This window comes from Rhodanobacter glycinis (assembly GCF_006438785.1).
Taxonomy (GTDB): domain Bacteria; phylum Pseudomonadota; class Gammaproteobacteria; order Xanthomonadales; family Rhodanobacteraceae; genus Rhodanobacter; species Rhodanobacter glycinis_A.
Genome location: NZ_RCZB01000003.1, coordinates 401,294 through 458,347 on the forward strand (window position 1 = coordinate 401,294; position 57,054 = coordinate 458,347).

50 protein-coding genes and 1 riboswitch (2 of these 51 only partly in view) are annotated in these 57,054 nt (G+C 65.1%); of the genes, 32 read left to right on the forward strand and 18 right to left on the reverse strand.

The window, feature by feature from the left end; genetic code table 11:
• Both acpA and pip read left to right on the forward strand, forming a co-directional pair.
• Positions 1 to 623, forward strand: partial view of an acid phosphatase gene (acpA, locus tag EAH75_RS12385; RefSeq protein ID WP_140648849.1) — the 3' end only. The gene continues 1,084 nt to the left of window position 1, outside the view; the window shows 623 of its 1,707 coding nt (coding positions 1,085-1,707); the start codon falls outside the window, past its left edge; the stop codon is at positions 621 to 623.
• 26 nt (positions 624 to 649) lie between these two features.
• On the forward strand, positions 650 to 1,603 hold the full coding sequence (pip, locus tag EAH75_RS12390) for a prolyl aminopeptidase (RefSeq protein WP_140805599.1): 954 nt from the start codon (positions 650 to 652) through the stop codon (positions 1,601 to 1,603).
• Between the two features lie 15 nt (positions 1,604 to 1,618).
• Here pip and EAH75_RS12395 read toward each other — a convergent pair whose 3' ends face one another.
• On the reverse strand, positions 1,619 to 3,841 hold the full coding sequence (locus EAH75_RS12395; protein WP_140805601.1) for a hypothetical protein: 2,223 nt from the start codon (positions 3,839 to 3,841) through the stop codon (positions 1,619 to 1,621).
• A 239-nt stretch (positions 3,842 to 4,080) separates the two neighbouring features.
• On the opposite strand from EAH75_RS12395, the gene EAH75_RS12400 reads away from it, so the two are divergent.
• From EAH75_RS12400 to EAH75_RS12425, 6 genes are all read left to right on the forward strand, one after another.
• Entirely contained in the window at positions 4,081 to 5,373 is a 1,293-nt protein-coding gene (locus EAH75_RS12400; RefSeq protein ID WP_140805603.1) for an SDR family oxidoreductase, read from the forward strand.
• Positions 5,370 to 5,846, forward strand: coding sequence for a DUF2269 family protein (locus EAH75_RS12405; protein ID WP_140648840.1), 477 nt, complete (start codon positions 5,370 to 5,372; stop codon positions 5,844 to 5,846). The genes EAH75_RS12400 and EAH75_RS12405 overlap by 4 nt, the downstream gene beginning before the upstream one ends.
• Positions 5,847 to 5,959: 113 nt before the next feature.
• On the forward strand, positions 5,960 to 6,601 hold the full coding sequence (locus EAH75_RS12410; protein ID WP_140648837.1) for a glutathione S-transferase family protein: 642 nt from the start codon (positions 5,960 to 5,962) through the stop codon (positions 6,599 to 6,601).
• A 72-nt stretch (positions 6,602 to 6,673) separates the two neighbouring features.
• Entirely contained in the window at positions 6,674 to 8,530 is a 1,857-nt protein-coding gene (locus tag EAH75_RS12415) for a M1 family metallopeptidase (RefSeq protein WP_140648833.1), read from the forward strand.
• A 144-nt stretch (positions 8,531 to 8,674) separates the two neighbouring features.
• A complete protein-coding gene (locus EAH75_RS12420; RefSeq protein ID WP_140649645.1) occupies positions 8,675 to 9,619 on the forward strand; it encodes an alpha/beta fold hydrolase in 945 nt (314 codons plus the stop codon).
• Positions 9,620 to 9,782: 163 nt separating this feature from the next.
• Positions 9,783 to 10,370: a sterol desaturase family protein gene (locus EAH75_RS12425; RefSeq protein ID WP_140648830.1), complete on the forward strand. Its 588-nt coding sequence runs from the start codon at positions 9,783 to 9,785 to the stop codon at positions 10,368 to 10,370.
• A 48-nt stretch (positions 10,371 to 10,418) separates the two neighbouring features.
• On the opposite strand, the gene EAH75_RS12430 is transcribed toward EAH75_RS12425, so the two are convergent.
• From EAH75_RS12430 to ttcA, 4 genes are all read right to left on the reverse strand, one after another.
• The gene (locus tag EAH75_RS12430) at positions 10,419 to 11,189 is read right to left on the reverse strand and encodes a M48 family metallopeptidase (protein ID WP_140649643.1); all 771 of its coding nucleotides are present in this window, start codon (positions 11,187 to 11,189) and stop codon (positions 10,419 to 10,421) included.
• 118 nt (positions 11,190 to 11,307) lie between these two features.
• A complete protein-coding gene (locus EAH75_RS12435) occupies positions 11,308 to 12,225 on the reverse strand; it encodes a recombination-associated protein RdgC (protein ID WP_140648827.1) in 918 nt (305 codons plus the stop codon).
• Positions 12,226 to 12,321: 96 nt separating this feature from the next.
• Entirely contained in the window at positions 12,322 to 13,524 is a 1,203-nt protein-coding gene (locus EAH75_RS12440; protein ID WP_140648824.1) for an aromatic amino acid transaminase, read from the reverse strand.
• 34 nt (positions 13,525 to 13,558) lie between these two features.
• Positions 13,559 to 14,422, reverse strand: a complete 864-nt coding sequence (gene ttcA / locus EAH75_RS12445) for a tRNA 2-thiocytidine(32) synthetase TtcA (RefSeq protein ID WP_140648821.1) — start codon at positions 14,420 to 14,422, stop codon at positions 13,559 to 13,561.
• 110 nt (positions 14,423 to 14,532) lie between these two features.
• Here ttcA and EAH75_RS12450 point away from each other — a divergent pair, with 110 nt between their 5' ends.
• Both EAH75_RS12450 and EAH75_RS12455 read left to right on the forward strand, forming a co-directional pair.
• Positions 14,533 to 14,739 carry a YdcH family protein gene (locus EAH75_RS12450; protein ID WP_140648819.1) on the forward strand — a complete coding sequence of 69 codons (207 nt, stop codon included), beginning with the start codon at positions 14,533 to 14,535 and terminating at the stop codon, positions 14,737 to 14,739.
• A 23-nt stretch (positions 14,740 to 14,762) separates the two neighbouring features.
• Entirely contained in the window at positions 14,763 to 15,362 is a 600-nt protein-coding gene (locus EAH75_RS12455) for a GNAT family N-acetyltransferase (protein ID WP_140648817.1), read from the forward strand.
• Between the two features lie 3 nt (positions 15,363 to 15,365).
• On the opposite strand, the gene pssA is transcribed toward EAH75_RS12455, so the two are convergent.
• The 3 genes from pssA to EAH75_RS12470 form a co-directional block, all read right to left on the reverse strand.
• Positions 15,366 to 16,766: a CDP-diacylglycerol--serine O-phosphatidyltransferase gene (pssA, locus tag EAH75_RS12460; RefSeq protein ID WP_140648815.1), complete on the reverse strand. Its 1,401-nt coding sequence runs from the start codon at positions 16,764 to 16,766 to the stop codon at positions 15,366 to 15,368.
• 184 nt (positions 16,767 to 16,950) lie between these two features.
• A complete protein-coding gene (locus EAH75_RS12465) occupies positions 16,951 to 17,355 on the reverse strand; it encodes a DUF4156 domain-containing protein (RefSeq protein WP_140648813.1) in 405 nt (134 codons plus the stop codon).
• Positions 17,356 to 17,476: 121 nt separating this feature from the next.
• Positions 17,477 to 20,350 (reverse strand): M16 family metallopeptidase, encoded by a 2,874-nt coding sequence (locus EAH75_RS12470; protein WP_140805605.1) that lies wholly within the window; start codon positions 20,348 to 20,350, stop codon positions 17,477 to 17,479.
• 270 nt (positions 20,351 to 20,620) lie between these two features.
• Between EAH75_RS12470 and EAH75_RS12475 the strand changes: the two genes are divergently transcribed.
• The 7 genes from EAH75_RS12475 to EAH75_RS12505 all read left to right on the forward strand — a co-directional run bounded on the left by EAH75_RS12475 (position 20,621) and on the right by EAH75_RS12505 (position 25,508).
• Positions 20,621 to 20,824, forward strand: a complete 204-nt coding sequence (locus EAH75_RS12475) for a hypothetical protein (RefSeq protein ID WP_140648809.1) — start codon at positions 20,621 to 20,623, stop codon at positions 20,822 to 20,824.
• A 42-nt stretch (positions 20,825 to 20,866) separates the two neighbouring features.
• Positions 20,867 to 21,337, forward strand: coding sequence for a tRNA (uridine(34)/cytosine(34)/5-carboxymethylaminomethyluridine(34)-2'-O)-methyltransferase TrmL (gene trmL / locus EAH75_RS12480; protein WP_140805607.1), 471 nt, complete (start codon positions 20,867 to 20,869; stop codon positions 21,335 to 21,337).
• Positions 21,338 to 21,360: 23 nt separating this feature from the next.
• Positions 21,361 to 22,011, forward strand: a complete 651-nt coding sequence (locus tag EAH75_RS12485) for a ubiquinone biosynthesis accessory factor UbiJ (protein ID WP_140805609.1) — start codon at positions 21,361 to 21,363, stop codon at positions 22,009 to 22,011.
• Positions 22,008 to 23,657, forward strand: coding sequence for a ubiquinone biosynthesis regulatory protein kinase UbiB (gene ubiB / locus EAH75_RS12490; protein ID WP_140648803.1), 1,650 nt, complete (start codon positions 22,008 to 22,010; stop codon positions 23,655 to 23,657). Before EAH75_RS12485 ends, ubiB begins: the two co-directional genes overlap by 4 nt.
• An 82-nt stretch (positions 23,658 to 23,739) precedes the next feature.
• Positions 23,740 to 24,483 (forward strand): pseudouridine synthase, encoded by a 744-nt coding sequence (locus EAH75_RS12495; RefSeq protein ID WP_140648801.1) that lies wholly within the window; start codon positions 23,740 to 23,742, stop codon positions 24,481 to 24,483.
• A gap of 9 nt (positions 24,484 to 24,492) precedes the next feature.
• Positions 24,493 to 24,915, forward strand: coding sequence for an alternative ribosome rescue aminoacyl-tRNA hydrolase ArfB (gene arfB / locus EAH75_RS12500; RefSeq protein ID WP_140648799.1), 423 nt, complete (start codon positions 24,493 to 24,495; stop codon positions 24,913 to 24,915).
• Positions 24,912 to 25,508 (forward strand): 1-acyl-sn-glycerol-3-phosphate acyltransferase, encoded by a 597-nt coding sequence (locus EAH75_RS12505; RefSeq protein ID WP_140648797.1) that lies wholly within the window; start codon positions 24,912 to 24,914, stop codon positions 25,506 to 25,508. Before arfB ends, EAH75_RS12505 begins: the two co-directional genes overlap by 4 nt.
• Positions 25,509 to 25,526: 18 nt before the next feature.
• On the opposite strand, the gene EAH75_RS12510 is transcribed toward EAH75_RS12505, so the two are convergent.
• A complete protein-coding gene (locus EAH75_RS12510; RefSeq protein WP_140648795.1) occupies positions 25,527 to 26,567 on the reverse strand; it encodes a LysR family transcriptional regulator in 1,041 nt (346 codons plus the stop codon).
• A 123-nt stretch (positions 26,568 to 26,690) separates the two neighbouring features.
• On the opposite strand from EAH75_RS12510, the gene aceB reads away from it, so the two are divergent.
• Positions 26,691 to 28,286 carry a malate synthase A gene (gene aceB, locus EAH75_RS12515; RefSeq protein WP_140648793.1) on the forward strand — a complete coding sequence of 532 codons (1,596 nt, stop codon included), beginning with the start codon at positions 26,691 to 26,693 and terminating at the stop codon, positions 28,284 to 28,286.
• A 61-nt stretch (positions 28,287 to 28,347) separates the two neighbouring features.
• Positions 28,348 to 29,643, forward strand: a complete 1,296-nt coding sequence (gene aceA / locus EAH75_RS12520) for an isocitrate lyase (RefSeq protein WP_140648791.1) — start codon at positions 28,348 to 28,350, stop codon at positions 29,641 to 29,643.
• Between the two features lie 43 nt (positions 29,644 to 29,686).
• On the opposite strand, the gene EAH75_RS12525 is transcribed toward aceA, so the two are convergent.
• The 3 genes from EAH75_RS12525 to EAH75_RS12535 all read right to left on the reverse strand — a co-directional run bounded on the left by EAH75_RS12525 (position 29,687) and on the right by EAH75_RS12535 (position 33,504).
• A complete protein-coding gene (locus EAH75_RS12525; RefSeq protein ID WP_140648789.1) occupies positions 29,687 to 31,498 on the reverse strand; it encodes a cation:proton antiporter in 1,812 nt (603 codons plus the stop codon).
• A 99-nt stretch (positions 31,499 to 31,597) separates the two neighbouring features.
• A complete protein-coding gene (locus EAH75_RS12530) occupies positions 31,598 to 33,097 on the reverse strand; it encodes a YifB family Mg chelatase-like AAA ATPase (protein ID WP_140648787.1) in 1,500 nt (499 codons plus the stop codon).
• A 149-nt stretch (positions 33,098 to 33,246) separates the two neighbouring features.
• Positions 33,247 to 33,504 carry an accessory factor UbiK family protein gene (locus EAH75_RS12535; RefSeq protein ID WP_140649641.1) on the reverse strand — a complete coding sequence of 86 codons (258 nt, stop codon included), beginning with the start codon at positions 33,502 to 33,504 and terminating at the stop codon, positions 33,247 to 33,249.
• Positions 33,505 to 33,697: 193 nt separating this feature from the next.
• Between EAH75_RS12535 and glnK the strand changes: the two genes are divergently transcribed.
• The 4 genes from glnK to EAH75_RS12555 all read left to right on the forward strand — a co-directional run bounded on the left by glnK (position 33,698) and on the right by EAH75_RS12555 (position 41,655).
• Positions 33,698 to 34,036: a P-II family nitrogen regulator gene (gene glnK, locus EAH75_RS12540; RefSeq protein WP_077440644.1), complete on the forward strand. Its 339-nt coding sequence runs from the start codon at positions 33,698 to 33,700 to the stop codon at positions 34,034 to 34,036.
• Between the two features lie 89 nt (positions 34,037 to 34,125).
• Positions 34,126 to 34,339, forward strand: a riboswitch (cobalamin riboswitch).
• Between the two features lie 154 nt (positions 34,340 to 34,493).
• Positions 34,494 to 36,962, forward strand: a complete 2,469-nt coding sequence (locus tag EAH75_RS12545; protein ID WP_193557766.1) for a ribonucleoside-diphosphate reductase subunit alpha — start codon at positions 34,494 to 34,496, stop codon at positions 36,960 to 36,962.
• A 153-nt stretch (positions 36,963 to 37,115) separates the two neighbouring features.
• Entirely contained in the window at positions 37,116 to 38,141 is a 1,026-nt protein-coding gene (locus EAH75_RS12550; RefSeq protein WP_140648785.1) for a ribonucleotide-diphosphate reductase subunit beta, read from the forward strand.
• A gap of 271 nt (positions 38,142 to 38,412) precedes the next feature.
• Complete coding sequence (locus EAH75_RS12555) at positions 38,413 to 41,655, forward strand: TonB-dependent receptor (protein WP_140648782.1); 3,243 nt, start codon at positions 38,413 to 38,415, stop codon at positions 41,653 to 41,655.
• 155 nt (positions 41,656 to 41,810) lie between these two features.
• Here EAH75_RS12555 and EAH75_RS12560 read toward each other — a convergent pair whose 3' ends face one another.
• The 3 genes from EAH75_RS12560 to EAH75_RS12570 form a co-directional block, all read right to left on the reverse strand.
• The gene (locus EAH75_RS12560; protein WP_140805611.1) at positions 41,811 to 42,677 is read right to left on the reverse strand and encodes a transporter; all 867 of its coding nucleotides are present in this window, start codon (positions 42,675 to 42,677) and stop codon (positions 41,811 to 41,813) included.
• Between the two features lie 90 nt (positions 42,678 to 42,767).
• Positions 42,768 to 43,565: a hypothetical protein gene (locus EAH75_RS12565; protein WP_140805613.1), complete on the reverse strand. Its 798-nt coding sequence runs from the start codon at positions 43,563 to 43,565 to the stop codon at positions 42,768 to 42,770.
• Between the two features lie 213 nt (positions 43,566 to 43,778).
• On the reverse strand, positions 43,779 to 44,912 hold the full coding sequence (locus tag EAH75_RS12570) for a S8 family serine peptidase (protein WP_241668937.1): 1,134 nt from the start codon (positions 44,910 to 44,912) through the stop codon (positions 43,779 to 43,781).
• 263 nt (positions 44,913 to 45,175) lie between these two features.
• On the opposite strand from EAH75_RS12570, the gene EAH75_RS12575 reads away from it, so the two are divergent.
• From EAH75_RS12575 to EAH75_RS12590, 4 genes are all read left to right on the forward strand, one after another.
• The gene (locus EAH75_RS12575) at positions 45,176 to 45,664 is read left to right on the forward strand and encodes an RNA polymerase sigma factor (RefSeq protein ID WP_140648774.1); all 489 of its coding nucleotides are present in this window, start codon (positions 45,176 to 45,178) and stop codon (positions 45,662 to 45,664) included.
• Positions 45,661 to 46,416 (forward strand): anti-sigma factor family protein, encoded by a 756-nt coding sequence (locus EAH75_RS12580; RefSeq protein ID WP_140805617.1) that lies wholly within the window; start codon positions 45,661 to 45,663, stop codon positions 46,414 to 46,416. Before EAH75_RS12575 ends, EAH75_RS12580 begins: the two co-directional genes overlap by 4 nt.
• 135 nt (positions 46,417 to 46,551) lie before the next feature.
• Positions 46,552 to 46,938: a BlaI/MecI/CopY family transcriptional regulator gene (locus EAH75_RS12585; protein WP_140648770.1), complete on the forward strand. Its 387-nt coding sequence runs from the start codon at positions 46,552 to 46,554 to the stop codon at positions 46,936 to 46,938.
• Position 46,939: 1 nt separating this feature from the next.
• Positions 46,940 to 48,751, forward strand: a complete 1,812-nt coding sequence (locus tag EAH75_RS12590; RefSeq protein ID WP_140805619.1) for a M56 family metallopeptidase — start codon at positions 46,940 to 46,942, stop codon at positions 48,749 to 48,751.
• A gap of 157 nt (positions 48,752 to 48,908) precedes the next feature.
• Here the strand turns inward: EAH75_RS12590 and EAH75_RS12595 are convergent, their stop codons facing one another.
• Positions 48,909 to 51,254 (reverse strand): S9 family peptidase, encoded by a 2,346-nt coding sequence (locus EAH75_RS12595; RefSeq protein WP_140648766.1) that lies wholly within the window; start codon positions 51,252 to 51,254, stop codon positions 48,909 to 48,911.
• A 196-nt stretch (positions 51,255 to 51,450) separates the two neighbouring features.
• On the opposite strand from EAH75_RS12595, the gene EAH75_RS12600 reads away from it, so the two are divergent.
• A complete protein-coding gene (locus tag EAH75_RS12600) occupies positions 51,451 to 51,840 on the forward strand; it encodes an acyl-CoA thioesterase (protein WP_140648764.1) in 390 nt (129 codons plus the stop codon).
• A 51-nt stretch (positions 51,841 to 51,891) separates the two neighbouring features.
• On the opposite strand, the gene EAH75_RS12605 is transcribed toward EAH75_RS12600, so the two are convergent.
• Entirely contained in the window at positions 51,892 to 52,362 is a 471-nt protein-coding gene (locus EAH75_RS12605) for a hypothetical protein (protein WP_140805622.1), read from the reverse strand.
• A gap of 228 nt (positions 52,363 to 52,590) precedes the next feature.
• Here EAH75_RS12605 and EAH75_RS12610 point away from each other — a divergent pair, with 228 nt between their 5' ends.
• The gene (locus EAH75_RS12610) at positions 52,591 to 53,343 is read left to right on the forward strand and encodes a glutathione S-transferase family protein (RefSeq protein ID WP_140648759.1); all 753 of its coding nucleotides are present in this window, start codon (positions 52,591 to 52,593) and stop codon (positions 53,341 to 53,343) included.
• Between the two features lie 85 nt (positions 53,344 to 53,428).
• Here EAH75_RS12610 and EAH75_RS12615 read toward each other — a convergent pair whose 3' ends face one another.
• Positions 53,429 to 54,322 (reverse strand): LysR family transcriptional regulator, encoded by an 894-nt coding sequence (locus EAH75_RS12615; protein WP_140805624.1) that lies wholly within the window; start codon positions 54,320 to 54,322, stop codon positions 53,429 to 53,431.
• A gap of 105 nt (positions 54,323 to 54,427) precedes the next feature.
• Between EAH75_RS12615 and EAH75_RS12620 the strand changes: the two genes are divergently transcribed.
• From EAH75_RS12620 to EAH75_RS12630, 3 genes are all read left to right on the forward strand, one after another.
• Positions 54,428 to 55,435 (forward strand): aldo/keto reductase, encoded by a 1,008-nt coding sequence (locus EAH75_RS12620; protein ID WP_140805626.1) that lies wholly within the window; start codon positions 54,428 to 54,430, stop codon positions 55,433 to 55,435.
• Between the two features lie 108 nt (positions 55,436 to 55,543).
• Positions 55,544 to 56,368: an NADPH-dependent 7-cyano-7-deazaguanine reductase QueF gene (queF, locus tag EAH75_RS12625; protein WP_140805628.1), complete on the forward strand. Its 825-nt coding sequence runs from the start codon at positions 55,544 to 55,546 to the stop codon at positions 56,366 to 56,368.
• Between the two features lie 188 nt (positions 56,369 to 56,556).
• Positions 56,557 to 57,054, forward strand: partial view of a hypothetical protein gene (locus tag EAH75_RS12630; protein WP_140805630.1) — the 5' portion only. 87 nt of this gene lie beyond the right edge of the window; only the first 498 of its 585 coding nucleotides appear in the window; its start codon is at positions 56,557 to 56,559; its stop codon lies off the right edge, out of view.

Genomic DNA, 57,054 nt, shown 5'->3' on the forward strand with positions numbered 1-57,054 from the left:
CGCTGGACGGCCATGGCGACGGTGATCACCACGTGTTTCCGGAAGTGCCGAATTTCCAGATCCATCACCAACCGTTCAACTACTTCCGCCAGTTCGCACCGGGCACGCCGGCACGGCAGCAGCACCTGCGCGATGGCGGCGTCGGCAGCCGTGCCGACAGCAACCACTTCATCGCCGCGATCGAGGCCGGCACGCTGCCGCCGGTAACGTTCTACAAGCCGCAGGGCGACCTCAACATGCACGCCGGCTATTCCAGCGTGGCTTCGGGCGACGAGCATCTGGCGCAGGTCGTCGAGGCGCTGCAGAAGAGTCCGCAGTGGCCGCACATGCTGGTGGTGATCACGGTAGACGAGAACGGTGGCTGGTGGGACCACGTGGCGCCGCCCAAGGGCGATCGCTGGGGGCCGGGTTCGCGCATCCCCGCGCTGATCGTGTCGCCGTTCGCGAAGAAGGGCTTTGTCGACCACACCATCTACGACACCGGCTCGATCCTGCGTTTCATCACCCGCCGCTTCGGCCTGAAGCAGCTGCCCGGACTCAAGCTGCGCGATGCCGCCATGATCGCCGCCGGCGGACCGCCGCCGGGCGACCTCACCGCCGCCCTGCAATTCGAGGCCAGCTGACCACCGACTTTACGGACACCCTTCCCATGCGCCAGATGTACCCCGACATCGAGCCGTACCAGACCCACCGCCTTGCGGTCGATCCGCTGCACACGCTGCATGTGGAGGAATGCGGCAACCCCGACGGCCTGCCGGTGGTGTTCCTGCACGGCGGCCCCGGTGCGGGTCTGGCCACCTACCATCGACGCTTCTTCGACCCGGCGCGTTACCGCATCGTGCTGTTCGACCAGCGCGGTGCCGGCAAGTCCACCCCGTTCGCCGAACTCACCGACAACACCACCTGGCACCTGGTCGCCGACATCGAGACGATCCGCGATCAGCTCGGCATCGAACGCTGGGTGGTGTTCGGCGGCTCATGGGGTTCGACCCTGGCACTGGCGTATGCACAGACCCATCCCGAACGCGTGCTCGCGCTGGTGCTGCGCGGCATCTTTCTGGGGCGGCCGCCGGAGCTGCGCTGGTTCAACGAGATCGACGGCGGCGCCTCGCAGATCTTTCCCGAGCGCTGGGCGCACTTTCTCGATTTCATCCCGATCGAGGAACGCGACTCGATGCTGGATGCCTACTGGCGCCGCCTGACCAGCAACGACGAAACGGTGCGCCTTGCCGCCGCGAAGGCATGGAGTGCATGGGAAGGTGGCAGCACCACGCTATTGCACGATCCCGATGCTGGTGGCGATTTCGAGGACCCGCACAAGGCGGTCAGCCTGGCGGTGATGGAAGCGCATTATTTCCGCCACGCGATCTTTCTCGAACCCGACCAGCTGCTGCGCGACATCGATCGTATCCGGCATATCCCCGCCACCATCGTGCATGGCCGCTACGACATCATCTGCCCGGTGCGCAGCGCGTGGGACCTGAGCCAGGCATGGCCGCAGGCGGATCTGCACGTGGTGCTGGCCGGCCACAGCGCGGCCGACCCGGCGATCGTCGATCAACTGGTGCAGGCCACCGACCGGCTGGCCGATCGATACGTTTAACCAGACGCGTCCGGCTCAACGCGTCGAGGTGGCTTCAGCCGGAATCAGATCCGGCTGCGCCTGGTACCAGCGTTGGGCATGCAACAGGTGGAAGTGGCGCTTGCCATCGGCCAGCGCCACGCCCAGACCCAGCACGCCCCAGCGCGCGTAGAGATCGCCACTTGGTTTGCCCTCGCTCACATGCAGATGCGCAAACAGATCGACGCGCCGGTTGCTCGCTACCAGATGGTCGAGAATGAAATCACCACGCTGCGCCTCGACCTCGGCGTGCGCAGTGGCGCGGCCGTCGTTGATCACGTTGGCGATCCATTTGGGAAACGCACTGCGATCGGCGAACAGCGAAAGCAGCAAACTGACATCCTTCATCACCAGCGTGGCGCTGCCGCGTACGCGCATGGGGCGATCCCAATCCAGACGTCCATGCTGCAAGGTGATCTTTGCCCACCACGGCGGCGCATGGGAACCCTCCATGCGCACGCCATCCAGATCCAGCGTGAAGTTCTCCAGATCGAAGGCGTGGCCGGCGCGTCTGGCGCGGTCGATTCGCGTATCCATCGTGAGCTTGCCGGCGAGGCGCGACACACCCAGTGCAAGTCGTGCGGCCGCGCTGCTCATCTGCATGTGGCCAGCACTCACATCGCCCTTGCCATCGATGCTGAAGTCGGTGGACATCCGACCGGCACCCTGCAGGAAATACAGACTCTTGCCGGGCAGATAGCGGTTGTAGGCGCGCAGGTCGGGAATGTCCGCGTCGGCGAAGTGCAGCCTGGCCGTGAACGCCTGGCGGAACCTGGCCAGGTCGTCGGACGACTGCAGGTTCACCTGCAGCGCATGGCCGCGCAGATAGGCCTGGCCTGCCGCGGCGCGTGGCGCCAGCGTGAAACGCTCCATCGCAAGATCCGCCAGCAGCCGCGTGCCGCCTGCACCCGCCACGACGCGCGCCTGTGCCTGCGCGCTGCCGGCGAACACGTTGTCAAGGATGTTCGCCACCAGGGCCACCTGCGGCACGTCGACATGCGTGCCGGGCGCCAGCCGTCCGGCATCGATCTGCAGGGCGCCGACGATATCGCCCGCACCATCCAGTTGCAGCCAGGGCTTGGACATCGTCAACGGCGCAAGCCAGTTCAGCGAGGCGAAATGCCAGCGGCCTTCGACGGTGCCGGAAAGCAGCCGCAACACCTCGCCAGACGAAGGGCGCGGCAACAGCTGCCGGCTGGCGAACTGCAGGTGCGCCTCCAGCTGGTTCGCTGCCATGGCGCTGCCGGCGCCCGTGGGTGGTGGAATCCGCGCATCGATCATCACGGCATCGGCCTGCACGGCAAGATCGAGCTGGCCGCGACGTTGTTGCTGGGTTCCATCGGCATCGGTGATCGCCACCGGCGCGTTCCATTGCAGGTGTCCGCCCGGCGCCAGCGTGCCGTGATCCAGCAGGAAGTCCGCGCTGAGATGACCATCCAGCGGCGACAGCCTGACCGCCAGCGCGCCAGCCTTGTCGGCACCCAGCGCGATCGACGGCGTGGCGCCTTCCACGACGGCATGAATCTTCGCCCGCTCGAGTTTCTGCCAACCCGGCAGCTGCTCGTGGATGAAAGGATCGAACGCAAAATGGACATCGAGCCTGGCGTCGTGCAGCAACTCCAGCTGCCGGTAGCGCAGACGCACCTTCGGCATCAAGACGCGCGAGGGGAAAATGGCCGTCGAACCGCCGCGCAACTGATGGGTGAAGCCAAGCTCGGCCTCGCCACCACCATCGGCGACCAGATCACCCAGGCGCACCTGCCGCAATGACACCGTGCTGATGCGATCGACCGTGATGCGCCAGGCATCGCTCCGCCACGGTGGCGGCTTGAGGTCGATGCTGGTCGGTTGGATATCGAGGCTCACCGCCGTGGTGCGGACCGGCCCGAAACGCAGTTCGCGCCGAAGCAGCGGCCACAGCATGATCCGGCCGCTCGCCACATCGCCCTGAGCGCTCCACAGCAATTGTCGCGCGTGACCATGCAACCGCAGATCATGCGCATGGATCTGCCCCGGCCACAGCGTCCACGCCCAGGCCCATTGCGCTTGAAAAATTTCCGGCTTGCGATTGACCTCGGCCGGAGCCAGCGGGCTATTCAAAAAAATATTGCCGCCGATCAGGTAGCACGCATACAGCACACCCAACAGCCACAGCAGTCGACGCATGGGTGCAGGCAATGTGCGCATCAGCTTCGGTTCGCGGCATGGACGGTCCAGCATGGCGATATCTGCGTGATGGCTCGGTGGAGCTTGCGCGCGTCGTACTGGAAAGATGAGTTGGGAACCACCAATCACTGGCCAAGGAGATGAGCGCTGCACCCATCCGCACGCGCGATGGCATACTCGAATGCGGTCGTCTTGGGCAAATGCTGGAGTCCCAGGCCCATGTCGATTGCGAATTTCGTCGACTCGCATCTCCGGCAGCGTCAAACCACATCGTTGGCCATAGGGGTCCATCCATGCGTGTGCTGGTTACCGGAGCCTACGGCTTCATCGGTGCGCATATCGTCGCGGCGCTGAGTGCAGCCGATCACGAAGTGATCTGCGTCGTACGCGACGCGCGTATCGACTCACGTTTTCCCGGACTGCGTGCGATTGCCTGCGACATGGCACGCGATATCCACAGCGCAGATTGGACAAGCCGTCTCGATGGCATCCAGGCCGTGGTCAATTGCGCGGGGATCCTGCGCGAACGCGGTGCCGACACGTTCGCGGCGGTACATGAGCAGGCGCCGCTCGCACTTTTCCATGCCAGCCAGCAGATGGGTGTGCAGCGGGTAATCCAGATTTCCGCACTTGGCAATGCCATCGATGGCGAGTTCATCGCATCCAAACATTGTTGCGACGAGGCGCTGGCCGCACTCGATCTGGACTGGCTGGTGCTGCGTCCTTCGCTGGTCTACAGCGCACGTGGCTCCTACGGCGGTACGTCCCTGTTACGTGGATTGGCGGCGTTACCCGGTTTCGTGCCGCTGCCGGGTCGCGGCGAACAACAAGTACAACCGATCGAAGCGGAGGATGTCGGCGCAGCGGTTGTGGCTGCGCTGGCACGATCACAGTGCGCTCGCGAAGTGATCGAACTGATTGGGCCCGAAGTAATGACTTTGCGCGACTATCTGTTCGCTTGGCGGCGCTGGCTTGGCTTCGGCCCCGCCCGCACACTGACTGTTCCCGCCACGCTGGTACGCATGGCCAGCGTGATCGGCGAGCGCCTTGGCAACGGTCCCATGGGACAGACCATGACGCGCATGCTCGAACGCGGCAATGTCGGTGCGCCCGATGCGGCGATGCGCTTGCACCAATCTCTCGGACTGACGCCACGACCGTTGCTGCGCGCACTCGATGAAACACCGAGTCATGTGCAGGATCGCTGGCACGCGCGGTTGTATTTCTGGCTTCCCGCGCTGCGCGTGCTGATCGCATTGCTGTGGGTCGGCTCCGGCGTGGTCGGATGGCTGGCGTCGCGTACTGCTGTGATGGCATTGGCTGCCGACACCCCCCTCTCTGCCAATGCATCGTTCATGCTGGCTCGACTTACCGGCACGGCCGATCTGCTGCTTGGCGTGTTGTGCCTGTCGCGCTGGCGCCCACGCCTGGTACTGACCTTGATGTTGCTGATGCTGCTCGGCTACACGCTGGGCATAGGCATCCTGTGGCCGGCACATTGGCTCGATCCGTTCGGCGGCCTTTTGAAGAACCTGCCGCTGATCGCGGCGCTCGCTATCCTGCTGGCCACGGACGAGCGTCGATGAACACCTACGCCCTGTTGAAGACCGTACACATCCTCTCTTCCACGCTGCTGTTCGGCACTGGACTGGGCACCGCGTTCTTCATGTGGTTCACCCATCGCACCGGCCAGGTTGCCGCAATCGCAACGGCGGCGCGGTTGACTGTCCGGGCGGATTTCCTGTTCACCACGCCGGCGGTGATCGTGCAGCCGCTGTCGGGTTTTCTGCTAATGCGGCTGATGGGCTTCGATCTGCATGCGCACTGGTTGCAGGCCAGCATCGCGTTATACGCGCTTGCCGGCACATGCTGGCTGCCCGTGGTATGGCTGCAATGGCGTGCGTGCAAGCTCGCCGGTACTGCCTTGCGTGAAGGCACGCCGCTGCCATCGGCCTACCATCGTTGCATGCAGATCTGGTTCGCGCTGGGGTGGCCGGCATTTCTCGCAGTGATCGCGATCTTCTGGCTGATGGTGGCCAAACCGCCGCTGTGGAGCTGAGTGCCGGCCGCATGGCCAGTTGATAGCCGCCTCAGATCGTCCGCAAGAAACGGATATTGCGCATAGTCGGTCACAGCCAGTATTGGCATCTCCCACTCACAGGAATGCTGGCCATGCTGACATTGTTCGACTACCTGCCATCGCAGAACGCATGGAAGGTGCGTCTGCTGTTGAATCATCTTGGCCGGCCGTATCACACGGTGCCGATCAGCATCTTCGAAGGCGAAGGCCAGACTGCGGAATTCCGGCGCATCAATCCGACCGGCACGGTGCCGGCGATCCAGCTGGACGATGGCCGCGTGCTGGCCGAGTCGAATGCGATCCTCGCGTATCTCGCCGACGGCACGCCGTATCTGCCGAGAGATCCGTTCGACCGCGCCAAGGTGCAGCAATGGCTGCATTTCGAGCAGGAGCGGGTGGAATCGGTGATCGGCTCGCTGCGCCACTGGACGATGACCGGCAAGCTGGCGCGTCGCTCGCCGGAGATGATCGAGGCCAAGCGCCGCGGCGCCGTGCGATCGCTGGGCATTCTCGATAGCGAATTGGCGACACGGCCGTTCATTGCCGGCGACCGCTACACCATCGCCGACATGGCGATCTTCGCCTATGCCAGCCGCGCGGAGGAAGCCGGCCTGTCGCTGGAGATGTGCCCGCACTTTCGCGCGTGGATCGCACGGGTCGAGGCGCAGCCGGGCTTTCTCGCCATCGCGCATCCGTACTCGATCGATCCGTATTCGACGCGGGAGTTGCCTTGACCCGGCTTTCGTCACGGGCGGTGATAGCGACGGCGATGGCATACTCGGCGTTTTCCGGCCCGAGAGTTCCCCATGCGTCTGCTCCCCGCCCTCGCCTTCGGCATGCTGATGTTGCCGCTGGCCGTCTACGCCAACGACCCGAATTCCTACGCACAGCCCGACCAGGTTCGGGTGACTCATCTGGATCTCGATCTCAGGATCGACTTTCCGCACAAGCAGCTCGATGGCCTGGCCACGCTGAAGCTGGACTGGAAGAACCCCCAGGCGCAGTCGCTGGTACTGGACACGCGTGACCTGAATATCGCAAAGGTCGAGGCACTCGGCGCCGACGGCAAGACCACGCCGCTGAAATACGCATTGGCGCCGCGCGACAAGCAGCTCGGCAGCAAGCTGACCATCGCCACGCCGAGGCGTCCGGCGCAGGTGCGCATCGTCTACACCACCTCGCCCGAAGCATCCGGCCTGCAGTGGCTGACGCCGGCGCAGACCGCCGACAAGAAACTGCCGTTCATGTTTTCGCAGTCCGAATCGATCCATGCGCGCTCGTGGGTGCCGCTGCAGGATTCACCGGCGATCCGCTTCACCTACGACGCGCACGTCAGCGCGCCGAAGGAGGTGCGCGTGGTGATGAGCGCGATCAACGACGCGAAGCACCCGCTGGATGGCGACTTCACGTTCGACCAGCCGCATCCGATTCCGTCCTACCTGCTGGCGATCAGTGCCGGCGACATCGCGGTGAAGGAAACCGGCCCGCGTTCGGCCGTCTATGCGGAGCCGTCGGTGGTCGACAAGGCCGCGCATGAATTCGAGGACACCGAGAAGCTGATCGCCACCACCGAGCAGCTGTACGGCCCGTACGCGTGGGGCCGCTACGACATCCTGGTGCTGCCGCCGTCGTTCCCGTACGGCGGCATGGAGAACCCGAACATGACGTTCGCCACGCCGACCGTGCTGGTCGGCGACAAGAGCCTGGTCTCGCTCGTCTCGCATGAGCTGGCGCATTCGTGGTCGGGCAACCTGGTGACCAGCGCCGCGTGGCGCGACATCTGGCTCAACGAAGGCTTCACCACCTACGTGCAGGGCCGCATCACCGAAGCGGTATACGGCAAGCCGCTGGCCGACGAGGAGGCGCTGCTGTCGGCCCGCGCGCTGCAGAAAAGCATCGGCGCGATGCCGGTCAACTCGCAGAAGCTGGCGCCAGATCCGCGCGGCGTGGGCGCCGATGACTCGCTGTCCGACGTGGCCTACGACAAGGGCTCGTGGTTCCTGCGCACGCTGGAGCTGCGCTTCGGCCGCGACGATTTCGACGCGTACCTGAAGAGCTACTTCCACCATTTCGCGTTCCAGAGCATCACCACCGAGCGGATGCTCGACTACATGAAGCCGAACCTGATCGAGAAATATCCAGGCAAGATGAGCATGGAGGAGGTCAAGGCCTGGGTCTACGGCAAGGGCATCCCGGAGGACGCGCCATTACCCGACTCGCCGCGCTTCAACGCGATCGACCAGCAGCGCAACGATTTCCTCGCGGGCAAACTGGCTGCCGCCAAACTCGACGCCAAAGGCTGGAACACGCAGGAATGGATGTATTTCCTTGATCGCTTGCCCGACGTGGCTCCGCTGGACAAATTGCAGCAGCTCGATGCCGCCTGGCACCTCACCGGCACGCCAAACGCCGAGATCGGCATGCGCTGGTACAGCCACGCGATCGCTGGCGGTGATAAAGACGTCTGGACGGCCGCCGCCGAACACATGACCCGGATCGGCCGGCTCTACCTGACCACGCCGCTGTACAAGGCGTTCGCGAAGACGCCGGAGGGTCTGGCCTATGCCGAGCAGGTCTATGCCAAGGCTCGATCGGGTTATCACCCGATGACCCAGCAGGCGGTGGAAGGCATCATCGCCAAGGCGAAGAGCAAGAAAAACTGATCAGCTCTTTCATCCGTTCGCCCCCGGATCAAATCCAGGGGTGAACGGATGCGAGATTCCCTGCATCCCCCGTTCCCTTCCCGGTCATCGGCAAAAACCACCATGCCTCAAGCAATCAACTCCACCACCCCACTCTGGAAGCGCATGCTGTTCCGCCGGCTGAAATTCCTGGCATGGCTGATCGCGCTGCTGGTGATCGTGCTGGGCGGCAGCTACCTGTTTGCGCCGCAATGGCTGATGCAGGCGAACTTCAAGCGCGAAGCGATGGCCGCACACCTGGAAACGCATGCGGTCCAGGCCGGCGATACCCACTGGATCTACTACGAGGGCGGCCAAGGGCCGACCATCGTGTTGCTGCACGGCTTTGCCGCGGACAAGAAGGTCTGGACGCAAACGGCCAAGCTGCTCACGCCGCATTTCCACCTGATCATTCCGGATCTGCCCGGCTGGGGTGAGTCCTCGCGCGACGCGGGCGCCAGCTACAACATCGACGCCCAGGCCGCGCGGCTGGATGCGTTCGTGCAGGCCTTGCGCCTGCAGCGTTTCATGCTGGTCGGCCACGCGATGGGCGGGGCGATCGCCGGCGTCTACGCCAGCGAACATCCCGAACACGTTGCCGAACTGGCACTGGTCGACAGCTTCGGCCTGAAGGCCACACCGAACGCGTTCGATCGCGCGACGCAGGCCGGCAAGAACCCGTTCGTGTTCGATGATCGCGCCGGTTTTGCCCGCGCCACCGCCCTGGCGTTCGAAAAGCCGCTGGATCTTCCCGGTCATTTCGTCGACGTGCTGGTCAGGCGCAACCAGCAGGATCACGCCTTCATCGAGCGCACTCTCCGCGAGCTGCGCGAGCCATCGCAGTATCTTGCCGTGCAGAACCGGCTCGGCCAGCTGAGCATGCCGGTGCTGGGCCTGTGGTGTCATGACGACAGGATCGTCGACATTTCCGCGCTGGACAGCCTGCGCAACGGGCTGAGCGCCGCCAGCGCAATCAGCACCAGCATGATCAACGGCTGCAACCACATGCCGATGCTGGAAAAACCCGAGCAGACCGCGCAGATCCTCAGCGGATTCGCCCTGTCACACTGAATTGCGGTCGCCAGGTCGCCCCATCCGCGCCGATCCGGTCATGTGCGAGTCAGCCGTCCCAAGCACATCATTGTGAATTGCGGGTGACAACATGGGAGAATGGCAGCATTCTCCCGCGGTTCGGGGTGATTCCTTGCATGAAAACGGAACGATGCAGCAACCGATGAAGCAAAGCTTTGTACGCTCAGGCGTGGATGCGATCGTGCGGATGTCGAGCACGCGCACCAACTACTGGGCCGAACTCGGCGTGGATACCACGCTGGGCCTGCTGCTGGTTGTCGAAGGCTGGCGACTGCACTCCGGCGGCCCGTTGACCGCGCTGCTGGCCATCGGACTGGGCCTGTTCGCCTTCAGCTTCATCGAGTATTTCTTTCATCGCTGGATGTTCCACACGCGGGTTCCGCTGTTCGAACAGGGTCATCGCACGCATCACGAGCAGCCGCTCGGCTACGACTCGCTGCCGTTCTTCCTGCCCGCGGTGGTACTGCTTACCCTGGCCGGCGTGTTCATGCTGCTCATGCCCACCGGTTTCGCCCTGCTGATGGCCGGTGCGATCACCTTCGGCTACATCATTTACGGGCTGAGCCACTTCATCATCCATCACGTCCGCTTCAAGCATCCGTGGTTGCGCCGCTGGGCTGGTGCCCACCATGTGCACCACTATCACCCGGACAGCAATTTCGGCCTCACCACACCGCTGTGGGACGTGCTGCTGGGCACGCGTTACGTGCGGCAAGCCCGAAAAAGCTGACCGAAGCCCGGATAAGCCCGGGTACCGACGCCCTCATGCGGGTCGCGATCAATCGGCAACGTCATCGATCAGGCGATCGAGTTCCGACTTCAGGATGGCGCCGTGCTGGCGCAGCCAGTTGCGTTGTTCGCGCCAGTCCGGAAACAGGTGCTCCACCTGCGCCCAGAATCGCGGCGAATGGTTGCGTACCTTGAGATGACACAGCTCATGCACCAGCACGTAGCGCAACGCCGCCGGTGGTGCCAGTGCCAGCGCCAGATCGAGGTTTATGCGGTCACGGGTGTCGAGGCTGCCCCACAGGCTCTTCATCGGCCGGATCTTCAGCGCGGTTGGCGCCAGCCCGAGCTGCGGCACGTAGCTGGCCAGCCAGCGCGAGACGTCGCGGCGGATCAGCGCTTCCAGATGTGAGGCGAGCAGGCCGCGGGCAATCGGCAGCGCGCGTGTATGCGGGCGCGGGATCACCAGGGTCACCCCGGTCTCATGCGATTCGATCTTCGGGTAGGCGCCTTCGGCCCAGTCCAGCTCGGCCAGCTCGCCGCGCAACGGGAACGTGCACGGATAGCCCACGCGCAGCGGCGGCAGCGGCTTCACGATCAGGTTCAGCTCGTCGAGCTTCTGCTCCAACCAGTCGGCATGGCTACGCAAGAAGGCGCTGACTTGGGCCGGATGCGTGCCGTTGGGATAGGTCACCCGCGCGCCCTTGGGCGTGACTGTTAGGCGCAGCCGGCGCGCGCGCGGATGAGCGGCCTTCAGCACCCGAATGATGCTGCCGCCTACCGTCGCCAGTTCCAGCCAATCGCCTTCCAGATGCTGCGCCATGATGCTGCCGGTTGGCACCTCGCCGTAGTTTCGTGACACGGGGAAATCCGCACCGCTTGCGAGCGGCCGGACTCTCAGTATGGCGCGCTGACTGGTGAAACGGGAATGGATTTTTCGTTCAGCTATCGGCCGGACGAGGCAGACCGAACCACTCCTCCAGCTTGCCCAGCAGGCGCTCCAGTTCCAGCGTGAGCAGGGCGAAGCTGGCGTCCAGCTCGGCCTGGGCGTCCTGCTGGCTGTCGCCCAGCTCGTCCATCACCACGTCCAGGAACTTCAGCTTGCGGATGATCAGGTCCTCGCCCAGCACGAAGCTGATGCGGTCGTCGAAGGTCAGCCCCAGCAGGAACACCTGCTTGCCGTTGCGCAGATGCTCCTTCACCTCCTCGGCATCCAGATCCTGCCGGCGGCAGCGGGCGATCGCGCCGGTGGCGGTGGCCGGATCGCGCAGTTCGCACTCGTCGCCCAGGGTCAACCCGGCCGGCAGGTTGCCGGTGGCCAACCAGTCGGTCATCAGCACGCGCGGGCCTTCCTCCGGCGCCAGCGGCACCGCCGGGAAACTGCCCAGCGCCTCGCGGATCTGGGTCAGCGCGTTCTCGGCCGACTTGCGGCTGGAGGTATCCAGCACCAGCCAGCCGTTTTTCTTGTCGACATAGGCGGACATGCGCGAATTGCGCACGAACGCGCGCGGCAGCAACTCGGTCAGCAGATCCTCCTTGATCCGCTTGCGCTCGCGGCCGCCGACCTTGCGGCCTTCTTCCTCGGCGATCTTCTGCACCTTGCGATGCAGCTCGTCATTGATCACCGCCGCCGGCAGCAGCTTGTCCTCACCACCGACGGTCATCAGCGTGCATTGCTTCACCGCATGCGTGAGCGGCTCGGCCTCGCCACGCCCGACCGGCGGCACGAAACCCTTGGTGAACATTTCCAGTGGTCCGCACGGCCGCAGCCGGTGTTCGGCCAGCGCTTCGTCGAGACGGTTCAGATCGGTGGCCACGGTGGGGGAAAAGCGGAACAACGTGAGATTGCGAAAGAACATTCAATATCCGGATGAGGTGCGGCCCGAAGGCGGGGTTTGCTTGATGGTCACTCCGGCGCAAGCCGGAATGACCGCGTGATGACTGGTCTGCCGCGATCAGCCGCTGACGGCCGCCACCGCGGCGGCCACGATATCGAGGTTGCTGCGGTTGAGTGCGGCCACACAGATGCGGCCGCTGTCGAGCGCGTAGATCGCGTACTCGTCGCGCAGGCGGTGAACCTGCGCCTTGCTCAGGCCGGAATAGGAAAACATGCCGGCCTGCTTGTTGATGAAGCCGAAGTTCGGCGCGCCGAGTGCGGCCAGCTTGTCGACAAAACCCGCGCGCATCGCATGGATGCGCGAACGCATCTCGCCCAGCTCCTGCTCCCAGCGCGCGCGCAACTCGGTGCTGCCGAGTACGCCGGCGACCAGGCTGGCGCCGTGTGTGGAGGGGCTGGAATAGTTCGCGCGAATGGTCTGCTTGATCTTCGACAACAGCCGCGCCGCCTCGTCACGATCGGCACCAACCATCGACAACGCGCCGACGCGCTCGCCGTACAGCGAGAACGATTTGGAATACGAGTTGGCAACCACGAATGCCTCGATCCCCGATGCCGCCAGCAGACGCACCCCGGTGGCATCGACGTCGGCGCCCTGGGCGAAGCCCTGGTAGGCCATGTCGACGAACGGCAGCAGCCGGCGCTCCTGCAGCAGCGCGATCAGCTGCTGCCACTGCGCCGTGTCCAGGTCGACGCCGGTCGGGTTGTGGCAGCACGCATGCAACAGCACCACGGTACCCGGCTCCAGCTTGCCCAGGTCCTCCAGCATGCCGGCGAAATCCAGGCCATGGCTGGCCGGGTCGTAGTAGCGATATTCCAGCAGCTCGAAACCGGCGGTGCGGAACACCACGTGGTGGTTGCCCCAGCTGGGGTTGCTGATCGCGATTTTCGCACCCGCCCCGGCGACTTGCTTCAGCAGGTCCGCCGCCACCCGCAGCGCGCCGCTACCGCCAACAGTCTGTGCGGTGGCGACCCGGCCAGCCGCCAGCAGCGACGAGCCGGCACCAAATACCAGCTGCTGGGTGAGCTGGTTGTACGCCGGCATGCCATCGATCGGCAGGTAGCCGCGCGGTTTCGCTGCCGCGGCCAGTGCCTGCTCCACTTCGCACACCGACGGCAGCAACGGGATCCGGCCCTGCTCGTCGATGTAGATGCCTACACCCAGGTTGATCTTGCCCGGGCGGGAATCGGCCAGATAGGTCTCGGTCAGGCCCAGGATCGGATCGCCCGGGGCCATTTCAACGGATGCAAAGAAGGACACGGCGGTTACTCGACAGGTGATGGGGACGGAATGTTCAAGCTTGCGCGGCCGCGGTCTCATCCGCTGCGTCGGCCAGCCATGCGGGCGACACGGCAGCTTGCGCGCCCAGTGTGAAATCGAACAGCTGGCGATCGGCCAGTTGCGAGGGTGACACATGGCCCAGCGCGCGAAAGATGTTCTCGCCACGGCCGGGCTGCAGTTGTTCCCATTCAGCCAGCATGCGCCGTACCGCCTTGCGTTGCAGGTTGTCCTGCGAGCCGCACAGGTTGCACGGGATGATCGGAAAATCCTCATTCATGGCGTAGGCGGCGATGTCGCTTTCGCGGCAATACGCCAGCGGCCGGATCACCACGTGGCGGCCATCGTCCGAACGCAGCTTCGGCGGCATCGCCTTCAGCTGCGCCTGATAGAACATGTTGAGGAAGAACGTGGCGAGGATGTCGTCGCGATGATGGCCGAGTGCGATCTTGGTGATGCCGTTGATCGCCGCCCAGCTGTACAGCGCGCCGCGGCGCAACCGCGAGCACAGGCTGCACATGGTCTTGCCGGCCGGGATCACCCGCGTCACCGTGCTGTAGGTGTCCTGCTCGATGATGTGGAATGGCACGCCGCGAGCGGTCAGGTAATCGGGCAATACATGTTCGGGGAAATCCGGCTGCTTCTGATCCAGGTTCACCGCGATCAGCTCGAAGCGCACCGGCGCCTTCGCCTGCAACTGCAGCAGCATGTCCAGCAGGGTGTAGGAATCCTTGCCACCGGACAGGCACACCATCACCTTGTCGCCATCCTCGATCATGCCGAAATCGCCGATCGCCTGGCCGACCTGGCGACGCAGGCGCCGGGCCAGTTTGGCGGCCTCGGCAGCTGGCGTACGGGTAAGTTCAGGCTGGGCGGACATGACCGTCGATCGGGCAGAAGGAACCTCCATTGTAGCGGCCCGGCCGCCCGGCTTTCGAACCGGCAAACGGCGTTAGACTAGAAGAACCGCCCCAAGCCGTCGTTATCATCATGCAGGTTCAGGATCACGCCGAAATCGTCCATCTTCTGGCCGAGCTGCGGATGGAGCATCGCGACCTCGATGCGGTGATCATGCAGCTGACCAGCGTGATCGGTCGCGACGAGCTGCAGCTGACGCGGCTGAAGAAACGCAAGCTGCTGCTGAAGGACAATATCGCCCGGCTCGAGAGCAAGTTGATCCCCGACCTCGATGCTTGATCCCACGCTACCCCGGACGTTCGATGAACCCGTTCACTCCGATCCGCCTGCACGACGACTACGTCGCGCTGGAGCCGTTATGCCTGGAGCATGTGCCGGCGCTTGAGGCGGCCGCCGCTGATGGCGAGCTGTGGAACCTCACGGTCACCAGCGTGCCACCTCCGGGCCACGCCCGCGACTACGTCGAAAAGGCGCTGCAAGGCCAGGCTGCCGGGAACATGCTGCCATTCGCCGTGCGCGAAGCCGGCAGTGGAGAAATCGTCGGCAGCACCCGCTACTACGAGATCGATGCCGAACTGCCGCGCCTTGCCATCGGCTACACCTGGTACGCCAAACGCTGGCAGAAAAGTCACCTCAATACCGCCTGCAAGCGCCTGTTGCTGGAACACGCCTTCGAGACCCTCCAATGCGTGGCGGTGGCCTTTCACACCGATGAGCAGAACGAGGATTCGCAACGTGCCATCGAGCGCCTTGGCGCCCAGCGCGAAGGCGTGCTGCGTGCCCACAAGCGGCGCACCGACGGCAGCCTGCGCAACACCGTCTGCTTCAGCATCGTGGCGGACGAATGGCCCCATGTGGGCAGCTGGCTGGACATGCGCCTGAGCCGGCTCGCCGCACGCTGAGCCTCACAGCAACCGATTGACCAGCCGGTCGAGCCGGGTTCGATTGAGCCGTTTGAGCTGCTTGCGCACCACCGCTGGGTAATGTCGCGGACTTTCCAGCGCCTGGTAATCGGACAGCCGGGTGGCATGCCGCTTCAACGCCGCCCACTCGGCCTGATGTTTCGCGTGCAGCAGGCGCGCGGGGTCGCGCAATACCAGCCCGTTTTCCAGATCCAGCGTCCACGCGCGCGGGTTGAGGTTGTTGCCGGTCAGTACCGCCACGTCGTCGTCGATGAACAGGCCTTTCAGGTGATAGCTGTTGTCGCCGTCACGCCACAGATGGACGTTCAGTTGGCCACTGGCGATCTGCGCGCGATGCCCTCGCGCGAAACGGCGCAGGTTGTTCTCATACAGGTACGGCAGCAGCCCGATCGTCTTGAACGGCTGCCCCGGCGGGATGTAGAAATCGTTGGCGGTCTTGTCGCCAACCATGATGTCGATGCTGCAGCCACGACGCAGCAGCTGGCCCAGCACCAGCCGTACCGGCCGCGGCAGGTTGAAATACGGGGTGAGCAGGATCACGCGTTCGCGCGTGCCGCGCAGCAGTGCCAGCAACGCCTCGTTGAGCGCGTTGTCACTGCGGCCGAATCCCGGCAGCGGCGTCACCGCCACATCGGCCGGCCCCAGCGTCTCGCACGGCACCTCATAGCTGGCGCGCTGCAGATCCTGGCGAAACTCGCGAATCGCCGGCTGCAACGTGCGCGTGGCGGGCACATCGGCCACGTTCAACAGGCGCACCGCGTCGCTACCCAGGAAATGGCGCTGCACGAACGCCACCATCGCATCGGCCAGCCCGCGATGGTGCAGCACGTGATAGCGATCGAGCCGATAGCGTCCGTGCCGCATCAAGTAGACATCGTTGAGGCTGGCGCCGCTGTACAGCACGTCGTCGTCGATCACGAAACCTTTCAGGTGCAGCACACCCAGCAGCTCGCGACCCTGCACCGGTACGCCATAGATATCCACGCCCGCCCCCATTCGTGCGGCGTATTCGCGGTACATGCCCGCATTGCCGGCGCATTTCTGCTTGCCGATCAATCCGCGCTGCGCGCGATGCCAGTCGACGAAGAGCGAAACCTGCAACGCGGGATGCCGCGCCTTCGCCGCATACAGCGCATCGAGCACCTCGCGGCCACCGTCGTCGTCCTGCAGGTACAAGGTGACGATCACGATGCGTCGGGTGGCCTGTGCGATCAGTCGCAGCAATTCGCCGCGGAACGCTGCGGAATCGCGCAATACCTCGATCGCATGGGCGGGCACCGCGAAAAACGGCAACGCCTCCAGCGCCGGGGACGTCTTCGGTTGGCGCCGGAAGGGCAGCATGCGCTGCGCGAGGCGGGCGGGTGCGGTGATCAGCTTGTTCATGGCGACATCGATGGGTGCAGCGCCCATCATCGCAAACCCGCGCCGATGCGCCTACCGCCCCACGACGGCGCAGGCGTGCGGTTAGCCGTGAACCCGCCAAGTCGATGCCCTGACAGGCACGGCTTCGCGGCCAAAACGAATAGAGCGCTTCGAAGAGCGCTCCGGGAAAGGCGAAACCGCTGGCTCAGTGCACCGGAAAGGTCTGCGCGTTGCCGGGGGCGCCCGGCGAGTTTGCCGGTCGGTTGTTCGAGGAAGGCGCTGGCGTGATCTGGTGACTGCCGCACTGATACGCGCCCCACGGCTGCGAGCCGTCGGTTGGTTCGGCCAGCGGCTTGATGGTGTCGGCGTGCATCTTGGCCGCTTCGTTGCGGGCCAGCACTTCCAGTTCGTCGCGCACGGTGATGGTGTTGCGATCGACCGGGCCGACGTGATCCATCACCGACACGGTGACCTTGCCGAGGTCGCGGCAACTGGAAACGTCGCCGCTCCAGGCCGTGCGCACGTTCTTTGCGGCGTCGTCCATGGTGATGCCCCAGCTGCAGGCACTCAGCAGCAATACGGGGGCGAGCAACAGCAGGGTCTTGCGCATGGGTGGCTCCGCGGCAGTGACTTTTGAAGGAATGGCTTCATCCTAACGCGCGGACGCGGCGGCGTCCCCAATGAATCCAAAACGCGCAGCGGCGGCGCGGTGCCCGCCGCTGCGCGCGGGCTTACTTCGCCGCCTTGGCGGTTTCAGCTTCCGGCTGACCGTCGGCATCGAGCACCCGCACGTCGCCGAGCTTCAGCGCGCGGATCGGTGCCTCGATGGTCTTGAGATCACCCACGATGACCCAGGTCAGCCGGCGCGGATGAATGATCTCCTTCGCCGCCGCCTCCACCGACGCATCGCTTTGCGCCTCGATGCGCGACTTCAGCGTCTGCACGTAATCATCCGGACGGTTGTACAGCGCGATGCCCTGCAGCGCGCCCATCACCGCCGAGGTGGTCTGGTAACCGCCCGGCATGCTGCGCACGTCGCCGACCTTGATCTTGCTGATCTCCTGCGCGGTCAGCGGCTTGTCGCCGATCACGCCCTTCGCCTCCTTCAGCATCTCGGCTACCGATGCGGCGGTCTTGTCGGTCTGCACCGGTGCGTACAGCAGGAACGGACGCTGGCCCTTGGCGTTGCTGAGGAAACTGAAGGCACCGTAGGCCCAGTGCTTGCCCTCGCGCAGATTCATGTTGAGGCGCGAGGTGAAGCTGCCACCGAAGGCGCCGTTCATGGTCTGGATTTCCAGATTGTTCGGCGCCTCGGTCGAGGGCGCCAGGCTGCCGGCGAGAATCAGGCTCTGCTGCGCGCCGGGCCGGTCGATCAGGTACACACGTACCTGCGCCGGCGGCGCGACCTTGCCGATATTTTTCAGCGGCAGCTTGCTGGCCGGCGCCGTCCAGCCACCGAACGCCGCGTTCAACTGCGGGATGATCTGCTCCAGCGTGGTGTCGCCGGCGACCAGGATCCTCATGTTGTCCGGGCGGATGAAGTCGGTCATGAACTGGCGCATGTCGGCAGCGTCCATGGCCTTGATCGATGCCTCGGTACCGGAACCGGTGAACGGGATCGCGTAGGCGTGGCCCTTGCCATACAGCAGCGGCGGCAAGGTGCGCAGCGCGATGCCGGTCGGCTGGCTTTTTTCCTGGGCGATGCCGGCCAGCCACTGGCCGCGCAGCCGGCTGATGTCAGCCTCGCGGAAGGCGGGGTTGCGCACGATGTCGGCGAACAGGTCGAGCGACGGTTTCAACTGATCGTCCAGCGCATTCAGCGAGGCATTGCAGTAGTCCAGCCCGCAGCCGGCCATGATCAAGGCGCCGAGGCGCTGCTTGCGCTTGGCGATCTCGACCGAGTCCAGAGTCTTGCTGCCTTCATCGAGCATCGCCATGCTGAAACTCGACGTTCCCAGCTTGCGACCCTGGTCGGCCGCATAGCCGGCATCGAACAGCAGTTGCAGTTGCACCGCCGGCACCGTGTGGCGTTCGGCCAGCACCACTTCCACGCCGTTGGCGAGCTTGCCGCGCTGCAAGATCGGGAAGCTGAGATCAGGGAAAGTGCTGATCGCCGGCACCCCCTTGCTGCGATCGACGTTGCTCTTGACGGTGGTGTAGTCGCCCTTCGCCGACAGCGCGGGTGCCGGCGCCCCGGGGGTCGCGGCACGGCCGACGGCGGTCGCGGCATCGGTGGCGTCGACCTTGCCCGGCACCACGGTCAGCGTGTAATCGCCCGTGCTGATCCACTGGCCGGCGACTGCGCGCACGCGATCCGGCGTGGCCGCCATGAACTCGTTGAAGTCTTTCAGATAGGCGCCCGGATCGTTCCGGTAGAGCTGGCCTTCGGCCAGGATCGTGGCCTGCGTATTGACGTTTTCCAGCCCACGCACGAATGACGCGCGGGTCTGCGTCTTGACCCGCGCCAGCTCATCGGCAGTCGGGCCATCCTTGAGGAAGCGCTGCCATTCGTCGGCAATCGCCGCATCGACCTTGGCCGGATCGACGCCCTTCTTCACGTCGACCTGCAACTGAAACAGGCTCGCCAGCACGTGCTGCTCCACGTCGACCGATACGTCGTCGGCCAGCTTGTCCTGATAGACCAGCCGCTGGTACAGCCGCGAGGTCTTGCTGCCGCCCAGCACGGCGGCAGCCAGTTCGAGCAGGTTCTCGTCGGTGGTGCCGCGCCCCGGCACGTTCCACTCGCGATAGATGCGCGTCTGCGCCACGTTGTCGGTCATCGTGCCGCGGGTCGAGGCATCGCGCGGCGCCACCCATGGCTGCGGCCGCGGCACCTGCGGGCCGGCGGCGATGTCGCCGAAGTACTTCAGCATCTTTTCCTTGGCCTGCGCCGGCGTGATGTCGCCGGACAGCACCACCACCGTGTTCGCCGCGCCGTAGTAGTCGCGGAACCACTGCTTCACGTCACCCAGCGAGGCGGCGTTCAAGTCGGCCATCGAGCCGATGGTGTCGTGGTGATACGGGTGATTGGCCGGAAACGCCTCGGCCTGGATCAGCTCGCTGGCGCGGCCGTACGGCTGGTTCTCGCCCTGGCGCTTCTCGTTCTGCACCACGCCGCGCTGCTCGTCGAGCTGGGCCTGGCCGATCGCGCCGAGGAGGTGGCCCATGCGGTCGGACTCCATCCACAGCGCCATGTCCAGCGCGCTGGTCGGCACCGTCTCGAAATAGTTGGTGCGATCGAGCCAGGTGGTGCCGTTCTGGTCGGTGGCGCCGGCCAGCTCGAACGGCTTGAAGAACTCGTCCTTGTGGTTCTCCGAGCCCTGGAACATCAGGTGCTCGAACAGGTGCGCGAAACCGGTCTTGCCCTTCGGCTCGTACGACGAGCCGACGTGGTACCACACGCTCACCGCCACCACCGGCGCCTTGTGATCCTCGTGCACCACCACGGTCAGACCGTTTGGCAGGATGACGCGGCTATAGGCGAGTTCGGGGATCTGCTGCGTTGCCGCGGCGGCGACGGTCCCAGCTGCAGCCCGCGCCAGCGGCGTCCCACCGGTCAGGATGAGCAGGCCGGCAATGAGCAGGGCGAGCGGTTTCTTTACCACGGTGAACCTCCTGTTTCACGGACGAGAACCCGCAGGCTAGCGGCGCCACGGAACCATCGCAAATGACTTGCGGCACAGGCGGACCGGGCCATGTCGACGGCGTGTCCGGTTGTCCGGCAGCGTGCAGCCAGTTTGTCCGCGGACAGCGCGCACGCTTCGATGGCGACCACCTGAAGTCATGCAAATCAACACTTTGTCGTCAGATTGTCGCTTGGCACGGGGCTTGCTCCATGTGCGTTACAGGGCTTTTCTTTCATCGGAGACATGATCATGAAATTCGAGACATTGATGTTGCGCGGCCTGTTCATCGCCTGCATGGCCGTTTGCGGGCTGATCTTCGGCGCGATGCTGACCACCACCCCGGCCTCGGTGCAGCTCACTGCCAGCAGCAGTGTCGGCGCGATCCTGCTGGCCGCGCCGAGCAGCTGCGCATTGCCGCCCGATGGCGTGGTATGTCCGCAGCCCCGCGGTTGAGCACGTTCGCGCCCGGTTGGCCGAACACGCGATAATCGACGGATGCTGCATGTCATCCTGTTCCGTCCCGAGATTCCGCCGAACACCGGCAACGTGATTCGCCTGTGCGCGAATACCGGCGCCGCGCTGCACCTGATCCGACCGCTCGGCTTCGAGCTCGACGATGCACGGTTGCGCCGCGCCGGCCTGGACTACCACGAGTACACCCGCGTCACAGTGCATGACGACCTGGCCAGCTGCCTCGACGCGATTGGCACGCCGCGCGTGTTCGCGTTCACCACCCGCGGCCGGGTTGCCCATGTCGATGTGCGCTTTGCCGATGGCGATGCATTGCTGTTCGGCTGCGAAACCGCCGGGTTGCCGGGCGAGGTGCTGGATGCCATTCCCTCCACCCAGCGCCTGCGCCTGCCGATGTGCCCGGACAGCCGCAGCCTGAACCTGTCGAACACGGTCGCCGTAGCCGTCTACGAAGCCTGGCGCCAGCTCGGTTTCTCCGGCGCCGCGAACGTCTGACCTCGGCGGGCTACAATTAGCGGATGAACGCCGCCACTCCCAACGCCTGGATGCCGCAACCGCTACGCAAGCTCGCCGGGCGCGCGCTGGAAGCCGCACTGAACCACACGCTGTCGCTGGACCCCGATACGCAGCAGCGGCTAGCTGCGTTGAACGGTCGCCGCCTGCAACTGCATCTGCGTGGACCGGAAATCGCGCTGGCCGTCAGCGTTGTCGCCGGTCGCCTGCAGGTCGGGCCGCCCCACGATGACAGCCATCTGCGCGTGGCTGCCACACCGGGCAGCCTGCTGGCGATGATGTTCCGCCGCGACGACGATGGCATCGCGCCGGGCAAGGTGGAGATCGCGGGTGATGCCGAGCTGGCACGCCGGCTGGAAAAACTCGCCAGCAAGTTCGCCCCGGATTTCGAGGAGGCGTTCGCGCGCACCTTCGGTGACGTGCTCGGCGTGCCACTGGCGAAGGCGGTGCGCAAGGGCCTCGTGCATGCGCGCGAAACTGCCAGCCATCTCACCGAGGACAGCGCCGACTGGCTGCGCGACGAAGCACGCATCGCCATGGCACCGGGCGAGGTCGAGGGTTTCCTCGACGGCGTGGATCAGCTGCGCGAACGCAGCGAGCGGCTGGAAGCGCGCGTGCGGCGACTGGTCCAGCGCCTGCAGGGCAACGCCGCGTGACGCCGCTGAAGGTGGTGCCGCGACTGCTGCGGGTTGCCTCGGTGTTGTTGGCATATCGCCTCGACGAACTGATCGACGCCACTCACTTGTATCGCCCGTTGAAGCTGCTGCGCCCACTGGTAGCGCGGCCGCGCATCGATATCCGCGGCATGTCGCGCGGCGAACGCCTGCGCCACGCCTTGACCGATCTGGGACCGATCTTCGTCAAGGCCGGCCAGGTGCTGTCGACCCGACGCGACCTGGTGCCGCTCGACATCGCCGACGAACTGGCCTTGCTGCAGGACCAGGTCGCGCCGTTCCCCGGCAGCGAGGCACGCGCGATCATCGAGCGTGAACTGAAATCGACGATTGGACGTCTATACGCCCAGTTTGACGAAACCCCGCTCGCCTCCGCCTCGATCGCTCAGGTCCATGCGGCCACGCTGCATGACGGCCGCGAGGTAGTGGTGAAGGTGCTGCGCCCGGGCATCGACGCGCAGATCGCGCGCGACGTGAAGCTGCTGCATTCACTCGGCGAGCTGGCCCAGCGCTGGCATCCGAACGCCGACAAGATCCGCCCGCTGGATGTCGTGGCCGAAGTCGAGAAGATGCTGGAGAACGAGCTTGATCTGCAGCGCGAAGGCGCCAGCGCCAGCCTGCTCAAGCGCAATTTCGACAGCGGCGTTGACCTGTACGTGCCGGCCGTGCACTGGGAGCTGACCGCACAGCGCGTGCTGACGCTGGAACGTGTGCATGGCATCAGCAGCGACGACATCGCCGCGATCGACGCCGCCGGCCTCGACCGCAAGGCGCTCGCCGCCAAGGGCGTGCGGGTGTTTTACGAGCAGGTGTTCCGCGACAATTTCTTCCATGCCGATGCCCACCCCGGCAACATCTGGGTCGATCCGACGCGCATCGGCGAGCCGCGTTTCATCGCGCTGGATTTCGGCATCATGGGCTCGCTGCCGGAGGCCGACCAGTACTGGCTGGCGCAGAACTTCATCGCACTGTTCGAGCGCGACTACGCACGCATCGCACAGCTGCATGTCGCTGCCGGCTGGATGCCGGCCGACGTGCGGCTGGATGAACTGGAAGCCGCGGTGCGCACAGTGTGCGAGCCATACTTCACCCGCCCGCTGTCGCAGATTTCGCTGGCCGAACTGGTGGTGAAGCTGTTCCAGACCGCGCGCCGCTTCGAGCTGACCCTGCAGCCGCAGCTGATTCTGCTGCAGAAGACCCTGCTCAACATCGAGGGCGTCGGCCGCATGCTCGATCCGGAGATCGACATCTGGGCGGTGGCGCATCCGGTACTGAAGCGCATCCTGCGCGAACGCTACAGCCCGTTGCGCACCTTGCGCGACGTGCGCAAGCGGCTGCCCGAATGGCTGCACAACGCACCGCAGTTCCCCGAACTGGTGCGCGATGCCTTGCGTCAGATCGGCCGCGGCGAACAACGCGCGCTGAGCGACCCGCAGTCACTCCAGTTGCTGCGCGAGAACGCACGGCGTCTGCATCAGCTGCTCGCCTGCGGCTTGCTGGGTGGCGCCCTGCTGATCGCCGCCGCACTGCTGTGGACGATGGCGCCGCAACACGGCAACTGGCCGCCGCTACTTGCCGGCATCACCGGGCTGCTGGTGTTCGCGACCGGCTGGCCGCGTTCGCGCTGACCTTGCAGGAGCGCACCCTGTGCGCGATCAATCTCGCTACGTAACCCATCGCGCACAGGGTGCGCTCCTACATTGAATCTGCATGCTCGACATTCTCTACAGCGACGACGCCTTGATCGCGGTGAACAAGCCGGCGAATCTCGCCGTGCATCGCTCGAAGATGGTTGGCAATGCCGAGGAATTCCTGATCGACCAGTTGCGCGAGCAGATCGGCGATAGCGTGTATCTGGCGCACCGGCTCGATCGTGCCACCAGCGGTGTGCTGCTGATTGCGCGCAGCAAGGGAATTGCCGCCGCGCTCGGCGAGCAGTTCATGGGTCGCTCGGTGCGCAAACAGTATCTGGTGGTGGTGCGTGGCTGGCCCGACCCGCTGGAAGACGTGATCGACTATCCACTTCCCGGCTCGCGCGAGACCGGCCCGCGGCGCGAGGCGCGCACGCAGTACCAGCGGCTGGCCACGATCGAGGTGCCGATCGAACTGGGCCGCTATCCGCAGCAGCGTTACGCGCTGGTGCTGGCCGAGCCGGAAAGCGGCCGCTTCCGGCAGATCCGCAAGCACCTGGCGCACATCCATCACCCGGTGATCGGCGACTGCCAGCACGGCCGCGGCGATCACAACCGACTGTACAAGCAACACTTCGGCTGCCACCGGATGCTGCTGCATGCGTGGCGGCTGCGCTTTACGCATCCGCTCAGCGGCGCGTCGATGCAAATCGAAGCGTCGCTGGATCGCGAGTACGCCGCGCTGATCGAGCGTTTCGGCTGGCCGCGACCACCGTTCAACGGCGGCGTACCTGCTCCCACATGCCACCCGGACGCCGGCTAAACTGCCTGCATGTTGATCATCAGCCCCAGCATCACCCTGCCCGAGTCCGAACTGGTCGAGCGCTTCCTGCGCGCCGACGGCCCCGGCGGGCAGCATGTGAACCGTACCGAGAGTGCGGTGGAGTTGCGCTTCGACGTGATCAACTCGCCTTCGCTGCCGGAAGAAATCCGCATTCGACTGCTGGCGCGGCGCGATCGACGGCTGACCAGCGAAGGCGTGCTTGTGATCCAGGCACGCCGCTTCCGCGATCAGGCGCGCAACCGCGACGACGTGCGCGAACGATTGGTCGAGGTAATCCGCGGCGTACTGGTGCCACCGAAGAAGCGCGTCGCGACCAAACCGACCCGCGCCTCGAAGGAGCGCCGCCTGGTCGGCAAGCAGCAGCGCGGCAAGATCAAGCAGGCCCGTTCGCGCAAACCGGATCTCGAATGAAGGGACATCTTCCGACACCGATGCAACTGCCACCGCGCATGCCACACCTGCGCGACGGGTGGCGCCGCAGGACCTGCCGTGCCGTATTGCGATTGAGCGGCTGGAGCCTGGTCGGCGAATTTCCCGATGTGCCCAAGGCGGTGCTGATCGCCGCACCACATTCGTCATGGTGGGACGGTGTCTGGGGCCTGCTCTTGAAAGTGGGCATCGGTGCCGATGTGCATTTCATGGGCAAGCAGGAATTGTTTCGCGGGCCACTTGGCGGACTGCTGCGCCGACTTGGCGGCATGCCCATCGATCGCGGCGCCGCAAAAGGTGTGGTCGAGCAGATGATCGACCAGTTCCGCCAGCGCGATGCTCTATGGCTGGGCATTGCGCCGGAAGGCACGCGCAAGCCGGTGAAACGCTGGAAAAGCGGCTTCTGGCACATCGCCCACGATGCCGGCGTGCCAATCGTGACGGCCTACTTCAACTATCCCGACAAGGCCATCGGAGTCGGCCCGCTGTTCGAAACCAGCGACGACATGGATGTGGATCTCGCCCGCCTGCGCGCGTTCTATGCGCCGTTCAAGGGCAAGCATCGCAACGTCTGAGCCGTCTTCGTCAACGCATCAACGCTGCGAGTGTCCCGGATCATCGTGCTCGCGATGGGTCAGCAGGCCGGGGCGGATCAGGTCGATGAACGCGCGCGCCTCGGCGCTGAGGAACTTGCCCTTGCGCATCACCACGCCGTAACTGCGCTGCGGGAAATATTGCTTCATGTTGCGCACCGCGAGACGGCTGTGGTCGGCCTCGGTGATGCAGATGCCGGTGACGATCGAGATACCCATGCCCATCGCCACATACTCCTTGATCACATCCCAGCCGCCCACCTCGATCGCCACGTGGTAAGGCACCTGGCGCTGCTGGAATACCAGGTCGACCAGCCGGTAGGTGGACAGGCGCTGCGGTGGGAGGATAAGACCGTACGGTGAAATATCCTCCAGTGTGATCTTCTCTTTCGCCGCCAACGGATGGTCCGGCGGCATGATCAGCATCGGGTCGTAGTGATGTATCGGCGCCCACGCGATGTCGTTTGGCACATCCAGCATCGATCCGACCGCGAAGTCGGCGTCGTCGGCGCGCAGCAGGGCCATGCCGTCCTTGCCGGTGACGTTGGCCAACTGCAGCTGCACTGCGGGATAGCGCTCGCGGAAGCGACGCACGAGGTCGGGCAACAGGTACTGGATGGTCGAGGTGCCGGCGGCAATGATCAACCGGCCAGCCTGCAGGCCTTGTACGCGAGCCTGGAAATCCCGGTCCAGCGTTTCCCAGCCTTCGACCAGCGGCCGCGCCAGCTCGTACAGCGCCTCGCCCGCATCGGTGAGGTTGATGCGCCGGCGGCGGCGCTCGACCAGGCTCACCCCGAGCTCCCGCTCCAGCGCCTGCAACTGCAGGCTGATCGTGGGCTGCGACACATACAGCGCCTCGGCGGCACGGGTCAGTGTGCCCAGTTTTACGACGCTGACAAAGGCGCGCAACTGCTTGTGGCGGTTGCCTTTGTAGTAGTAACGGCCACCGCTTTCCGTCGCCAGCTTAACGCCGACCTGCTTTTTTGCTGCACTGCGGTGCACTTTCTTTGGTTTGTTCAGCGCGCTGACGGGCTTTTTCATTGCTTTCTTTCAATAGCTTAGAGTATGTATTGCCTTTGCTCATAGTAATGATTGAAACATTCACTTTGTCAAATACATGATCTCTGCCCTAGCTTCGAGTCACCCACGACACGGAGCGAACCCATGGCAGTACCGCAGGAACGACTCGATATCGGCACCGTCGAGATCCACGCCGACCACGCCGGTTACGAAAGCATCCTGACCCCTGTGGCACTGGGCTTCCTGGCCCAGTTGCACCGTCGCTTCGACGCCACCCGGCAGCGCCTGCTACGGGCCCGACGTGAGCGACAGGCGGGTTACGACGCCGGTGCTCTGCCGGATTTCCGCGCCGACACGCTGGCAATTCGCGAATCCGACTGGACCGTGGCACCGATCCCGGCTGCGCTGCAGGACCGTCGCGTCGAGATCACCGGCCCGGTCGAGCGCAAGATGATCATCAACGCGCTGAATTCCGGCGCGAAGGTGTTCATGGCCGACTTCGAGGACTCCTCGGCGCCCACCTTCGCAAACCAACTCGATGGTCAGATCAATCTGCGCGACGCGGTGAACGGCACGATCGAGTTCCACTCGCCCGATGGCAAAAGTTATCGCGTCAACGACAAGCCAGCGGTGCTGGTGGTGCGTCCGCGCGGGTGGCACCTGGAAGACAAGCACTTCAGCGTGGACGGCGAGCCGATGTCCGGTGCGCTGGTCGACTTCGGCCTGTTCGCATTGCACAACGCCCGCGCACTGCACAGCCGCCAGCACGGCCCGTACTTCTACCTACCCAAGCTCGAGGCGATGGAAGAAGCCACGCTGTGGGACGACGTGATGGCCGCGACCGAGGACGAACTGCAACTGCCGGTCGGCACGATGAAGACCACCGTGCTGATCGAGACGCTGCCGGCGGCATTCCAGATGCACGAGATCCTGTACGCACTTCGTCGCCGCGTGGTCGGCCTCAACTGCGGCCGCTGGGATTACATTTTTTCGTATCTGAAAACCCTACGCGGCCATCGCGACCGCCTGCTGCCCGAGCGCAGCCAGGTGCTGATGACTGTGCCGTTTCTGAAGGCCTACTCCGAACTGCTGATCCAGACCTGTCATCGCCGCGGGGCGTTCGCGATGGGCGGCATGGCCGCGCAGATCCCGATCAAGGGCGATGACGCCGCCAATGAGGTTGCGCTGGCCAAGGTGCGCGCGGACAAGCTACGCGAGGTGCAGGCCGGCCATGACGGCACCTGGGTGGCACATCCGGCGCTGGTGCCGGTGGCGCAGACCATCTTCGACCAGTACATGCCGGCACCGAACCAGCTCAGCGTGCTGCGCACGGACGTGCAGGTGACCCGCGAACAACTGCTCGCCGCACCGAACGGCACGATCACCCGTGCCGGTTTCGACAACAACGTCGAGGTGTGTCTGCGCTATACCGCCGCCTGGCTGAATGGCCTCGGCTGCGTGCCGATCCATCACCTGATGGAAGACGCCGCCACTGCCGAGATCGCGCGCGCGCAGCTGTGGCAATGGCTGCATCACGGCGAATTGGAATTCTCCGACCACGCGCCGATCGACTTCGCGCTGTTCGACCATGCGGTCGCCATACACACACACCGGCTGCGCGACAGCCAACACCCCGGCGCTGACCGTGCCGATGCGGCGGCCACCCTGCTGTCCGCGATGACCCATGCCGATCAGCTAGGCGATTTCCTCACCCTACCCGCCTACACCCAGCTCGCCTGATCCATCCGAACCTGACTCATTCAAGCCTGATCCACCGAACTTTCGCTTACGGAGCCACGCCATGAAGACGACCCTGCCTACGGCCGAACAGATCACCCTGGACTGGAACAACAACACCCGCTGGGCCGGCGTCCAGCGCAACTACTCCGCCGAGGACGTGGTGCGCCTGCGCGGCACGGTCGCGGTTGAACATTCGCTGGCGCGCCGCGGCGCCGAGCGGCTGTGGAAATCGCTGCACAAGGAAGACTTCGTCAACGCGCTGGGCGCACTGACCGGCAACCAGGCGATGCAGCAGGTGAAGGCCGGCCTGCAGGCGATCTATTTGTCGGGCTGGCAGGTCGCCGCCGATGCGAACGTGGCGGGCGAGATGTATCCGGACCAGTCGCTGTATCCGGCCAACTCGGTGCCGCTGGTGGTCAAGCGCATCAACAACACCTTGTTGCGCGCCGACCAGCTGAACCACGCCGAAGGCAAGGACGACACCGACTGGCTGGTGCCGATCGTGGCCGACGCCGAAGCCGGCTTCGGTGGCGTGCTGAACGCGTTCGAGCTGATGAAGGCGATGATCGAAGCAGGCGCCGCCGGGGTACATTTCGAGGATCAGCTGGCCTCGGTGAAGAAGTGCGGCCACATGGGTGGCAAGGTACTGGTACCGACGCGCGAGGCGGTCGACAAGTTGAACGCCGCGCGCCTTGCCGCCGATGTTGCCGGTGTGCCGACCCTGCTGGTGGCGCGCACCGATGCCGATGCCGCCGACCTGCTGACCTCGGACATCGACGAGAACGACAAGCCGTTCATCACCGGCGAACGCACCGTCGAAGGTTTCTACCGCGTGCGTCCGGGCCTGGACCAGGCGATCAGCCGCGGCCTCGCCTACGCGCCGTACGCCGATCTGATCTGGTGCGAGACCAGCAAGCCGAACTTGGAGGACGCGCGCAAGTTCGCCGAGGCGATCCACGCGAAGTTCCCGTGCAAGATGCTGGCGTACAACTGCTCGCCCAGCTTCAACTGGAAGAAGAATCTGGACGATGCCACCATCGCCAGCTTCCAGAAAGAGCTCGGCGCGATGGGCTACAAGTTCCAGTTCATCACGCTGGCCGGCTTCCACAGCCTCAACTACGGCATGTTCGATCTGGCGCATGGTTATGCGCGCCGCCAGATGACTGCCTTCGTCGAACTCCAGGAAAAGGAATTCGCTGCCGCCGAGCGGGGCTTCACCGCGGTGAAGCATCAGCGAGAGGTCGGCACCGGTTACTTCGACGCTGTAACCCAGGCGATCCAGCAGGGCCAGTCATCGACCACCGCATTGACCGGTTCCACTGAAGAAGCGCAATTCGCTCGTCACGCTGCAGCCTGACCTGGCACTTCGCTCCCCCTGCACGAGCAGGGGGAGCGGCAGTTCAACCCGAAGTGACGGCACTCGCATTCGGCGAGGCCGGCGGGACCAAGGCAATCACTGTCCAGCCCGGCTTCGGCTCCAGCTCGCGTTTGGTCGAAACCACCCGCAACGCGCCTTTCTCCTCCACGCCGAACATCAACACGCTGTTCGAGCCGTACTGCTCGATGAAATGTGGCCAGTCGAAGGTGGCGCTCAACCTGGTCGACTTGATCCGCCAGCCCTGTTCGAGCATCTGCGCGAAACGTCCGTGTGTCATCTCCTCGTCGAACAGCGGCGGCGCCAGCAGGCTGCCGGACAGCGCCGCGCGATCGGTGTTTTCCTGGGGCGTCAGGTTGCGCAGCCGATAGACCTTGTCGCGACCGAACTCCTGCCGGTAATGCACGCAGGCCAGCGAGTTGCGTTCGCGATGGGTGGACACCGCCAGCAGGCGGCCGATGCCGGTGAGATCGAGATGGCGCTCTGCATGTGGCGACGCCGGATTGCCGAAGAACGTGGCGAGCCCGTCCATGCGCGCGTGACGGATGCCGTCCCAGTCGTCATCGGCGAGCACCACGTGGAAACCGGCCTCGTTCAAGACCTTGCCGATCGCCCGCGCCACTTCGTCGGAACCGAAGACCAGCAGTCCGCGCGGCTCCGGCTCGGCCACCTTCAGCCAGATCGCCAGCGGCCGCGCGGTGGCGCTCTGCAAGACCACCGTACCGATGATCAGAGTGAACACCAGCGGCACCAGTGCCTCGGCGCCCGCCACACCCAGTGCATCCAGGCGCAGCGCAAACAGCGCCGATACCGACGCGGCCACGATGCCGCGCGGCGCCACCCAGCCGATCAGCGTGCGCTCGCGCCAGTTCAATCCGCTGCCGAAACTCGAAATCGCCACGGTCAGCGGCCGCACCACCAACTGCGCGATCACGAACAACACGATGCCTGCACCCAGCATGCCGTCCGGCAACGGCCAGTGCAGCCGCGCCGCCAACAGGATGAACAGCAGCGACACCAGCACCGTGGTGAGGCTTTCCTTGAAATCGAGGATGTCGTCGATGTGCACGCCACGGATGTTGCCCAGCGCGATGCCCATGATCGTCACCGCCAGCAGCCCCGACTCGTGGGTCAGCGTATTGGAGATGCTGAAGGCCAGCAGCACGGCGGCCAGCACGGCGTAGTTCTGCAGGTATTCGGGGATCATCTGCCGGCGCAGGAAGAACGCCATCAGCCCGGCGAACAGCGCGCCGATCACCACGCCGCAGCCGATCGTGGCGACGAAGATGCCGATGGTGTGGCCCTCCTGCCGCGACACGATCGCCTCGTAGATCAGCACCGCGAACAGCGCACCCAGCGGATCGATCACGATGCCTTCCCAGCGCAGCGTGTTGGCGATGCGCGCATTCGGGCGCAGCGTGCGCAGCATCGGCGCGATCACGGTTGGCCCGGTCACGCAGGCCAGCGCGCCGAACAGCAGCGCGATCGGCCAGGCCAGGCCGGCAACGAGATGAGCGGCCAGCGCCAGCAACAGCAGTGAGGCCACCGCGCCGTAACTGACCAATCCACGCACCGCCTTGCCGATCCCCGGCAATTCATGGAAGCGCAGGGTCAGACTGCCCTCGAAAAGAATCAGCGCCACCGCCAGTGACACGATCGGGAACAACAGGTCACCCAGCAGCTTGTCCGGATCGAGCATGCCGCTGACCGGTCCCAGCATGATCCCGGCAAGCAACAGAAACAGGATCGCCGGCAACTTGACCCGCCACGCCAGCCATTGCGCCAGGAAGCCGATCATCAGCATGCCGGCGAGCATCAGGCCGAGCTCGATAGTCATTGCAGTCCTTGGGAAGATCAGGGCGCTATCGAAACATGCGCTGGCAGACACGTCCAGTTGACACCCATGCCCGCCACTTGCGCGATGCCACGGCGCGCTTCATAACCGCCGGTATTGCAGCGCCTCAGCCAGGTGCTCGCGTTCCAGCAGGGCCGCACCACCATCGAGATCGGCGATCGTGCGCGCAACCCGCAGCACGCGGTGATACGCACGTGCGGAAAGCCCCAACCGCTCCAGCGCCGTCTCGAACCAGCGTCGCTCGGCTGGCCCGAGCGCACAATCGCGCTCCAGTTCGCGCGTGCTGATTTCCGCATTCGGTCGACCGGCCCGCATCAACGATTGCCGGCGCGCCTTGAGTACCCGTTCGCGCACCGTGGCAGAATCCTCATCCCGCTCGCTGCGCGGTGAGCCAAGCTCAGCAAGCGGCACCGGCGGCACTTCCACACACAGGTCAATGCGATCAAGCAGCGGCCCGGAAATGCGCGATCGATAACGCTGAATCTGATCCGGCGTGCACTGGCAGCGCCGGCTTGGATCGCCAACATAACCGCATGGGCACGGATTCATCGCCGCCACCAGTTGGAACTGCGCGGGAAACGTCGACTGCCGCGCCGCACGCGAAATCATGATGTGGCCGGATTCCATCGGCTCGCGCAGTACTTCCAGCACATGCCGGCTGAACTCCGGCAGCTCGTCCAGAAACAGCACGCCGTTGTGCGCCAACGAGATCTCGCCCGGGCGCGGGTACGAACCGCCACCCACCAGCGCCACCGCCGACGCCGTGTGATGCGGCGAACGGAATGGCCGTCGTCGCCAGCGCGCCAGATCAGCCGTCTGTCCGGCCACCGACAGTACTGCGCAGGTTTCCAGTGCCTCTGATTCGGACATCGGCGGCAGGATGCCGGGCAGGCGTTCGGCCAGCATGGTCTTGCCGGTGCCCGGCGGGCCGATCAACAACAGGTGGTGGCTGCCGACGGCGGTGATCTCCAGCGCGCGCCGCGCCTGCAGCTGGCCGCGCACGTCGGCCAGGTCCGGACCATCTTCCGCGCCGCCATCGCTGGGAATACCGACCGGCATGGACAGCTCATGCGCCCCGCGCAGCCAGCCACATACTTCGGCCAGCGTGTCGGCCACCCGCACATCCACGTCCGGTACCAGCGCAGCTTCGGCAGCATTCTCGCGGGGCACCACCACGCGCCGGCCACGCGACCGCGCCCGCAGCAGAGCCGGCAGCACGCCAGATACACTGCGCAAGCTGCCGGTCAAGGCCAGCTCACCCAGAAATTCGCAATCGTCCAGTTTCTCGCGCGGCACCTGGCCGCTGGCGGCAAGAATGCCCAGCGCAATCGCCAGGTCGAAACGGCCACCGTCCTTGGGCAACTCGGCCGGCGCCAGGTTGACGGTGACGCGACGGTTGGGATATTCGAAGGCGGTGTTCTGGATCGCCACACGCACGCGGTCACGCGCCTCGCGCACCGCGGCCTCAGGCAGGCCGACGATGTTCGTGCACGGCAAGCCGCCGGAAAGATGCACCTCGACGATCACCTGCGGTGCGGTAACTCCTTCCTGAGCGCGGCTGAGGGTAACCGCAAGGCTCATTCAGCCAAAGGCCGCTGACGCAGGGAGGACGGGGCGCTGACAGGCACGGACATCGAGCGACTCCATCAACGCTGGATAAATAACCGCCTCCGATCGTTCTCGGGGTGAGGGTGACGGATCGGAGGCGGCTCCCGGGAGATTGGTTGTTGCTAGCTCCCGCGGGCAGCTACGGCGGCCTCAAGTTCGGCCACGCGTCGCTCCAATTCGTCGACCTTGGCGCGGGTACGCGCCAGTACCTGGGACTGGACTTCGAATTCCTCGCGGGTGACCAGGTCGAGGCGGCGCAATCCCTGCGCCAGAACATCCTGGAAGTTGGCTCGCAAATCCTGCTGCGCCTGTGCCAGTCCTGGCGGTACCAACGACACAAGTCGCAGGGCAATCTGATCGATATCCTGCCTATCCATCATGGACAGCGCCTCGCACTCGTCGAGGTAAATACTAGGTGAATGGAAATCGGCTGCACCATCGGTATGCTCCGTCAGAAACTGTAGGGATTGTCCTACACGGACGCCCCTCAGGCGACAACACCGGGCCAGGCAGGCAGAATGTGTTTTTGCATCGTCCACCGCGTCGATGCCTGTCGACTCAAGGAAAAATCCCATGAAGCTGGTCGTGGCAATCATCAAGCCATTCAAGCTGGACGATGTGCGCGAGGCGCTGGCCGAAGTCGGCGTACAGGGCGTGACGGTGACCGAGGTGAAGGGTTTCGGTCGCCAGAAAGGCCACACCGAACTGTATCGCGGCGCCGAATACGTGGTCGACTTCCTGCCCAAGATCAAGCTGGAGGTGGCAATTGCCGACGACCAGCTGGATCGCGTGCTGGAGGCGATCCAGCACTCCGCCCGCACCGGCAAGATCGGTGACGGCAAGATCTTCGTCAGCACGCTGGAGCAGGTGATCCGCATCCGCACCGGCGAACTGGATCACGACGCGCTGTAATCTCGCCGCGGCCCGCACCGGCACTCGCCGCAAGCGGCCTGCACAGCGACTTATACACAAGTTATTGGGTTGACCCTGCCCGAGCTACCCGATATGTTGTGTACGTCGGTGCCCGACCAGATGCGACATCGGTCGGGCTTAAAAGGGAATCCGGTGTGACTCCGGAACTGCCCCGCAGCGGTAAAGCGGAAACGAACGTCCTCACAAGCACTGGTTCACAGCGGCCGGGAAGCGAGGGCAAGTAGGCGGATCGCAAGATCCCCGTCCGCAAGTCCGAAGACCTGCCGGCACATCGGGACGAACGTGTCCCGGTGCGTTAGTGATGGCTTCCGCGGGGAGGCACGTCGCGGGGCAGAGCGCCACATCGCGTCTGCACTGTGAGTCGTCCCGGAATCCATCGCTTCAGGCCCTGCGCGCGGGAGCAGGTGTTTGATGTCCATGCCGGGAGCCACCAGCCATGCAACCCCTCGATACCGCCGAACGCGAGCGCACCATCGCGCGCGTCGATCCACCTGTCGTTTCCGTCCCCGAAACAGCTGCACCTGAAACCGCGTTCGCGCTGACCCCGCCGCACAATCCCGCCCAGATGCACGTGACCAAGCGCAACGGCGGCCAGGAAACCGTCGACGTCAACAAGATCGTGCGCGCGGTGACCCGCAGCAGCGAAGGCCTGCATGGCGTCGACCCGCTGCGTGTGGCGCTGAAGACCATCGGCGGCCTGTACGACGGCGCCACCACGCAGGAGCTGGATCAGCTGTCGATCCGCACCGCCGCCGCATTGACCGCGGAGGAACCCGAGTACGGCCAGCTCGCCGCACGCCTGCTCGGCGCCTACATCGACAAGGAAGTCAGCGGGCAGGAAATCCAGAGCTTCTCGCAATCGATCGCGCGCGGCACCGAGCTGGGCATCCTCAACGACCGCCTGCGCGACTTCGTTGCCGCCAACGCACGCAAACTCAATGACGCGATCAACCCGCTCGCCACGCGTCGCTTCGAATACTTCGGCCTGCGCACGGTGTACGACCGCTATCTGCTGCGTCATCCGCAACAGCGTCTCGTGATCGAGACGCCACAGCATTTCTTCATGCGCATCGCCTGCGCGCTCGGTGGCAACGAGATCGGCGAGACGCTTGAACTTTATCGGCTGCTGTCGTCGCTGGAATACATCGCCAGCTCGCCCACCCTGTTCAATGCCGGCACCTGTCATGAGCAGCTCAGTTCGTGCTATCTGCTCGATTCGCCGGTCGATTCACTGGAATCGATCTACGATAAGTACGCCGACGTCGCCAAGCTCAGCAAATTTGCGGGCGGCATCGGCCTGGCCTACTCGCGCGTGCGTTCGCGCGGCTCACTGATCAAGGGTACCAACGGTCATTCCAACGGCCTTCTGCCGTGGCTGAAAACACTGGACGCGTCAGTCGCCGCCGTCAACCAGGGCGGCAAGCGCAAAGGCGCGGCCTGCGTCTATCTGGAATCGTGGCACGCCGACATCGAGGATTTTCTCGAACTGCGTGACAACACCGGCGACGACGCGCGCCGTGCGCACAACCTCAATATCGCCAACTGGATTCCCGACGAATTCATGCGCCGGGTAGAAAGCGATGGCGACTGGTCGCTGTTCGATCCGAAGGTCGTGCCGCATTTCGTCGACAGCTGGGGGGAGGCGTTCGACGCGGCGTATCGCAAGGCCGAGAGCGATGGCCTTGCCATGAAAACCGTCAAGGCGCGTGAGCTGTACGCGCGCATGATGCGCACGCTGGCGCAGACCGGCAACGGCTGGATGACGTTCAAAGATCGCTGCAATGCCACCAGCAATCAGACGGCCAAAACCTACAACGTGATCCACCTGTCCAACCTGTGCACCGAAATTCTCGAAGTGAGCTCGGCCACCGAAACGGCGGTGTGCAATCTCGGCTCGGTGAATCTGGCGCGGCACGTGGTCGATGGTGACTTCGATTTCGAGCAGCTCGCCGCTACCGTGCGTACCGCGGTGCGCCAGCTCAACCGGGTGATCGACCTCAACTTCTATCCGATCGACACGGCGCGCACCGCCAACATGAAATGGCGCCCGGTCGGGCTGGGCGTGATGGGCCTGCAGGACGTGTTCTTCAAACTGCGCCTGCCGTTCGATTCAGCCGCGGCGCTGACACTGTCCAGCCGCATCGCCGAGGAAATCTATTTTCACGCGCTGTCGCAATCGTGCGGGCTGGCCGAAACCGAAGGTGCACATCCGGGTTTCGCGGAAAGCCGCGCGGCGAATGGCGAACTGCAATTCGACCATTGGCCGAACGCCACGCCACGCGACGACGCGCGCTGGGACGCATTGCGTGAGCGCATCAAACAGCACGGCCTGCGCAATTCGCTGCTGATCGCGATCGCGCCGACCGCCACGATCGCCTCGATCGCCGGCTGCTACGAATGCATCGAGCCGCAGGTTTCCAATCTGTTCAAGCGCGAAACGCTGTCTGGCGATTTCCTGCAGGTGAATCGCTATCTCGCCGACGAACTGAAGGCGCTCGGGCTTTGGACGTCTGAAATCCGCGATGCGATCAAGCTGGCGGAAGGCTCGATCCAGGGCATCAGCGCGATCCCGGAACGCCTGCGCGCTATCTATCGCACAGTGTGGGAGCTGCCGCAGAAGGCGCTGATCGAACTGGCGGCATCTCGTGGTGCCTACATCGACCAGAGCCAGTCGCTGAACCTGTTCATGGAGAACCCGAACATCGGTCAGCTCAGCTCGATGTACATGTACGCGTGGAAGGCCGGCATCAAGACCACCTATTACCTGCGCTCGCGTCCGGCTACGAAGATCGCCAAGACCACCGTGTCGGCGGACAGAGCCATGCTCGTCGTGGATCAGGCACAGGCGAACGCCGCGGTGTTCTGCTCGCTGGAAAACCCCGAGTACTGCGAGGCCTGCCAGTGACTGGCTGCACCCCTCTCCCGTCGGGAAAGGGGTAGGTGTGAGGGTTCGGACTTGCCAGGCATTCCGTCGGCGCCGAACTCTCATCCGCCCCTTCGGCACCCTCTCCCGGAGGGAGAAGGAATCAGCCATCCACACTCTTCTGAAGGAACCTTGATGTCCGCCCAACCGATCCGCAACACCCACATCCTCGATCCTGGCTTCGAGCTGACCCTGCGCCCGATGCGCTACCCCGGCTTTTACGAGATGTACCGCAACGCGATCAAGAACACCTGGACGGTCGAGGAGGTGGATTTCTCGATGGACACCCGCGACCTCAGCGCGAAGATGTCCGCCGCCGACCGCCATCTGATCCAGCGGCTGGTCGCGTTCTTCGCCACCGGCGATACCATCGTGTCGAACAACCTGGTATTGAACCTGTACCAGCACATCAACGCACCGGAAGCGCGCATGTACCTGTCGCGCCAGCTGTACGAAGAGGCGCTGCATGTGCAGTTCTACCTGACCCTGCTCGACACCTATATTCCTGATCCGGCCGAGCGTAACGGCGCATTCGCGGCGATCGAGACGATCCCGTCGATCCGCCAGAAAGGTGCGTTCTGCTTCAAGTGGATCGACTCGATCCAGGATCTTCGTCGGCTGGAAACGCGCGAGCATCGGCGGCAGTTCCTGCTCAACCTGATCTGCTTCGCCGCCTGCATCGAAGGGCTGTTCTTCTACGCCGCGTTTGCCTACGTCTACTACCTGCGCTCGCGCGGTCTGCTGCACGGTCTGGCCGCTGGAACCAACTGGGTGTTCCGCGACGAGAGCGGCCACATGGCATTCGCGTTCGAGGTGGTGCGTACCGTGCGCGAGCAGGAGCCGGAATTGTTCGACGATGAGATGCGCGCGCAGATCGAGGAAATGATGGAAGACGCGATCGCCTGCGAAACCCAGTTCGCCGAAGACGTGCTCTCCGGTGGCGTGGTCGGCCTGTCGGTGAAGGACATGCGCCAGTACCTCGAATACTGTGCGGACCAGCGCTTCGCCCAGCTCGACATGCCGAAAAAATACGGCGTGAAGAACCCGTTTGACTTCATGGATCTGCAGGACGTGCAAGAGGTCGCCAACTTCTTCGAGCGCCGCGTGTCGGCGTATCAGGTCGGCGTGCAGGGCGAGGTCGCGTTCGACATGGCGTTCTGACCATCGTGCCCGCGTAGCGATCATTCGATCCAAGCCATTCGCAATTTCCTGCGCTGATTCAACGCGAATTTTTCGCCGCCCGGGCAGCACCCATGTCATGAAAGGCCATTAGAATTGCCCGCTGATTCGCCTCTGCCGGCCGATGCAGGCCGCACTCGCTGATCGAACCGTGGGGAAACCATCGATGATCCGATCCTGCCGGGCGCAATGCCCGCGGGGTTTGCGGCGCGAGGGGGTCGCCCATAACGCCAAACGCATGCAAGGACCTTCGATGACTACCCCGATTCGCGTGAGATTGCTGCCCTTCGCCATCGCCTCACTGCTGGCTGCCGCCCCGCTGGCCGCCCAGAACGTCACCACCTCCGGCGTCAACGGCCGCGTGCTGGACGCCGCGGGCCAGCCGGTTGCCGGCGCCACGGTGACGATCGTGCATCAGCCTTCGGGCACCACCAAGTCGGTGGTGACCGATGGGGATGGCCGCTACACCGCGCAGGGTCTGCGCGTGGGCGGCCCGTTCGAGATCACCGCCAGCAAGAATGGCGTGGCCGCTGCCGAGCAGGACAACGTGTTCCTGCAGCTGGGCCAGCCCTCGTCGATCAACCTGAGCATGGGCGCCAGTGCCGCCCAGGCCAGCAACCTCGGCGCCGTGACGGTGAGCGCCTCCGCCCTGGCGCAGACCTTCTCCAGCGAGAACAAGGGCCTGTCGACCAACGTGTCCCAGGACCAGCTCAAGGCCACGCCGCAGGGCAATCGCTCGGTGGACGACGTCGCCCGCCTCGACCCGCGCATCACCGTGCTCGACCAGGGCGTGGGCTCGATCTCGGCCAACGGCATGAACAACCGCTACAACAACATCGCGGTGGATGGCGTGACCCAGGGCGACCCGTTCGGCCTCAACGCCAACGGCCTGCCGTACCAGAAGGCGGCGATCTCGCCCGAGACCATCGCCGAGTACAACATCTCCACCGCCACCTATGACGTCACCTCCGACACCGTCGGCGCCGACGTCAACGCGGTGACCAAGTCCGGCACCAACCAGTTCCACGGCTCGGCGTACTACTCGTACCGCAATGCCAACCACCTGGTCGGCGACGCCGGCTGGCTGCCGTCGGACAACAAGGGCTACAAGTACAACGGCTACGACAAGGACTCCACCTACGGCGTGACCGTGGGCGGCCCGATCATCAAGGACAAGCTGTTCTTCTTCGTCGCCGCCGAGCATGAGAAGACCACCGGCATCGGCGCCGACTCCGCCAATGGCCTGGACCAGTCGCTGGGCAACGGCGCCTCGACCAGCGGCAAGGTGTCGCCGGGCGACCTGCAGCAGGTGATCGACACCGCCACGCAGCTGGGCCTGACGCCGGGCAACTTCGGCGGCGCCACCGGCCTGACCTACGACGACAAGCGCTACCTCGGCAAGATCGACTGGAACATCACCGACAACCATCGCGCCAGCTTCACCTACCAGAACACCAAGGAGCTGCTGCCGGCCGTGGGCGGCAACAGTCCGAGCAGCGTGGGCCTGTCGAGCTACACCTATACCAAGGAAATCTCGACCAAGAACTACGTCGGACACCTGTTCGACGACTGGACCGAGAACTTCTCCACCGAGGCCAAGGTGGGCTACCAGCAGTACGTGCAGGACACCACCGCGCCGTTCCAGCAGCCGTCGGTGACGGTGAACCTGGCGCCGGACGGCAAGGGTCCGTCAGTGAACCTGGGCGAGGAGCGCTACCGCCACTACAACCACATCGATACCAAGAAGCTCAGCGTCTTCCTGGCCGGCACCTACTACCTGGGTGACCACACCATCAAGGGCGGTATCGACTACCAGCGCAACAAGATCAACAACCTGTTCGGCCAGGCCGAGTTCGGCGTGTACACGTTCTGGGGCTTGACCAACTTCGCCGCCGGCAACTACAACAAGTACGAGCTGTACCACCCGGCGCCGGGCTACCAGCTCAACGACATCGCCGGCAAGTGGACCTACAGCCAGTACAGCCCGTTCCTCGAGGACACCTGGCAGGTCAACGACCAGCTCTCGCTGCAGTACGGCGTGCGCGTGGACATCCCGCACTCCAGCGGCAAGCCGGCCTACAACGCCGGCTTCGAGCAGGCGTTCGGCTACCGCAACGACTACACCGTCGGTTCGAGCAACCGCGTGGTGGAGCCGCGCGTGAGCTTCAACTACTCGTTCGACTCCGAGTACAAGACCCAGCTGCGCGGCGGCGTCGGCCTGTTCCAGACCTCCCCGCCGACGGTGTGGATGACCAACCCGTTCCAGAACAACGGCGTCACCCTGCTCTCGTACACCTCGTTCGACCCGGCCACCGCGCCGTTCAGCCCGGATCCGCTGAACCAGCCGATCCCGGCCGGCGGCGGCGCCGGCTCGATCGACACCATCGACAAGAACTTCAAGCTGCCGACGGTGTGGAAGATGAGCCTGGCGCTCGACCGCGAGCTGCCGTGGTGGGGCCTGGTGGCTTCGGCCGAGTACCAGCACATCCAGGTGCGCGACGGCATCCTGTACCAGGCGGTGAACTTCGGTGCGCCAACCGGCGTGCTGCCGGACGGTCGCCTGCAATTCTGGGCAACGCCGGGCGAAGCGCCGAAGTCGTCCGACGCGCAGGCCAACCGCAACAAGGCTTTCAGCTCGGCCTCGACCCTGCTGACCAACACGCACAACGGCAAGTCCGACAGCTTCACACTGGCGGTCACCAAGCCGTTCACCGACGGCTTCTCGGGCACCGCGAGCGTCACGCTGAACCATGCCACCGACGTCGATCCGGGCACCGACACCATCGCCTACAACGGCTATGCGCGCGTCGCCCGCCTCAACCCGAACAGCGACGTGTCGGCCACCTCGAACTACAACACCGCCAGGAGCGTCAAGCTGTCGCTGAACTGGCAGCACAAGTTCTTCGGTGACTACATGTCCCAGGTGTCGATGTTCTACAACGGCCGCACCGGCAACCCGTATACCTGGGTGTTCGGCAACGACGTCAATGGCGACAGCATCAGTGGCTGGGATCCGGCCTACATCCCCAGCGCGAACGACCCGAAGGTGAGCTACGGCAACGCTACGGCGCAGCAGATCCAGCAGTTCCAGGATTTCCTCGCCGGCGACAAGTACCTCAAGGACCATCGCGGGCAGATCGCCTCCCGCAACGGTGCGCGCACGTCGTGGGTGACCACGCTTGACATGAGCTTCTCGCAGGAAATCCCGGGCCTGTTCAAGGGCAACAAGGGCGAGGTCCGTCTGGACGTCTACAACTTCCTCAACCTGCTCGACAAGAACTGGGGCCAGCAGCGCAACACCGGGATCTATCCGACCCGCACGCTGGCCAACTACGGCGGCGTGAACGCCCAGGGCCAGTACGTCTACTCGTTGCCCACCGACAAGAGCGGCAACTACCAGCCGCAGCAACTGCAGGTGTACGACGGCGGCTTCTACGATCCCAGCCGGGTGGTTTCGCGCTGGTCGGCGATGCTGACGCTGCGCTACACGTTCTGATCGCGCCGTTCAGCCGGTGCGGTGCGTAAAAAGCCGGCGCTTATCTGTCCAGCCGTTCCGTCTGTCCGTCGATTTCCAAGATCGATACTCGAGCCCCTGATCGGACATCAGGGGCTCTTGTACCGGTGCCTGGCCGAAGATCCCGACGGATACCGTCAGAAGCTGTACTTCAGCGACGCCCCAGCGCCGTAGTCCGGGCTGCCGTTGGCGAAGCCGCCGAGCACGTAAGCCTGCATGCGCAGGTTGTCGCTGAGCTTGTGGTTCCAGTAGCCGGTGAGCTCGCTCTGCGGGGCGCCGCCGTCGGTGATCCGCTCGCGGTAGTAGTAGTACGCACCGATGCTGTCGCTGGTGCTCAGCTTGTAGTCGGCGCCGATGTTCGCGTTGAAGCCATTTTTCAGCTGGATGTACTGCGAACTGCCGTACTTCATCCAGCCCACACCGCCGAACGCCGTCCACGCGCCACTCACCTTATAGGTATCCAGCGACAGACCGTAGTCGTTCTTGCCGGTGCCCAGACCCTTGTTCTCGTCGGCGGTGCCGAACTTCACCTTGCCGGTGAGATCCAGCCCGAACGTGCGGTCGGCACTGCCGAACAGCTCGTAGCCGGCGGACGCGGTGATGTCGCCCAGACCCGAGGCCGAACCGCTGGTCGTCGTCGACGCCGTGCCGCCGGTGGACGAACCGCCGCAGGCATGAATCGCGCCGCCGACCGCATGGCCCACGCCGCGGCACAGCGGATTGTTGTTGTTCACCTTGCCCACGCCGGGAATCACGTTGCCGGGACCACTGATGTTGATGTACGGCACGGTGAGCTTGAACGTCCAGCGATCGCTCTGGTACGCCGCGGTCACCGGCACCGACCAGATATCGGTCGTGGTGTCGGTGCCGTACTTGCCACTGCTGTAATCGGCACCGGCGGAAAGGCTGAACTGGTCGCTGCCGGGCGTGGTGGCGGCATGGGCCGCCGGTGCACCGATCAGCAGCAGGCCGCCGACGATCATCCAGTGTTGTGGGTTACGCATGTGAGGGTTTCCTTGCAGATGTTGGGAATGGCGACAGGCCCGGCATCACACCGGGCCTGCATGCACTACGACTCGCCGGAGAAGCGGGGCTCAGCCACCCGGACGACCGGCGCGGGTGGGGTGATCCGGAATCTGGGGGCGATCGGGAATCTGGGGGCGATCGGGAACCTGCGGGCGATCCGGCAGCGTGGGCTTGCCAGCAAAGTCCGGCTTGCCGGCGAAATCGAGCTTGCCCGGGTGGTCGGTGGCACTCGGATGATCGGTCATGTGGCTCCGGCCAAACACGACCTTGTCGACCGAGACGTTTGCATGCGCATGCGCGCTGGCGGAAGCGCTGCCGGCAGCTTTCGGCGAACGCATCACGTCGCCCAGCTTGAAGCCCATGCTGTTGGCGATCTGGCCCCAGCCTTCGCCGGCGGCGCGCAAGGCCAGCACGCCCTTGAGGTCGACACTGGTGCCGTCGGCCAGCACCAGCGTGCCGCCGTTGAGCGCGGCCTCGAGTTCGGTCGCGGTCGGATCCGTAATGTCGGCCTGGGCCAAGCTGGCCTCGGCCAGCGACAGCGCGATCTTCACATTGCCGTAGCCCAGCTTGCCGGTGGCGGGCGTAAACGTCGTGGTCGTGGTCGTGGTGGTGGTCGTGCCGGCCGTGGTATCGGTCAATGTGATCGCGGTGCCGTTGCGCAACCCGGTGACCAAGGCCTGGGAGTTCGTGTCCGAACCGGCAAAGCTGGTGAACTCGGTGCTCAGCCGGGTCGACTCCTGATTGGTGCTGGTCGACGTGGTGCTTGTGCCGGACGTCGTCGTGCTCTGCGCCATGGCCGGCGCAACGGCCAATCCGGCCAACACGGCGGCGCAAACGAGCGTGAGTGTGAGGTGTCGGATTTTCATTGCTCTCTCCTAAGGGATGCCACAAAGGCGGATTACTGCGAAACGCACATCACGGTCATCGTCAAAGCAAAGGCACCCGCGATCAGGGTCATGTCGAGAGTCGTGTTTCGCATGAGGACGCCTTCTGCCTGCGGTGGATCCGAGGCTTGCCAGGTCCATTACGCCCGGGACCCCAGAATCCTTCCCTGCGGTCGAGTCGCGTTCGGAATGCGTTCAGGGAGAGAGCAGGCCATAGCCGTAGCGCGTATCGCGGCCCGGAGGCCCGAGGTCGCGGGCCATGGTGGCCAGGCGCTGCACGATCTGCGCAGCCGCACCTTGGCGCGGTGCATCCAGCAACTGGGCGACCCTTCGCGCCACGATCGGCGCCGCGAATGACGTGCCGCGCAACGCGTCGCTGCCGCGTCCGGCCACGCCGGATGCGCAGAAAGCCACCTGGTCGCCGCTGCCGGACTCGGGTAGCACCCGATCGTGCTCGTCGACCCCGCTGACGCCGATCACACCGGGGTAGGCTGCCGGGAACAACGGCGGCGCCGCGGGTCCGTCGTTGCCGACCGCGCTGACCAGCACATGGCCACGCGCGATCATCGCCTGCACCGCGCGTGCGAGCACCGGATTGTCCGGGCCAACCAGGCTGATGTTGATCACCGGCACGCGCTCGCGCGCCATCCACGCTAGCGCTTCCACCAGGCTCGAAGTGGCGCCGCCGACTTTATCGGCGCACCACAGGTCCGCTGCGTATAGCGTGTCGGGATCGCCATCGACGAGGCGTGCGGCCACCGCGGTGCCGTGCCTCGACACAGTCGCCGTCATGCAGCCATGTTGCTCGATGCGTGCGCGTGCCAATGCCGGATCGGCCGCGTTCACGCCGCCATCGATCAGTCCGACGCGTCGCGGCGTGGCTCCGGATGGCCCGGTCGCCGACGCGTCGCCCTGGCGGAGATTGTCGCCACCCGCGGACAGGTAGAGATGCTGGTAGGCGAAGGTGACTTTCGGCGCCACCTGCTGCAGCGCCTGCAGCGCTTCGATCTCGCTGCGTCCACGCGTGTCGTGCAGGACCACCATGTCCAGCCCCAGCGTCGCGTCCGCCGACGCCTGACTGTCTGCGGTGAATCCCTGTGCCTGCACTGCATGAAGTTGCTCGCCCGAAAGACCCAGCGCGAGGAATTCACCACGCAGCACCGGCTCGCCGTGAGGATCCACCGTCACCCGCCTGGGTTCCTCGCGCAGCAAGATATCGATCTGCGACTGCCGCGCGACGGCCGGCGTCTCGTGCCCGTGCCGCGGATCGTCGACGTGCTGTGTCGCCGCAGCCGGAAGCGTAACGGGCACGCGGGGCATGGCGGGCATGCCGCCGCCGCGGGGAACATGCACGTCGGGCAAACTCCGCGGCGGACCGCGTAGCTGTGCCCGCGCAGGCGCCGTAACGCCCATGGCCAGCGCGACCGACAGCAAGGGAATCAGCACGGAAATCGGGCGCTGTATCGGCATGGCGGGACCGGCCGGTAGTCAGGGGTTGCAATGCTAGCATTGGCTCACTTTACGCTCCCGAACCGCGCCGTTGCTCGCGAGGGAAGGAATCGTCCCCTTCAAACGTAATGGAAAAGCGATACGTGGATCCGAGTCAGGTCGTGCGCGAAGGATTGATCCCGCTACTGCCGCGTCTGCGCCGCCTTGCGAGGGCCTTGACGGGACAGGTCGATGATGCCGACGACCTGTTGCAGATCGTGCTGGAGCGCGCCATGACTCGGGCGGCGCAATGGCGACCGGATGCTGCGCTGGACAAGTGGGTGTTCGCGATCGCGCGGAACGCCTGGCGGGACGAGCTGCGCGCCCGCGGAAGATCGCAACGCCTGTTTGCAGGCGAGGAAGCCGGTGTCATGGCTGCCGACGGAAACAGCGGGCCCGCGCAGAAGCTGGAGCTGGCAGCGGCACTGGTGGCACTGCCGCCGGATCATCGCGAAGTGGTGGCCCTGGTGCTGGTCGAGGGCTTGTCGTACAGCGAAGCCGCCGAGCTGCTGCAGGTCCCGGTGGGAACCGTCACCAGCCGCCTGGCGCGTGCTCGCGCCGCTCTGCAGTCTTATCTTGGGAACGGCACATGAACCTGATCGACGACGACACATTGCAGGCTTACGCGGACGGCGAGCTCGACGCGACAAACACCGCGCGAATCGATGCCGCGCTGGCGCACGACGATCTGCTTCGACGCCGCCTGCAGCAGACACGCGCCCTGCGCGCGCAGCTCAAGGCCGCGTTCGACCCGGTGCTCGACGAGCCGGTACCGGCACGCCTGTCCGCATTGTTGCAGCCGGCACGTCCGCAAGCGCCGATGCCGATAAAGCCATTGGCCCAGGCTGCAGGTCGACGGGGATTCGACGCGGGTCGGCGCCGCGCGTCCCGCCGCTGGTGGAAGCCGGTCGCGGCAGCGACCGCATCGGTCGCGGTGCTGGCCGTAACGCTGTGGTGGCACGCCGGCAGAGCACCGCTGAGCGTGCACGACGACCGGCAATACGCCACGGCTCCCTTGTCCGATGCACTCGACCGAGCACTGGCGAGTGAACCCGACCCACATGCCTCGGTCGGCATCGGCCTGAGTTTCCGCAGTACCGACGGACGCATCTGCCGCACCTTCATCGATCGCGCCAAGCCGACGCTGGCCGGCCTGGCTTGCCATGACGATGCGGGCTGGCGGCTTTCCGTACTCACGGCAGCCAAAAAACCCGAAGAAGGCGAACTGCGGCAAGCTGCCAGCAGCATGCCCCCCGCCGTCCAGGCAGCGGTCGACGCGCGCATCCGCGGCGAAGCCTTCGACGCCCGGCAAGAGCGCGCGGCGCGCGATGCCGGCTGGCGCTAGGGATGCTCTGATCCTCAACGCAGGGGTTGAGAAAACCGACGTTTGAAGCGGGCGCGGGGATACCGGCGACCTATTGACTACAGATGTAGTCAAGGCGTACCGTGACTACATCTGTAGTCACGGAACTACCCAGCCATGTCCAAACCTTCCATCGGCGATCAGGAGCTGGCGCTCCTTCACTATCTGGCCGAACACGGCGGCGCCTCCGTCGGCGAGGTGGCCAGCGGCTTCGGCGAGCCACGCGGCCTGGCCCGCTCCACTGTGCTGACCATGATGGAACGCCTGCGCGGCAAGGGCTATCTGAAGCGCCGGCAGCTGCGCGGAATGTTTCGCTACAGCACGGCGACCGGGCCGAAGGAGGCGATGCGCAGCGCCGTGGGCAGCTTCGTCGAAAAGACGCTGAGCGGTTCGGTCTCGCCGTTCGTGGCCTGGATGTCGGAGCGTGCCGAAGTCAGCGAGACGGAACTGGCCGAGCTCGAGGCGCTGGTCGCGCAGCTGCAGACCCGGCGCAATGAGTCTTGACATGGCCTCGCTGACCATCCTGCTCGATACCTTGCTCATACGGCTGGCCTGGACCTCGGCCCAAGCCGTGTTGCTGATCGGCGCCGTCTGGCTGATCGGCCGTCTGCTGCCGCAACTGTCGCCCGCATTGCGCTGCACGCTGTGGTGGCTGGTGGGCATGCAGCTGATCCTCGGGCTGTGCTGGAGCTCGCCATTGCAACTGCGCGTGCTGGCTCCGACACCGCAGACCGCGACTGCTGCGCAAGACCGTACTGTGTTGCCGGTCGTTGCCATCACGGATGCCGCGCCCATGAGCCACGTGGTGCCCGAACCGGTTCAGTCATTGCCGGTCGCGTGGTATTCGCATTGGCGGCTGATCCTGATTTCGCTGTGGCTGGCCGCCGTGCTCGTGCAGCTGCTCATCGCAAGCAGGCAGTGGCGAAGCGCTCGTCGCGTGCTGCTCGACTCGCGGCCGTTGACCGATGATTCGCTGCGGGCTGTCTGCGCGGAACAGGTGCGCAGGCTTGGTCTGCGCCGGGAGCCACAACTACGCACGTCCGCGGAAATCAGTTCGCCGCAGGTCACCGGACTATGGCGCACCACCGTGCTGCTGCCGGCCGACCAGCGGCTGACGCTGGCGGAATCCGCGATGGCTTTGACCCACGAGCTGGCGCACCTGCGTCGCGGCGACCTGTGGCTGGGCTGGATCCCCGCCATCGCGCAACGGCTGTTCTTCTTTCATCCACTGGTGGCGTGGGCGGTGCGCGAGTACGCGCTGAGCCGCGAGGCCGCCTGCGATGCAAAGGTGCTGCAGCAGACCGGCACGATGCCGCAGGCCTACGGCCATCTGCTGCTGCGCCTGGGTATCTCCCACCCGATGCATTCCGGCCTGGCCGGAGCTTCGCCATCGTTCCATAACCTCAAGAGGCGACTGACCATGTTGCAGCAGTCCGACAACCTGCCCCGTCCCCGCACGCGCGCGTGGCCACTGATCGTCCTGATCGTGCTGGCCGGCGTGTTGCCATATCGCGTCACCGCGAGCGCTCCGCAGACATCGGCGACGGCGCACTCGACGCTCGCCGTACCGGCGCCGCCACCTCCTCTCCCGCCCCCGCCCCCCCCGCCGCGCGCACCATTGCCGCCGCCTCCGCCGCCTCCGCCGCCACGTCACGCGAACAACTTTTCGGCACACCATGTCGATATCGATACGTCGGCAGATGCGGCTTATGGTTTCGCGCTACTGGATGGCGATTCGGTCACCATCAACGGCTCGGACGCCGACGTCGATGCAGTAAACAGGCTGCGCAAGGCGAACGAACCGGTGCTGTGGTTCCGCCGCGGCGACAAGGCGTACGTGGTTCGCGACAGCGCCTATATCCAGCGCGCCAGGGCCATCTATGCGCCGGTGCTGGCGCTGGGCAAGCAGCAGGGCACACTGGGCGGCGAACAGGGCCGGCTCGGTGGCTTGCAGGGCGGGCTTGGTGCACGCCAGGGTGCGCTGGGATCGCAGCAGGGACAGCTCGCCAGTCAGCAGGCAAAGCTGGCGGGTGAACAGGCATCGTTGGCCGGACAAGCCGGCGACGACAAGCGACAGGCGGAACTCGAAGCCCGGCAGGCCGTGCTGCAGTCGCGTGAAGATGAGCTCGGCAAGCAGCAGGATGAGCTCGGCCAGCAACAGGAGGCACTGGGCAAGCAACAGGAGGCGCTCGGTGCCAGGCAGGAAGCGCTTGGCAAACGCCAGGAGCAGGCCACCGCGCAGGCCAACCAGCAGGTCGGCAAGCTGCTCGACGAGGCGTTGGCCAAAGGCGCCGCACAAGCCGTCAGCCCTCGCTGACGAACGAGGTTGCCCGGTCGGCTGGTGACGCCGCACCGGGCATTCTTTTTATCGCAGGCCTTGTGCCCGACGCGACGACAGGACTCCGAGAACCTCGACTTCCTGCGTCGCTGTCTTCTGCATGAATCCGCTCTTCCCGAGGAAGCGCGGATGAACTTCAGTCCTTCGGCACCTTCATCGCGTATTCCTGCGGTGGCGTATTGCCGGCGAGGTTGTGCACGAAGTAGTCCCAGCGGCGGCGGGCCACATACGGCGATGCCTTGCCGTAGCCGTGGTGGGCATTGGGGATCAGCAACAGGTCGAAATTCTTGTTGGCCTTGATCAGCGCATCGACCACCAGCAAGGTGTTCGAGGTCGGCACGTTGTCGTCCATCGTGCCGTGGGTGAGCATCAGGTGGCCCTTGAGGTTCTTCGCGTAACTCTGGTTGGCCTGCGCGTCGTAGTTGGTGCTGCCGTCCTTGTTCGTCACCAGCAGGCCCTGCCACTTCTCGGCCCAGTCGTCCTCGTAGTTGCGGTTCTCGTGGTTGCCGCTTTCGGCCCAGCCGACCTTGAAGAAATCCGGGTAATGGAACATCGCGCCGGCGGTGGCATTGCCGCCACCGGAATGACCCCAGATGCCCACGCGATCCAGGTCGATCCACGGATTCTTCGCGCCGAGCTGGCGGATCGCGGTGACCTGGTCCGGCAGAGTGTTGTCCTCGACGTGCTCGAAGTAGGCATCGTGGAATGCCTTCGAGCGCCACGGCGTGCCCATGCCGTCAATGGCCACGACGATGAAGCCGAGTTCCGCCAGTGCCTGGTGATCGCCACGCGACGGCATGAAGCTGCGGCTGCCGACCGAACCGGTCTGCGGGCCGGGGTAGACGTAGTCGACGATCGGATACTTCTTCGATGCATCGAAGTTCGTCGGCTTGAACATCAGGCCGTACAGCTCGGTCTTGCCGTCGCGTGCCTTCACCGTGAACGGCGTCGGCGCAATCCAGCCGCTGGCGACGAGGCGGCTGATGTCGGCCTTGGCTACCTGCGCCACGGTTTGCCCATCCTGCGCGTTGCGCAGCACGGTCACCTGCGGCGTCGTCGGGGTGGAATACGCATCGACGAACAGACGTCCATCCGGTGACAGCGCCACTGTGTGATCGGTCGGCTCCGGCGTCAGCAGGGTCGGCTTGCCGCCGTCGAGGCTGACCTTGTAGAACTGCTGGTAGTAGGGATTCACGCCACGCTCGCGACCGACGCCGCGGAACCACAGCGTGCGCGTCTTCGGATCGAGCTTCAGCACCTGGGTGACGTTGCCGGCGCCGGTGGTGATCGCGCGCTTGAGCTTGCCGGTGTTGAGGTTGTACAGGTACAGCTGACCCCAGTTGGTGCGCTCGGAAAACCAGACCGCCTCGTGGGTTTCCGGCAGGTAGAACCAGTTGACCTGGTCGTTGCCGCTTTCGTAGTAGGTCTTGACGCTTTCCTCGAACACCGTGCGCACCGCGCCGCTGTTCGCATCGGCGATGCGGAACCATTCGTGCTTGTGATCGCGCGAGGTGGACACGAAGGCCAGCGTCTTGCCATCCGACGCCCACTTCACGTCGTCCCAGCCACCGTCGGGCCCGCAGCTGACGTCGTCGCACAGGGTGGAGCGGTGCTGGTCCGGCGGCATCTTCAGACGCACGACCCGGTGGCTCGGCACGTCGATGATGACGCGCTCGATCATCGTCACGTCCTTGTCGCCGACCAGCGGATACTTCCACGCCTCCAGCTTCGGATGACCGACGTTGGTGCTGATCATGTACATGTCGCCGGTCTTGCGCTGGTCCTGCTGGAACGTGGCGATCTGCGTCGAATCCGGCGACCACACCAGGATCGCGCTGTCGGTGTGCTTCCAGCCCGCGTTGTCGGTGGCGTAGCCGAAATTCTCCACGCCATCGGTGGTGAGCTGCGTTTCCTTGCCGCTGGCGACGTCGCGCAGCCACAGGTTCCAGTCGCGAATGAACGCCTCGGTCTTCCCGTCCGGCGACAGCGCGCCAGGCTCGCCGCCTGCCTTGTCGCCGGCGTCCTTCTTCGCGCCATTGCCGGCCACGCACACGCCGGCGGCTTTCAGGTCACACAAGTAATGGGCGTCGCGCAGCGCAATGTCGACACGGCCGTCCACCATCGCGCGGTAACCGGTGACCGGCAGCTTCTTCGCATCGACCGGCTTGCCGGTCGCCTTGCCCAGCGCGTCGGCGAGCTTTACCTGGTCGAATAGCGGTGTGACCTTGCCGCTGGCCGCATCCATCTGCACGAAATGGTCGCCGTTGCTGTCGTGATCGCGATACCAGAAATGGCCGTCGTCCAGCCAGCTCACCTTTTGCACCGCGTGATCGACCAGCGGCGTGGTGTTGTAGGTCATGAAGCGTTCCGCCTGCGCGTAGTCGTTCGCGCTTAGCGTCCTGCCTTGCGCGACGACACCGCCGGACAGCAACCCCAGTATTACCGCGCCGAACAGACGCGACTTGCTGATCATCGAATGCATGCTTTGCTCCACGGGAAATCGGATGGCACGACGGCAGCCCGATGCAGCGGCTACGCCGAACCGACCGATGCTAGCGCGATACCGCACCGGCCTCCCTGTGCCAAAGGTCTATGCCGCCGCGCAGCTGTCGCTGGCGGCAAACTACACTGGTGCACTGCGTCATTCACCGCCAGTCCATCCCCACGCCAGGTGACCCATGCTCCCCGCCCCGATCGAAGCCCGTCTGCTCGAAATGGTTTTCCCCGATCACACCAACCACCTCGGCACGTTGTTTGGCGGCCAGGCGCTGGCGTGGATGGACAAGGCCGCCTTCATCGTCGCCTCGCGCTATGCGCGGCGTACCGTGGTCACCGCCCGCTCGGAGGAGGTGAACTTTCGCGTGCCGATGCGCACCGGTCAGCTGGTGGAACTGGTCGCCAGCGTGGTCAAGGTCGGCCGCAGCTCGATGACTGTCGAGGTGGAGATGACCGCCGAAGATCTGCTCAGCGGCGACCGTCGCGTCTGCACCACCGGCCGCTTCGTGATGATCGCGCTGGATTCCAACGGCTCGCCAACGAGCGTTCCGGCGCTGCCGTCCGAAGGCTGAGCCATGCCATCTCGCTGCCCGGTGGATCCAGGCGGCGACGACAGCAGCCGGTCAGTGGATGTAGCCGGACTCCTGGGAGTCGACCTTGACCCTGATCAGCTTCATGGAACCCAGGTCGCCCACGCCACCATTGGCGAAGGTCAGCACGCCCTCGCCCTTGTAGTGGCATTCCGTACGGGAGTTGTCGCCGCCGAAATGGAAGGGAATCCAGGCCTTTCCGGTCATGTAGGTCTTCTGGTCAGTCGGCGGCCCGATCAGGTCCATGATCTGCTTCGAATACATGCCCACCTGGATCCTGGCGAACTTGCTGCCCGGCGCGGGCGTTCCCTCGACTTCGGAGGACTTCGGTGCACCGGCGCAGATCGCCATCGGTGCGTAGCTGGCGAAAAAGGCCAGGGACGACATGAATACGAGCGACTTGATCTTCACTGACAACTTCTCCCTTTGGATGTTGATGGCCACAGCGGCGAGGCAGACACGGCGAACGCAGCCTGGCGCCGCGACAACGAGCGCCAGGCACACGGCCGGGCATTCGACTCCCCTGCTGCAGAATGACAAGATTGCGCCGGGCGCGAGCCGCGGCGGAATCCGCAGTGGATGCTAGACAGACCCACCGGAAACGACAAAGGGGAAAGCTGCGACAACATGTAAGATTTTTCTGCAGCGCTACGTCTCTGCAACCGAGCGCACAGTCCCGATGCCCCTGATCGACCGCCAGATCCGCTTCACGGATATCCGAAGGAGCCCTTCATGTCCACGCCACTTCGCGTCATCGGCAATTACATTTCGCCCTACGTGCGCAAAGTACTGGCCTGCCTTGAACTGAAGGGACTGGAATATGAAATCGATCCGATCGCGCCGTTTGTCGGCAACGAAGAATTCAGCAGGATCAGCCCGTTGCGCCGGATACCGGTATTGATCGACGGCGACCTGGTGCTCAATGATTCCAGCGTGATCTGCCAGTACCTGGAAGATCGACACCCCACGCCCTCGCTCTACCCACGCGACATCGCCGACCGCGCCCGTGCCCGCTGGCTCGAGGAGTACGCCGATACGCGACTGGCCGACGGTCTGATCTGGCGGCTGTTCTATCAGCTGGCGATCAAGCGCCATATTTTCGGCGAGGCTCCCAACGAGACCGTGGTGCAACATGCGCGTGACGAGGCGATCCCCGCCGCGCTCGACTACCTGGAGCAGCAACTGCCGGACGATGGTTTCGTGTTCGGCGCGTTGTCGATCGCCGACATCAGCATCGCCAGCTGTTTCCGCACCGCCTCCTTCGTGCGCTACGCCATCGATGCCGAACGCTGGCCGCTGATGGCCGCCCTGGTGGTCCACGTGCAGGAACTGCCGGCATTGCAGAAGCTGGCCAGGTTCGAGGACTGCATGCTGCGCCTGCCGCTGGCCGAGCAACGCGGGGCGCTGATCACCGCCGGCGCCCCGCTGACCAGCGACACCCTGGGCACCAGCGCACCGCGCCCCGGCCCGCCGCGCGCGTCGTGAGGCCACACCACCTGCCGTGGGAGCGCGTCCTGTGCGCGATGTTCTTCGTCACGTGACGAAAAGCCATCGCGCACAGAGTGCGCTCCTACGCCGTCGTCAGTTCCACCAGCCAGTCGACGAACACTCGCAGCCGTGCCGGCATCTGCCGCTGCTGCGGGTACAGGATGGTCATCGGCAACGACGGCGGCGGGTGTGCCGGCAGTAGCTGGCGCAGCCCGCCGCTCTTCAGCGCATCGACGATGCGGTAGCGCGGCATCTGCGCGATGCCCAGGCCGGCTTCGCAGCAGCCGAGGTAGGCATCCACGCCGCTGACGCTGACGCAGCCCGGCAGCACGATCTCGCGCCGCTTGCGGCCGACCATGAACTCCAGCGGCTCGGCCCGGCGGGTGGTCGGCGAAACCCAGTTCACCGCCAGATGACCGTCCTGCAGTGCGGCCAGCGAATTGGGCAGGCCATGTCGGCGCACGTAGGCGGCGCTGGCCACGGTGACCTGTTCCAGCATCGCCACGCGGCGCCCGACCATGCCCGAATCGCCCAGTTCGCCGATGCGCAGCACGCAATCCACGCCTTCACGCACCAGGTCGACGAAGCGGTCGCCGGTGCCGATGTCCAGCTGGATCTGCGGGTAGCGCGCGAAAAAATCCCGCAGCGCGGGGATCACCAGCAGGCGCGCCAGCGTCGCCTGCAGGTCGACGCGCAAGCGGCCCTTCGGCCGGACCCGCGCCTCGCGGAAATCCGTCTCGACCTCGTCCACGTCGGCCAGCAGGCGCAGGCAATGGCCGTAATAGGTCTCGCCTTCGCGGGTGGCACGTACGCGACGGGTGGTCCGCTGCAGCAGCTGCGCGCCCAGCCGCGCCTCCAGCCGCTTGATCGCGTGGGTGACGGTGGCGCGCGGCAGGTTCAAGTCGTCCGCAGCGGCGGTGAAGCTGCCCAGCTCGACGATCCGCGTATACAGCCGCATGGCTTCGAGGCGGTCCATGGCATTGTTGCTTGTTTTGAAATGGTGATGGCCATTATTGAGCATTTATCCGCTTGCGGTCGCGGCGCACCATGCACCTACTTATCACCCACCGGAGCGACAACCATGCAGACCCGCACTCTCGGCAAGAATCCTCATGGAAAGCCGGGCCCCCAGGTCTCCGCCCTCGGCCTCGGCTGCATGGGCATGAGCGCGTTCTACGGCCAGCACGACGACGCCGAATCGATCGCCACCATCCATCACGCGCTGGACCGTGGCCTCAACCTGCTCGACACCGCCGACATGTACGGCCCGCACACCAACGAGGTGCTGGTGGGCAAGGCGATCAGGGGCCGCCGCAAGGAGGCCTTCATCGCCACCAAGTTTGGCATCGTGCGCGATCCGGACAACCCGCAGGCGCGCGGCGTCAACGGCCGCCCGGAGTACGTGCGCGCGGCCTGCGACGCCAGCCTGCAGCGGCTCGGCATCGATACCATCGACCTGTACTACCAGCATCGCGTCGACCCGGGCGTGCCGATCGAGGACACCGTCGGTGCGATGGCCGAACTGGTTGCCGCCGGCAAGGTGCGCTACCTCGGCCTGAGCGAGGCCTCCGGCGCCACGCTGGAGCGTGCGTGCAAGGTGCACCCGATCGCCGCGTTGCAAAGCGAGTTCTCGCTGTGGACGCGCGACCCGCAAACGAACGGCATGCTCGCCGCCTGCCGCAAGCTCGGCGTCAGCCTGGTCGCCTATTCGCCGCTGGGCCGCGGCTTCCTCACCGGCGCGATCCGCTCGCCGGACGATTTCGACGCCGACGACTACCGCCGCACCAACCCGCGCTTCATGGGCGACAACTTCGCCCGCAACCTGCAACTGGTCGAACAGGTGAAAGCGCTGGCCGCCGACAAGGGCTGCTCGCCCGCGCAGCTGGCGCTGGCCTGGGTGCTGGCGCAGGGCGACGACGTGCTGGCCATTCCCGGCACCCGCAAGCGCTCGCGGCTGGACGAAAACCTCGGCGCGCTCGACGTGCAGTTCAACGCGGCCGAGCTCAGGGCCATCGACGCGGCGTTCCCGCCGGACGCCGCCGCCGGCGACCGCTACGTCAGCTCGGGCATGCACATGGTCAACGTGTAACGCCGTGCCCTCCCCTGCGCTGCAGGGGAGGGCTGGGGCGGGGTCCGCTCTCGATCCTTCCCGCCAGTGCCTCGCAGGGCGAGAAGCAAGGCGGCTAAACTGCGCGGCATGAGCACCCCCGAACACTCTCCCCTCGGCAAGGACACCATCTACGCCGATCGCTACGACCCCGGCCTGCTGTTTGCGATCCCGCGCGCCGACAAGCGTGTCGAGATCGGCGTGGGCGAAGTACTACCGTTCCACGGCGTGGACATCTGGAACGCGTATGAACTGTCGTGGCTCGACCTGCGTGGCAAGCCGCAGGTGGCGCTGGCCGAATTCCACGTGCCGGCCGCCTCGCCGCATATCATCGAATCCAAATCGTTCAAGCTCTACCTGAATGGTTTCGCGCAGGAACGCATCGCCAACGCCACCAGCCTGACCGATACCTTGCTGCACGATCTGTCCGCAGCTGCCGGCGCTGTGGTCAACGTGCAGCTTCATGCGGCCCATGGCGCAACGCTGCCGGTCACTGGCCTGGAGGGCGATCTGCTCGACGATCAGGACATCGAGGTCGATCACTACGGACCGCCCGACGCCGACTTCCTGCTGGTCGACCGTGCGGCCACGCCAGTGGCCGAAACCCTGGTATCGCATCTGTTGCGCTCGAACTGTCCGGTTACCGGCCAGCCGGACTGGGGCAGCGTGCAGATCGCCTATCGCGGTGCACCGATCGACCACGCCGGACTGCTGCGCTATCTGATCTCGTTCCGCACCCACAACGAATTCCACGAACAATGCGTGGAGCGCATCTTCGTCGACCTGACGCAACGCTGTGCACCGCAACAGCTCAGCGTCTACGCGCGCTATACCCGCCGCGGCGGACTGGACATCAATCCGTTCCGCAGCAGCACGCCGGGCACGCCTGACAACGCGCGCACGGTTCGCCAGTAGGTCGTTCGCAAGTGCCCCCTGTTTTCCTCCGGCGTAGTCACTGCGTGAAGATTCGCTGACTGCGAGGGCTGCCGGTAATCGGCGCTTCATGTCGACGGCGCTAGCCTCGCAGTTCATCACGCCACCGGACGTCGCTGCGGCAGTCGCCTATGGATCGGCATCGCCACGTCATCGACCCAGGAGTTCCCATGACACATTTCATCCGCACCACCGCGCTGTTCGGCGCCAGCCTCGCCGGCCTGCTGCTGCTCAGCGCCTGCGGCAAGAGCGAGCCGGCCGCGCCAGCCAGCACACTCGCGCCATCGGCCACCGTTGCCGCACCGCTTCCGGCACCTGCCACCACGGCAACGGCCGCGCCGGCCAGCCCCAGCACCGCGGCCAGCCTCGCGCCAGCCGCCTCTGCGCCATCGGCCGCGGCGCCGGTGGCAACCCCGCTGACGGTCGCCAAGGTGATTCTCGGCAGCGACGTGAACGCCGAGCATCAGGTAACCCGCGCCAGCAACCGTTTCGCCCCCAACGACAAGGCCATCTACGCCAGCGTCGCCACCGAGGGCAGCAGTGAGGGAGCCACGCTCAACGCCAAGTGGAGTTTCCTGGAAGGCCAGGGCCAGCTGGTCAGCAACATCAGCCAGTCGATCGCCACCGACGGCCCCGCCGTCACCACCTTCAAGGTGCAGAACCCGGAC

Excerpts from the sequence above, each read along its gene's own strand:
- trmL (WP_140805607.1), top strand. The coding sequence starts at position 20,867 with ATGCTGCATGTCATCCTGTTCCGTCCCGAGATTCCGCCGAACACCGGC.
- EAH75_RS12530 (WP_140648787.1), bottom strand. The coding sequence starts at position 33,097 with ATGAGCCTTGCGGTTACCCTCAGCCGCGCTCAGGAAGGAGTTACCGCA.
- arfB (WP_140648799.1), top strand. The coding sequence starts at position 24,493 with ATGTTGATCATCAGCCCCAGCATCACCCTGCCCGAGTCCGAACTGGTC.
- EAH75_RS12410 (WP_140648837.1), top strand. The coding sequence starts at position 5,960 with ATGCTGACATTGTTCGACTACCTGCCATCGCAGAACGCATGGAAGGTG.
- EAH75_RS12590 (WP_140805619.1), top strand. The coding sequence starts at position 46,940 with ATGGCCTCGCTGACCATCCTGCTCGATACCTTGCTCATACGGCTGGCC.
- EAH75_RS12535 (WP_140649641.1), bottom strand. The coding sequence starts at position 33,504 with ATGATGGATAGGCAGGATATCGATCAGATTGCCCTGCGACTTGTGTCG.
- EAH75_RS12580 (WP_140805617.1), top strand. The coding sequence starts at position 45,661 with ATGAACCTGATCGACGACGACACATTGCAGGCTTACGCGGACGGCGAG.
- EAH75_RS12425 (WP_140648830.1), top strand. The coding sequence starts at position 9,783 with ATGAAGCAAAGCTTTGTACGCTCAGGCGTGGATGCGATCGTGCGGATG.
- EAH75_RS12585 (WP_140648770.1), top strand. The coding sequence starts at position 46,552 with ATGTCCAAACCTTCCATCGGCGATCAGGAGCTGGCGCTCCTTCACTAT.
- EAH75_RS12400 (WP_140805603.1), top strand. The coding sequence starts at position 4,081 with ATGCGTGTGCTGGTTACCGGAGCCTACGGCTTCATCGGTGCGCATATC.
- queF (WP_140805628.1), top strand. The coding sequence starts at position 55,544 with ATGAGCACCCCCGAACACTCTCCCCTCGGCAAGGACACCATCTACGCC.
- EAH75_RS12565 (WP_140805613.1), bottom strand. The coding sequence starts at position 43,565 with ATGAAAATCCGACACCTCACACTCACGCTCGTTTGCGCCGCCGTGTTG.
- pip (WP_140805599.1), top strand. The coding sequence starts at position 650 with ATGCGCCAGATGTACCCCGACATCGAGCCGTACCAGACCCACCGCCTT.
- EAH75_RS12615 (WP_140805624.1), bottom strand. The coding sequence starts at position 54,322 with ATGGACCGCCTCGAAGCCATGCGGCTGTATACGCGGATCGTCGAGCTG.
- EAH75_RS12595 (WP_140648766.1), bottom strand. The coding sequence starts at position 51,254 with ATGCATTCGATGATCAGCAAGTCGCGTCTGTTCGGCGCGGTAATACTG.
- EAH75_RS12485 (WP_140805609.1), top strand. The coding sequence starts at position 21,361 with ATGAACGCCGCCACTCCCAACGCCTGGATGCCGCAACCGCTACGCAAG.
- EAH75_RS12600 (WP_140648764.1), top strand. The coding sequence starts at position 51,451 with ATGCTCCCCGCCCCGATCGAAGCCCGTCTGCTCGAAATGGTTTTCCCC.
- EAH75_RS12560 (WP_140805611.1), bottom strand. The coding sequence starts at position 42,677 with ATGCGTAACCCACAACACTGGATGATCGTCGGCGGCCTGCTGCTGATC.
- EAH75_RS12510 (WP_140648795.1), bottom strand. The coding sequence starts at position 26,567 with ATGAAAAAGCCCGTCAGCGCGCTGAACAAACCAAAGAAAGTGCACCGC.
- aceA (WP_140648791.1), top strand. The coding sequence starts at position 28,348 with ATGAAGACGACCCTGCCTACGGCCGAACAGATCACCCTGGACTGGAAC.
- EAH75_RS12435 (WP_140648827.1), bottom strand. The coding sequence starts at position 12,225 with ATGTTCTTTCGCAATCTCACGTTGTTCCGCTTTTCCCCCACCGTGGCC.
- aceB (WP_140648793.1), top strand. The coding sequence starts at position 26,691 with ATGGCAGTACCGCAGGAACGACTCGATATCGGCACCGTCGAGATCCAC.
- EAH75_RS12545 (WP_193557766.1), top strand. The coding sequence starts at position 34,494 with ATGCAACCCCTCGATACCGCCGAACGCGAGCGCACCATCGCGCGCGTC.
- EAH75_RS12610 (WP_140648759.1), top strand. The coding sequence starts at position 52,591 with ATGTCCACGCCACTTCGCGTCATCGGCAATTACATTTCGCCCTACGTG.
- EAH75_RS12620 (WP_140805626.1), top strand. The coding sequence starts at position 54,428 with ATGCAGACCCGCACTCTCGGCAAGAATCCTCATGGAAAGCCGGGCCCC.
- EAH75_RS12405 (WP_140648840.1), top strand. The coding sequence starts at position 5,370 with ATGAACACCTACGCCCTGTTGAAGACCGTACACATCCTCTCTTCCACG.
- glnK (WP_077440644.1), top strand. The coding sequence starts at position 33,698 with ATGAAGCTGGTCGTGGCAATCATCAAGCCATTCAAGCTGGACGATGTG.
- EAH75_RS12450 (WP_140648819.1), top strand. The coding sequence starts at position 14,533 with ATGCAGGTTCAGGATCACGCCGAAATCGTCCATCTTCTGGCCGAGCTG.
- EAH75_RS12505 (WP_140648797.1), top strand. The coding sequence starts at position 24,912 with ATGAAGGGACATCTTCCGACACCGATGCAACTGCCACCGCGCATGCCA.
- EAH75_RS12430 (WP_140649643.1), bottom strand. The coding sequence starts at position 11,189 with ATGGCGCAGCATCTGGAAGGCGATTGGCTGGAACTGGCGACGGTAGGC.
- EAH75_RS12465 (WP_140648813.1), bottom strand. The coding sequence starts at position 17,355 with ATGCGCAAGACCCTGCTGTTGCTCGCCCCCGTATTGCTGCTGAGTGCC.
- pssA (WP_140648815.1), bottom strand. The coding sequence starts at position 16,766 with ATGAACAAGCTGATCACCGCACCCGCCCGCCTCGCGCAGCGCATGCTG.
- EAH75_RS12420 (WP_140649645.1), top strand. The coding sequence starts at position 8,675 with ATGCTGTTCCGCCGGCTGAAATTCCTGGCATGGCTGATCGCGCTGCTG.
- EAH75_RS12415 (WP_140648833.1), top strand. The coding sequence starts at position 6,674 with ATGCGTCTGCTCCCCGCCCTCGCCTTCGGCATGCTGATGTTGCCGCTG.
- EAH75_RS12570 (WP_241668937.1), bottom strand. The coding sequence starts at position 44,912 with ATGCCCGCCATGCCCCGCGTGCCCGTTACGCTTCCGGCTGCGGCGACA.
- EAH75_RS12550 (WP_140648785.1), top strand. The coding sequence starts at position 37,116 with ATGTCCGCCCAACCGATCCGCAACACCCACATCCTCGATCCTGGCTTC.
- ttcA (WP_140648821.1), bottom strand. The coding sequence starts at position 14,422 with ATGTCCGCCCAGCCTGAACTTACCCGTACGCCAGCTGCCGAGGCCGCC.
- EAH75_RS12475 (WP_140648809.1), top strand. The coding sequence starts at position 20,621 with ATGAAATTCGAGACATTGATGTTGCGCGGCCTGTTCATCGCCTGCATG.
- EAH75_RS12395 (WP_140805601.1), bottom strand. The coding sequence starts at position 3,841 with ATGCTGGACCGTCCATGCCGCGAACCGAAGCTGATGCGCACATTGCCT.
- EAH75_RS12555 (WP_140648782.1), top strand. The coding sequence starts at position 38,413 with ATGACTACCCCGATTCGCGTGAGATTGCTGCCCTTCGCCATCGCCTCA.
- EAH75_RS12455 (WP_140648817.1), top strand. The coding sequence starts at position 14,763 with ATGAACCCGTTCACTCCGATCCGCCTGCACGACGACTACGTCGCGCTG.
- EAH75_RS12495 (WP_140648801.1), top strand. The coding sequence starts at position 23,740 with ATGCTCGACATTCTCTACAGCGACGACGCCTTGATCGCGGTGAACAAG.
- EAH75_RS12525 (WP_140648789.1), bottom strand. The coding sequence starts at position 31,498 with ATGACTATCGAGCTCGGCCTGATGCTCGCCGGCATGCTGATGATCGGC.